Origin of the sequence: Aeromonas sp. FDAARGOS 1402 (assembly GCF_019046925.1) — a bacterium.
Classification (GTDB): domain Bacteria; phylum Pseudomonadota; class Gammaproteobacteria; order Enterobacterales; family Aeromonadaceae; genus Aeromonas; species Aeromonas caviae.
Genome location: NZ_CP077201.1, coordinates 1,372,501 through 1,428,684, shown reverse-complemented (window position 1 = coordinate 1,428,684; position 56,184 = coordinate 1,372,501). Strand labels below are relative to the sequence as shown.

53 protein-coding genes and 3 pseudogenes (1 of these 56 only partly in view) are annotated in these 56,184 nt (G+C 62.1%); 24 read left to right on the top strand and 32 right to left on the bottom strand.

Going from position 1 to position 56,184, the window contains the following annotated elements; genetic code table 11:
• Positions 1–11: 11 nt before the first annotated feature.
• From I6L32_RS06830 to rhlB, 3 genes are read right to left on the bottom strand one after another with little or no spacing between them, the layout of a single operon-like run.
• Positions 12–272, bottom strand: a complete 261-nt coding sequence (locus I6L32_RS06830; RefSeq protein WP_043155408.1) for a Rho-binding antiterminator — start codon at positions 270–272, stop codon at positions 12–14.
• Positions 273–284: 12 nt separating this feature from the next.
• Positions 285–1,775: a guanosine-5'-triphosphate,3'-diphosphate diphosphatase gene (gene gppA, locus I6L32_RS06825; RefSeq protein WP_041212042.1), complete on the bottom strand. Its 1,491-nt coding sequence runs from the start codon at positions 1,773–1,775 to the stop codon at positions 285–287.
• Between the two features lie 13 nt (positions 1,776–1,788).
• Positions 1,789–3,078: an ATP-dependent RNA helicase RhlB gene (rhlB, locus tag I6L32_RS06820; RefSeq protein WP_041212041.1), complete on the bottom strand. Its 1,290-nt coding sequence runs from the start codon at positions 3,076–3,078 to the stop codon at positions 1,789–1,791.
• A 113-nt stretch (positions 3,079–3,191) separates the two neighbouring features.
• Between rhlB and trxA the strand changes: the two genes are divergently transcribed.
• From trxA to fre, 5 genes are all read left to right on the top strand, one after another.
• Entirely contained in the window at positions 3,192–3,518 is a 327-nt protein-coding gene (trxA, locus tag I6L32_RS06815) for a thioredoxin TrxA (protein WP_010672369.1), read from the top strand.
• 207 nt (positions 3,519–3,725) lie between these two features.
• Positions 3,726–4,991 carry a transcription termination factor Rho gene (rho, locus tag I6L32_RS06810; RefSeq protein ID WP_010672370.1) on the top strand — a complete coding sequence of 422 codons (1,266 nt, stop codon included), beginning with the start codon at positions 3,726–3,728 and terminating at the stop codon, positions 4,989–4,991.
• A 106-nt stretch (positions 4,992–5,097) separates the two neighbouring features.
• Entirely contained in the window at positions 5,098–6,105 is a 1,008-nt protein-coding gene (locus tag I6L32_RS06805; protein ID WP_069652899.1) for a hypothetical protein, read from the top strand.
• 33 nt (positions 6,106–6,138) lie between these two features.
• Positions 6,139–7,608, top strand: a complete 1,470-nt coding sequence (gene ubiD / locus I6L32_RS06800; RefSeq protein ID WP_069652900.1) for a 4-hydroxy-3-polyprenylbenzoate decarboxylase — start codon at positions 6,139–6,141, stop codon at positions 7,606–7,608.
• A gap of 155 nt (positions 7,609–7,763) precedes the next feature.
• A complete protein-coding gene (gene fre, locus I6L32_RS06795; protein WP_010672373.1) occupies positions 7,764–8,462 on the top strand; it encodes an NAD(P)H-flavin reductase in 699 nt (232 codons plus the stop codon).
• A 139-nt stretch (positions 8,463–8,601) separates the two neighbouring features.
• Here fre and I6L32_RS06790 read toward each other — a convergent pair whose 3' ends face one another.
• Positions 8,602–8,859, bottom strand: coding sequence for an accessory factor UbiK family protein (locus tag I6L32_RS06790; protein ID WP_010672374.1), 258 nt, complete (start codon positions 8,857–8,859; stop codon positions 8,602–8,604).
• A 301-nt stretch (positions 8,860–9,160) separates the two neighbouring features.
• Between I6L32_RS06790 and I6L32_RS06785 the strand changes: the two genes are divergently transcribed.
• Positions 9,161–11,578, top strand: a complete 2,418-nt coding sequence (locus I6L32_RS06785; protein ID WP_216944856.1) for a VolA/Pla-1 family phospholipase — start codon at positions 9,161–9,163, stop codon at positions 11,576–11,578.
• A gap of 176 nt (positions 11,579–11,754) precedes the next feature.
• Here I6L32_RS06785 and glpG read toward each other — a convergent pair whose 3' ends face one another.
• Both glpG and glpE read right to left on the bottom strand, forming a co-directional pair.
• On the bottom strand, positions 11,755–12,588 hold the full coding sequence (gene glpG / locus I6L32_RS06780) for a rhomboid family intramembrane serine protease GlpG (protein ID WP_029313427.1): 834 nt from the start codon (positions 12,586–12,588) through the stop codon (positions 11,755–11,757).
• 29 nt (positions 12,589–12,617) lie between these two features.
• A complete protein-coding gene (glpE, locus tag I6L32_RS06775; protein WP_005307320.1) occupies positions 12,618–12,941 on the bottom strand; it encodes a thiosulfate sulfurtransferase GlpE in 324 nt (107 codons plus the stop codon).
• A gap of 163 nt (positions 12,942–13,104) precedes the next feature.
• Here glpE and I6L32_RS06770 point away from each other — a divergent pair, with 163 nt between their 5' ends.
• The gene (locus tag I6L32_RS06770) at positions 13,105–13,698 is read left to right on the top strand and encodes a LysE family translocator (RefSeq protein ID WP_010672378.1); all 594 of its coding nucleotides are present in this window, start codon (positions 13,105–13,107) and stop codon (positions 13,696–13,698) included.
• Here I6L32_RS06770 and I6L32_RS06765 read toward each other — a convergent pair.
• From I6L32_RS06765 to I6L32_RS06740, 6 genes are all read right to left on the bottom strand, one after another.
• Positions 13,677–14,522, bottom strand: coding sequence for an AraC family transcriptional regulator (locus I6L32_RS06765; RefSeq protein ID WP_069652902.1), 846 nt, complete (start codon positions 14,520–14,522; stop codon positions 13,677–13,679). The two genes, I6L32_RS06770 and I6L32_RS06765, sit on opposite strands and share 22 nt — an antisense overlap.
• An 82-nt stretch (positions 14,523–14,604) precedes the next feature.
• Positions 14,605–15,306 (bottom strand): ABC transporter ATP-binding protein, encoded by a 702-nt coding sequence (locus I6L32_RS06760; protein ID WP_053288910.1) that lies wholly within the window; start codon positions 15,304–15,306, stop codon positions 14,605–14,607.
• A 10-nt stretch (positions 15,307–15,316) separates the two neighbouring features.
• Positions 15,317–16,090, bottom strand: a complete 774-nt coding sequence (gene livG / locus I6L32_RS06755; protein WP_010672381.1) for a high-affinity branched-chain amino acid ABC transporter ATP-binding protein LivG — start codon at positions 16,088–16,090, stop codon at positions 15,317–15,319.
• Positions 16,087–17,355 (bottom strand): high-affinity branched-chain amino acid ABC transporter permease LivM, encoded by a 1,269-nt coding sequence (locus I6L32_RS06750; protein WP_039041002.1) that lies wholly within the window; start codon positions 17,353–17,355, stop codon positions 16,087–16,089. Before I6L32_RS06750 ends, livG begins: the two co-directional genes overlap by 4 nt.
• Positions 17,356–17,437: 82 nt before the next feature.
• Positions 17,438–18,364, bottom strand: coding sequence for a high-affinity branched-chain amino acid ABC transporter permease LivH (gene livH, locus I6L32_RS06745; RefSeq protein ID WP_010672383.1), 927 nt, complete (start codon positions 18,362–18,364; stop codon positions 17,438–17,440).
• 66 nt (positions 18,365–18,430) lie between these two features.
• Complete coding sequence (locus I6L32_RS06740; protein WP_039041003.1) at positions 18,431–19,552, bottom strand: branched-chain amino acid ABC transporter substrate-binding protein; 1,122 nt, start codon at positions 19,550–19,552, stop codon at positions 18,431–18,433.
• 435 nt (positions 19,553–19,987) lie between these two features.
• Between I6L32_RS06740 and I6L32_RS06735 the strand changes: the two genes are divergently transcribed.
• Complete coding sequence (locus I6L32_RS06735) at positions 19,988–20,992, top strand: substrate-binding domain-containing protein (RefSeq protein WP_010672385.1); 1,005 nt, start codon at positions 19,988–19,990, stop codon at positions 20,990–20,992.
• A gap of 83 nt (positions 20,993–21,075) precedes the next feature.
• Here the strand turns inward: I6L32_RS06735 and norR are convergent, their stop codons facing one another.
• Entirely contained in the window at positions 21,076–22,602 is a 1,527-nt protein-coding gene (gene norR, locus I6L32_RS06730) for a nitric oxide reductase transcriptional regulator NorR (RefSeq protein ID WP_254203887.1), read from the bottom strand.
• A 170-nt stretch (positions 22,603–22,772) separates the two neighbouring features.
• Between norR and norV the strand changes: the two genes are divergently transcribed.
• The 8 genes from norV (at position 22,773) to I6L32_RS06690 (ending at position 31,784) form a co-directional block, all read left to right on the top strand.
• Complete coding sequence (gene norV, locus I6L32_RS06725) at positions 22,773–24,257, top strand: anaerobic nitric oxide reductase flavorubredoxin (protein ID WP_216944855.1); 1,485 nt, start codon at positions 22,773–22,775, stop codon at positions 24,255–24,257.
• Complete coding sequence (gene norW, locus I6L32_RS06720; protein ID WP_216944854.1) at positions 24,254–25,420, top strand: NADH:flavorubredoxin reductase NorW; 1,167 nt, start codon at positions 24,254–24,256, stop codon at positions 25,418–25,420. The genes norV and norW overlap by 4 nt, the downstream gene beginning before the upstream one ends.
• Before the next feature lie 51 nt (positions 25,421–25,471).
• Complete coding sequence (locus I6L32_RS06715) at positions 25,472–25,810, top strand: DUF1971 domain-containing protein (protein ID WP_201927768.1); 339 nt, start codon at positions 25,472–25,474, stop codon at positions 25,808–25,810.
• Positions 25,811–25,932: 122 nt separating this feature from the next.
• The gene (locus I6L32_RS06710; RefSeq protein ID WP_216944853.1) at positions 25,933–27,150 is read left to right on the top strand and encodes a 4Fe-4S binding protein; all 1,218 of its coding nucleotides are present in this window, start codon (positions 25,933–25,935) and stop codon (positions 27,148–27,150) included.
• A gap of 176 nt (positions 27,151–27,326) precedes the next feature.
• Entirely contained in the window at positions 27,327–27,410 is an 84-nt protein-coding gene (tnaC, locus tag I6L32_RS23640) for a tryptophanase leader peptide (protein ID WP_069652909.1), read from the top strand.
• Between the two features lie 203 nt (positions 27,411–27,613).
• Positions 27,614–29,080: a tryptophanase gene (gene tnaA / locus I6L32_RS06700; RefSeq protein WP_010672391.1), complete on the top strand. Its 1,467-nt coding sequence runs from the start codon at positions 27,614–27,616 to the stop codon at positions 29,078–29,080.
• Positions 29,081–29,150: 70 nt separating this feature from the next.
• The gene (locus tag I6L32_RS06695; protein WP_216944852.1) at positions 29,151–30,365 is read left to right on the top strand and encodes an aromatic amino acid transporter; all 1,215 of its coding nucleotides are present in this window, start codon (positions 29,151–29,153) and stop codon (positions 30,363–30,365) included.
• 198 nt (positions 30,366–30,563) lie between these two features.
• Positions 30,564–31,784, top strand: coding sequence for an aromatic amino acid transporter (locus I6L32_RS06690; RefSeq protein WP_041214146.1), 1,221 nt, complete (start codon positions 30,564–30,566; stop codon positions 31,782–31,784).
• Positions 31,785–31,877: 93 nt separating this feature from the next.
• Here the strand turns inward: I6L32_RS06690 and I6L32_RS06685 are convergent, their stop codons facing one another.
• Positions 31,878–32,282: a hypothetical protein gene (locus tag I6L32_RS06685; protein ID WP_010672394.1), complete on the bottom strand. Its 405-nt coding sequence runs from the start codon at positions 32,280–32,282 to the stop codon at positions 31,878–31,880.
• A 104-nt stretch (positions 32,283–32,386) separates the two neighbouring features.
• On the opposite strand from I6L32_RS06685, the gene I6L32_RS06680 reads away from it, so the two are divergent.
• Positions 32,387–32,563 (top strand): hypothetical protein, encoded by a 177-nt coding sequence (locus I6L32_RS06680; protein ID WP_216944851.1) that lies wholly within the window; start codon positions 32,387–32,389, stop codon positions 32,561–32,563.
• Positions 32,564–32,620: 57 nt separating this feature from the next.
• Here the strand turns inward: I6L32_RS06680 and I6L32_RS06675 are convergent, their stop codons facing one another.
• From I6L32_RS06675 to glyQ, 6 genes are all read right to left on the bottom strand, one after another.
• On the bottom strand, positions 32,621–33,394 hold the full coding sequence (locus tag I6L32_RS06675; RefSeq protein ID WP_216944850.1) for a hypothetical protein: 774 nt from the start codon (positions 33,392–33,394) through the stop codon (positions 32,621–32,623).
• 154 nt (positions 33,395–33,548) lie between these two features.
• A complete protein-coding gene (locus I6L32_RS06670; RefSeq protein WP_216944849.1) occupies positions 33,549–34,313 on the bottom strand; it encodes an EAL domain-containing protein in 765 nt (254 codons plus the stop codon).
• 724 nt (positions 34,314–35,037) lie between these two features.
• Positions 35,038–35,502 carry a DUF3800 domain-containing protein gene (locus I6L32_RS06665; protein WP_216944848.1) on the bottom strand — a complete coding sequence of 155 codons (465 nt, stop codon included), beginning with the start codon at positions 35,500–35,502 and terminating at the stop codon, positions 35,038–35,040.
• Positions 35,503–35,510: 8 nt separating this feature from the next.
• Entirely contained in the window at positions 35,511–36,206 is a 696-nt protein-coding gene (locus tag I6L32_RS06660; RefSeq protein WP_216944847.1) for a hypothetical protein, read from the bottom strand.
• Between the two features lie 104 nt (positions 36,207–36,310).
• The gene (gene glyS, locus I6L32_RS06655) at positions 36,311–38,392 is read right to left on the bottom strand and encodes a glycine--tRNA ligase subunit beta (protein ID WP_216944846.1); all 2,082 of its coding nucleotides are present in this window, start codon (positions 38,390–38,392) and stop codon (positions 36,311–36,313) included.
• A 9-nt stretch (positions 38,393–38,401) separates the two neighbouring features.
• Positions 38,402–39,325 (bottom strand): glycine--tRNA ligase subunit alpha, encoded by a 924-nt coding sequence (glyQ, locus tag I6L32_RS06650; protein WP_041212022.1) that lies wholly within the window; start codon positions 39,323–39,325, stop codon positions 38,402–38,404.
• Positions 39,326–39,512: 187 nt separating this feature from the next.
• On the opposite strand from glyQ, the gene I6L32_RS06645 reads away from it, so the two are divergent.
• Positions 39,513–40,091 (top strand): DNA-3-methyladenine glycosylase I, encoded by a 579-nt coding sequence (locus tag I6L32_RS06645; RefSeq protein ID WP_216944845.1) that lies wholly within the window; start codon positions 39,513–39,515, stop codon positions 40,089–40,091.
• A 54-nt stretch (positions 40,092–40,145) separates the two neighbouring features.
• Here I6L32_RS06645 and I6L32_RS06640 read toward each other — a convergent pair whose 3' ends face one another.
• Positions 40,146–40,706, bottom strand: a complete 561-nt coding sequence (locus I6L32_RS06640; RefSeq protein WP_082189162.1) for a cysteine hydrolase family protein — start codon at positions 40,704–40,706, stop codon at positions 40,146–40,148.
• Positions 40,707–41,128: 422 nt separating this feature from the next.
• Here I6L32_RS06640 and I6L32_RS06635 point away from each other — a divergent pair, with 422 nt between their 5' ends.
• Both I6L32_RS06635 and I6L32_RS06630 read left to right on the top strand, forming a co-directional pair.
• Positions 41,129–41,371 (top strand): hypothetical protein, encoded by a 243-nt coding sequence (locus tag I6L32_RS06635; RefSeq protein ID WP_216944844.1) that lies wholly within the window; start codon positions 41,129–41,131, stop codon positions 41,369–41,371.
• A 161-nt stretch (positions 41,372–41,532) separates the two neighbouring features.
• Positions 41,533–42,189, top strand: a complete 657-nt coding sequence (locus I6L32_RS06630) for an OmpA family lipoprotein (protein WP_010672405.1) — start codon at positions 41,533–41,535, stop codon at positions 42,187–42,189.
• A gap of 137 nt (positions 42,190–42,326) precedes the next feature.
• On the opposite strand, the pseudogene I6L32_RS06625 reads toward I6L32_RS06630, so the two are convergent.
• The 5 genes and pseudogenes from I6L32_RS06625 to I6L32_RS06605 form a co-directional block, all read right to left on the bottom strand.
• Positions 42,327–42,416 (bottom strand): annotated as a pseudogene (locus I6L32_RS06625) (endoribonuclease L-PSP); the annotation flags it as partial.
• A gap of 28 nt (positions 42,417–42,444) precedes the next feature.
• Positions 42,445–42,534, bottom strand: a pseudogene (locus I6L32_RS06620) (endoribonuclease L-PSP); the annotation flags it as partial.
• A gap of 28 nt (positions 42,535–42,562) precedes the next feature.
• Positions 42,563–42,910 (bottom strand): RidA family protein, encoded by a 348-nt coding sequence (locus I6L32_RS06615; RefSeq protein ID WP_045522565.1) that lies wholly within the window; start codon positions 42,908–42,910, stop codon positions 42,563–42,565.
• 18 nt (positions 42,911–42,928) lie between these two features.
• On the bottom strand, positions 42,929–43,174 hold the full coding sequence (tusA, locus tag I6L32_RS06610) for a sulfurtransferase TusA (protein ID WP_010672408.1): 246 nt from the start codon (positions 43,172–43,174) through the stop codon (positions 42,929–42,931).
• A gap of 127 nt (positions 43,175–43,301) precedes the next feature.
• Positions 43,302–43,397, bottom strand: a pseudogene (locus I6L32_RS06605) (sulfurtransferase TusA); the annotation flags it as partial.
• A gap of 171 nt (positions 43,398–43,568) precedes the next feature.
• Here I6L32_RS06605 and I6L32_RS06600 point away from each other — a divergent pair.
• Entirely contained in the window at positions 43,569–43,760 is a 192-nt protein-coding gene (locus tag I6L32_RS06600; RefSeq protein ID WP_010672410.1) for a hypothetical protein, read from the top strand.
• A 44-nt stretch (positions 43,761–43,804) separates the two neighbouring features.
• Here I6L32_RS06600 and I6L32_RS06595 read toward each other — a convergent pair whose 3' ends face one another.
• From I6L32_RS06595 to I6L32_RS06570, 6 genes are all read right to left on the bottom strand, one after another.
• Positions 43,805–45,061, bottom strand: a complete 1,257-nt coding sequence (locus I6L32_RS06595) for an ABC transporter substrate-binding protein (protein ID WP_202043461.1) — start codon at positions 45,059–45,061, stop codon at positions 43,805–43,807.
• A 3-nt stretch (positions 45,062–45,064) separates the two neighbouring features.
• On the bottom strand, positions 45,065–46,510 hold the full coding sequence (locus I6L32_RS06590) for an ATP-binding protein (protein WP_010672412.1): 1,446 nt from the start codon (positions 46,508–46,510) through the stop codon (positions 45,065–45,067).
• A 113-nt stretch (positions 46,511–46,623) separates the two neighbouring features.
• The gene (locus I6L32_RS06585) at positions 46,624–47,346 is read right to left on the bottom strand and encodes a response regulator (protein WP_010672413.1); all 723 of its coding nucleotides are present in this window, start codon (positions 47,344–47,346) and stop codon (positions 46,624–46,626) included.
• Positions 47,347–47,693: 347 nt separating this feature from the next.
• Entirely contained in the window at positions 47,694–48,878 is a 1,185-nt protein-coding gene (gene fadA / locus I6L32_RS06580; RefSeq protein ID WP_200906076.1) for an acetyl-CoA C-acyltransferase FadA, read from the bottom strand.
• Positions 48,879–51,026, bottom strand: coding sequence for a fatty acid oxidation complex subunit alpha FadB (fadB, locus tag I6L32_RS06575; RefSeq protein WP_216944842.1), 2,148 nt, complete (start codon positions 51,024–51,026; stop codon positions 48,879–48,881). It abuts the gene before it with no gap.
• Between the two features lie 204 nt (positions 51,027–51,230).
• Positions 51,231–53,168, bottom strand: coding sequence for an acetoacetate--CoA ligase (locus I6L32_RS06570; protein WP_216944841.1), 1,938 nt, complete (start codon positions 53,166–53,168; stop codon positions 51,231–51,233).
• Between the two features lie 196 nt (positions 53,169–53,364).
• Here I6L32_RS06570 and pepQ point away from each other — a divergent pair, with 196 nt between their 5' ends.
• The 3 genes in view from pepQ to I6L32_RS06555 are tightly spaced (at most 36 nt apart) and all read left to right on the top strand, a layout consistent with a single transcriptional unit that may run on beyond the window.
• Entirely contained in the window at positions 53,365–54,687 is a 1,323-nt protein-coding gene (pepQ, locus tag I6L32_RS06565; protein ID WP_216944840.1) for a Xaa-Pro dipeptidase, read from the top strand.
• A complete protein-coding gene (locus I6L32_RS06560; protein ID WP_216944839.1) occupies positions 54,687–55,304 on the top strand; it encodes a YigZ family protein in 618 nt (205 codons plus the stop codon). Before pepQ ends, I6L32_RS06560 begins: the two co-directional genes overlap by 1 nt.
• A gap of 36 nt (positions 55,305–55,340) precedes the next feature.
• Positions 55,341–56,184 carry the 5' portion of a TrkH family potassium uptake protein gene (locus I6L32_RS06555; protein ID WP_216944838.1) on the top strand. It continues 614 nt past the right edge of the window, so only the first 844 of its 1,458 coding nucleotides appear in the window; the start codon lies at positions 55,341–55,343; its stop codon lies off the right edge, out of view.

The following is a 56,184-nucleotide window of genomic DNA, read 5'->3' as shown; positions in this document are numbered from 1 at the left end:
CCTCTTGCTATTCATTGGCTGCGGGGTGGGGCGAAGTGGATCCGCTTTTCTTCCCCTTGCCAGACGAGTTCCAGGGTCCCCAGGTCCGCCAGGCTGAGGCGCTCAGCGCGCTCCAGCAGCAGATATTCCACTCCGTCGCTGGCTTCTATGGTGCGGATCCTGTCCGCCCAGGTTCGTCCATCCCGGTCGGTGATCGTGACGGGCAGTTGCCAGCTGGCGGCGATCTCCAGCCAGTCGTACAGGTCACAGCTGATGGGTTGGTAATCGGCCATGGGGTGTGTGCCTCAGGCTTCCAGCAGCCGGGTGGACCAGCCCATCTTCTGCTGGCGCTCCACCTCGAGGCGCAGCTCGCTGGCGCGCAGGTAGTGCTCGTCCAGCCACCCCTTGGGCAGGGTCAGGGTCAGGGCATCTTCATCGGCTTGCAGCATGAACCTGGGCACAGTGCCCTGGGTCCGGCGCATGCAGAGGATGAGGGAGATGCGCAGGATGCGGGCCAGCCGGATCGCCTGGCGACCGGTGACGGCGCCCTGTTTCTCCAGCGGCTCCAGCTTGAATTCATCCCGCTGGTTGAACAGCAGGGCCGACAGCAGCTTCTTCTGCGCGGGGGTGAAGCCCGGCATGTCGATGTTGTCGATGATGTAGGCGGCGTGCTGCGGCGCCTTCTTGTACTCGATGCACAGACCGATTTCGTGCAGCAGGGCCGCGTAGCGCAGGATCGGGCGGCCGTAGCGCTTGGAGAGGCGCCAGGCCGGCTGCAACTGGGTGAACGCCTCGATGGCGGTGTCGCGGACCCGCTCGGCGTGCTCCTTGTCGAGCTGGTAGCGGCTGATCAGGCTGTCGGCGGTGCGATCCCGGGCATCACAGTCGTGATTGTTGCCGAGCAGGCCGTAGATCAGGCCTTCACGCAGGGCACCGCCCGCCAGGGTCATGCTCTCGATGTCGAGGGTTTCGAAGATGGCGATCAGGATGGCGAGACCGGAGGGGAACACGGTCAGCCGTTCGGCCGCCAGCCCTTCAAGCTGCAACTGATCGAGTCTGCCGCAGGCGATGGCCTGACCCATCAGCTCTTGCAACTTGGGCAGGGTGACCCGCTCGCTCTTGCCCTGGGCCAGCATGATCTCCTGCAGCGCCTGGACGGTGCCGGAGGCGCCGACGCAGGTGCGCCAGCCGAGGACACGGTAGTCGGCAGCCACTTTCTCCAGTACCGCCTTGGCGGCGGCAATGGCCTGGTTGAAGCGCGTCTCGGAGAGCTCGCCATCACCGAAGTGGTTGTTGAGCCAGGTGACGCAGCCCATGTGCAGGCTGTTGAGCAGCTTGGCTTCGCTCTGCTCGCCGATCACCAGCTCGGTGCTGGCGCCGCCGATGTCGATCACCAACCGGTTGCCTTCCCCTGCCGACGTCCAGGAGACACCTTCATAGATGGTCTTGGCTTCTTCCTCGCCCGAGATGATCTCGATGCTGTGGTTGAGGACCCGTTCCGCTTCGCTGATGAACTCATCGACGTTGGTGGCCAGGCGCAGGGTGGCGGTGCCCACTACCCGGATGTTGTCGGACGGGATGTCCTGCAACTGCTCGGAGAAGAGGCGCAGACAGTCCCAGCCCCGCTCCATGGCGGCACGGTTGAGGCGAAAATCGGCATCGAGGCCGGCGGCGAGGCGTACCTTGCGCTTGACCTTGGTGACGGTGCGCAGGGCACCGGCGACCTCGCGCACCACCAGCATGTGAAAGCTGTTGGAGCCGAGGTCGATGGCGGCATAGAGAGGCGAGTTGTGCAACTTGGCCGATCCCTCAGTTCTTGCGGGGGGGGCGACGACGGTTGTTGCTGTTGCCACCGCCCTGGCGATCCCGCATGTTGCGGTTCACCGGCTGGCGGTTGCGGAACACCCGTTTCGGCGCGGTGACGTCATCCAGCAGCGCCTCGCGGTCATACTTGCTGACCGGGATGGGGTGGTGGATGTACTCCTCGATGGCTGGCAGGTTGAAGGCATAGTCTTCACAGGCCAGGCTGATGGAGTGACCGCTTTTGCCTGCGCGACCGGTACGACCGATGCGGTGGACATAGTCTTCGGCATCATCGGGCAGGTCGTAGTTGAAGACGTGGGTCACGTCGGGGATGTGCAGACCACGGGCGGCCACGTCGGTGGCGACCAGGATATCCAGGGTGCCCTTGGTGAACTCTTCCAGGATCTTCATCCGCTTCTTCTGCGGCACGTCGCCGGTCAGCAGACCGACGCGGTGGCCGTCATTCTCCAGCCAGGCGTGAACGTCTTCACAGACGTGCTTGGTGTTGGCGAAGACGATGGCTTTCTCGGGCCACTCCTCTTCCATCAGGGAGAGCAGCAGCAACATCTTGTCTTCGTTGGAGGGGTAGAAGAGCTCCTCCTTGATCCGCACGCCGGTCATCTGTTCCGGCTCGACCTGCACATGTTCCGGGTGGTTCATGTGTTCATAGGCCAGCTCCTGCACCCGCAGGGAGAGGGTGGCGGAGAACAGCATGCTCAGACGCTCGGTGGCGGGGGGCATGCGGCGGAACAGGAAACGGATGTCCTTGATGAAGCCCAGATCGAACATGCGATCCGCTTCGTCCAGTACCACGACCTGGATGTTGCCGAGATCGATGACCTTGGACTTGAAGTAGTCGATGATGCGACCCGTGGTGCCGATCAGGATGTCGACGCCCTGTTCCAGCACGGCCAGCTGCTTGTCGTAGCCTTCGCCACCATAGGCGAGACCGAGCTTGAGCCCGGTGGAGGCTGACATGCTCTCTGCATCGTTATAGATCTGGACGGCCAGCTCCCGGGTCGGGGCCATGATGATGGCGCGGGGCTGGTTGATGAGGCGCGGCCTGGTCAGCGGATGGGTCAGCAAATAGTTGAATGTCGCCGCCAGGAAAGCCAGGGTTTTGCCGGTCCCCGTCTGAGCCTGACCGGCGAGGTCATGACCTTCAACCAGCAGGGGCAGGGACAGTGCCTGGATGGGCGTACAATAGTGAAATCCCTTTGATTCCAGACCAGCCAGAACTTCGGGTTCGAGGCCCATTTGGGCGAATTTTTCGGTCGTTAGATGTGTTTTGCTCATGGCGGTAGGTTATCAGGTTAGGCTTGCAATAATAAACAGGATCATTTCAAATAGGGCAACTATTGCCTTTGTTGAACCATCAATAAAGCCTTAATTACTGACTGGAGTTGGAGATGAGTGACAAGATTGTTCAGCTGAGCGATGCCAGCTTCGAGGCCGATGTAATCAACGCCGACAGCCCTGTTCTGGTCGATTTCTGGGCCGAATGGTGTGGACCGTGCAAGATGATTGCCCCGATCCTGAACGAAGTTGCTCAGGAATATGAAGGTCGCGTGACCGTGGCGAAATTGAACATCGATCATAACGCCGACACTCCGCCCAAGTACGGCATTCGTGGTATCCCGACCCTGCTGCTGTTCAAGAATGGTGAAGTGGCAGCGACCAAGGTCGGCGCCCTGTCCAAGACCCAACTGAAAGAGTTCCTGGACGGCAACCTGTAATAATCAAGAAGGAGCGCATTGCAATAATGCGCTCCTTGTGTTTTATCACCTAGACGCTCACCCTGATTGGTGCTAGTTTATCGCTCGTTTGCTAACCTTTTTGCCTGACTCTTTGCTTAACTACCAGCCTGGCAAGTCAAATCCGATCAGCATCAATCCAGCAGACTGTCTCCTCATTTCAATCCTTGCTTACAGACTTTCACCACTATGAATCTGACTGAACTTAAGAACACTCCTGTGTCCGAGCTGGTCCAGCTTGGCGAATCCATGGGGTTGGAAAATCTGGCTCGGGCGCACAAGAAAGACATTATCTTTGCAATCCTCAAGGCGCACGCCAAGGGCGGCGAGGATATCTTTGGCGACGGTGTGCTGGAAATCCTGACCGACGGTTTCGGTTTCCTGCGCAGTGCAGACGGCTCTTATCTCGCTGGTCCGGATGACATCTATGTCTCCCCGAGCCAGATCCGCCGCTTCAACCTGCGTACCGGCGATACCATTTCCGGCAAGATCCGGCCGCCGAAAGAGGGCGAGCGCTATTTCGCCCTGCTCAAGGTCAACGACGTCAACTACGACCGTCCGGAAAACTCCCGCAACAAGATCCTGTTTGAAAACCTCACTCCCCTGCACGCCAACGAGCGTCTGCGCATGGAGCGTGGCAACGGTTCCACCGAAGACATCACCGCCCGTGTACTGGATCTGGCATCCCCGATCGGCAAGGGCCAGCGCGGTCTCATCGTTGCACCGCCCAAGGCCGGTAAGACCATGCTGCTGCAGAACATCGCCCAGAGCATCGCCTACAACCACCCGGATTGTGAGCTGATCGTGCTGCTGATTGACGAGCGTCCGGAAGAAGTGACCGAGATGCAGCGGATGGTGAAGGGCGAAGTGATCGCCTCCACCTTCGACGAGCCGGCCTCCCGTCACGTCCAGGTCGCCGAAATGGTGATCGAGAAGGCCAAGCGTCTGGTCGAGCACAAGAAGGACGTGGTGATCCTGCTGGACTCCATCACCCGTCTGGCCCGCGCCTACAACACCGTCATCCCGTCTTCCGGCAAGGTGCTGACCGGTGGTGTGGATGCCAACGCCCTGCACCGTCCGAAGCGTTTCTTCGGTGCGGCGCGCAACGTCGAAGAGGGCGGCAGCCTGACCATCATCGCCACCGCGCTGATCGATACCGGCTCCAAGATGGATGAAGTCATCTACGAAGAGTTCAAGGGTACCGGCAACATGGAACTGCACCTCTCGCGCAAGATTGCCGAGAAGCGCGTCTACCCGGCCATCGACATCACCCGCTCCGGCACCCGCAAGGAAGAGCTGCTGACCGCCCCGGACGAGCTGCAGAAGATGTGGATCCTGCGCAAGATCATTCACCCCATGGGCGAGATCGACAGCATCGAGTTCCTCATCGACAAGCTGGCTGCGACCAAGACCAACGACGAGTTCTTCGACTCCATGAAGCGTCAACAGAAGTAACAGCCTCTTCAATGACAAAACCGCGGCCCAGGTCGCGGTTTTTGTTTATCTATTTCACGGTTGGCTTAGTAGTATGAAGCCTCGATGTCACAAGGAAAGGGACGTCATGAAGCTGGTGTTGTTCATATGGATGGGTTGGTTGTGGCTGGCGGCCCCGGTGCATGCCGACTCCCCGCCGCAATTGCAGGCTCCCCTGGTGGCGGACGAGGGACTGGAGGGGCATCGGGCGTACCTGGACGGCCGCATGGCGCTCGGGCAGTTTGATGCCATGGACTCGTTGCTCGAAACCCTGTCGGTGGGGCAGCGGGAGTTCCTGTTGTTCCAGTTGCTGGGTGAGCTCAAGTCATCGGGCGCACCGAGCCCGGCGCTGCTGGCCTGGGTGCGGGCACAAGCGGCCAAGGCGCCACAATGGCTGGTGGAAGGGAAGGTGGACGGTTTCCTGGTGCAGCTACCCGCCTACGACTTCCCCGCCGAGGCCCGGCTGGTGCTGAGCCACTGGCAGCAGCTGGCCTGGCAGGACAACTATCGCCAGTTGCTGGAGCAGGATCGCTTCGACTTCAAGCTGGTCTACTACAGCCGCAATCCCGAGCTGGCACAGCAGCAGCAGGCCCTGCTGGCGGTGCTCGATCGGCAGCCGGTATCCGTGCTGCGCCGGGAGGCGCAGCGGCTTGCCGCCCTCAATCTCTTCCTGCCGGACAACCAGTTGCTGCTGCACTTCATCGAACAGACCGGGGAGACGGCACTCTACCTCAAGCTGTGGCGACAGCCAGTGGATCACGATAGCCTGACAGCACTGCACACCATTTCCCGCTTTTATTCAGGTCAGGAGGCGAGCGATCTGCTGATCGCCGCCAGCCAGAACAGCCGCCTGATGGTCCCCGCCCTGCACCAGCTCAGCCGCCTCTCCCCCTTGCCGGACGGGGCCCAGCAGTTCCTCCTGGCCGAACTCGGCAAGCACCAGTATGGCGGGCTGGTGGCCGGCCTGTTGTTGCAGATGGACGAGCCCAGGCTCCTGGGTCAATTGGCAAACCGGCTGACGCTTCAGGAGCGGCGACACGCCTCGTCCGTCATGAGGTCCGATACGGGTACACCGGATACGCCGCCAGGGTTATAATGCGGGACCACCTGATCCCGCTGGGGTACTTGCATGAAATACAAGGACTTGCGTGATTTTATCGCGCAGTTGGAACAAAACGGACAGCTCAGGCGCATCAGTCGCGAGATAGACCCCTATCTGGAGATGACCGAGATCAGCGACCGTACCCTGCGTGCGGGGGGCCCGGCCCTGCTGTTTGAGAATCCCAAGGGCTACACCATGCCGGTGTTGACCAACCTGTTCGGCACGCCGGACCGGGTTGCCATGGGCATGGGCCAGCCCAACGTCAGCGCCCTGCGCCAGGTGGGGACCTGGCTCTCCTACCTGAAAGAGCCGGAGCCGCCTCGCGGGCTCAAGGAGCTGATGGAGAAGCTGCCCATCTTCAAGCAGGTGCTCAACATGCCGACCAAGCGGCTCTCTTCGGCCCCCTGTCAGCAGGTGGTGCTGGAAGGGGGCGCGGTGGATCTGGATCAGATCCCCATCCAGCACTGCTGGCCCGGGGATGTGGCGCCCCTGGTCACCTGGGGTCTGACGATCACCCGTGGTCCCTACAAGAAGCGGCAGAACCTCGGCATCTATCGTCAGCAGAAGATCGGCAAGAACAAGCTGATCATGCGCTGGCTGGATCACCGGGGCGGCGCCATCGATTTTCGCGAGTGGCAGGAGGCCCACCCGGGCGAACGCTTCCCGGTGGCGGTGGCGCTGGGCGCCGATCCGGCGACCATCCTGGGCGCGGTGACGCCGGTGCCGGACAGCCTCTCCGAATACGCCTTTGCCGGTCTGCTGCGGGGCAGCCGTACCGAGGTGGTGAAGGCGCTGAGCTGCGATCTGGAAGTGCCCGCCAGCGCCGAGATCGTGCTGGAAGGCTATCTGGAGCCGGGGGAGATGGCCCCCGAAGGGCCTTACGGCGATCACACCGGCTACTACAACGAAGTGGACGAGTTCCCGGTCTTCACCATCACCCACATGACCATGCGCCGGGATGCCATCTACCACAGCACCTACACCGGCCGTCCGCCCGATGAGCCGGCGGTGCTCGGGGTGGCGCTCAACGAGGTGTTCGTGCCGCTGTTGCAGAAGCAGTTCCCCGAGATCGTGGATTTCTACCTGCCGCCGGAGGGGTGCTCCTACCGGATGGCGGTGGTGACCATCAAGAAGCGCTACCCCGGCCACGCCAAGCGGGTGATGCTGGGGGTCTGGTCCTTCCTGCGCCAGTTCATGTACACCAAGTTCGTGATCGTCTGCGATGACGACATCAACGCCCGGGACTGGAAGGACGTTATCTGGGCCATCACCACCCGGATGGATCCGGCCAGGGACACCACCCTGATCGAGCACACCCCCATCGACTACCTGGACTTCGCCTCGCCGGTCTCCGGGCTCGGCTCCAAGATGGGGCTGGATGCCACCAACAAGTGGCCGGGGGAGAGCAACCGGGAGTGGGGTCAGCCCATCGTCCAGGACGAGGCGGTAAAGCAGAAGATCGATGCCATCTGGGACGAGCTGAAGATCCTCGACTGAGGGATCCCCGATGGGGCGCGGCCATTGTGACGCAAAAGTGCGGTATTGCCGTGCCGAATTGGGTATGCTCGACGGACCTGACCACCAACTGGTCGCCATAAAAACAGTGAAACCATGAGCGAAGCGGGCCGGGCAGGCCCCTCACAAGGACAAGAATGCAACGTATCAAGTGCCGCGTAGAGGAACTGCGCGAATATGTCGACACCATCTGGCACGTGGCGCTGGCGCCGCAGCAGGAGGTGAGCTTCAAGCCGGGCCAGTATCTGCTGGTGGTGATGAGCGATTCGGACAAGCGCCCCTTCTCCATCGCCAACTCGCCGACCCGCTCCGGCGTGCTGGAGCTGCAGATCGGTGCCACTCCCGAGAATGCCTATGCCGGTCAGGTGCTGGCCCGCATGCGCGAGCAGGGAGAGATCGAGGTCGAGCTGGCCGCTGGCAAGGCGTTCCTGCGCGACGAATCCCCCCGACCGCTGATCCTGATGGCGGGCGGCACCGGCTTCTCCTATGCCCGCGCCATCCTGGAATACCTGATCGGCAGCGGCAGCAAGCGTCCGGTGTTCCTCTACTGGGGCGTACGCCAGGCGCACTGGCTCTACGAGCTGGAGCAGATGCAGCAGTGGGAGCGCGACTACGCGCCGCTGACCTTCATTCCCGTGGTGCAGGAGCCCGAGAGCGACTGGACCGGCAGGACCGGGCTGGTGCACAAGGCCATCATGGATGACTTCGTCAGCCTGCATGACTACGACATCTATGTGGCGGGCCGCTTCGAGATGGCCGGTGCCGCGCGGGAAGAGTTCAAGGTGCTGGGCGCCGAGCCCGAGCGCATCTTCGGCGATGCCTACGAGTTTATCTGACCACGGCCAACCGCAGAGCGTCGATCTGCCCCCTTATCGTCTTGCGAGAGAAGGGGGGATGAGAAACTCGTTGTCCCCATAAAAACGACAAACCCCAGCCTGGCTGGGGTTTGTGCTATCTACGGCGGGTCACGCCGGATCATTCGCCCTTGGCAGCGAGCTGCTGCTCGAGCTGGGCCAGCTTGGCCTCGAGGGCGGTCAGCTTCTCCCGGGTGCGCAGCAGCACCTTGGTCTGCACGTCGAACTCCTCGCGGCTCACCAGATCCAGCTTGTTGAGCTGAGCCTGCAAGACCTGACGGGTCTTTTTCTCCACCTCTTCACCCATGCTGCGAATGCCGGGGGGCAGGGCGTTGTGTATCTGTTTGGCGATCTCTTCCAGTTTTTTCGGGTCGATCATGGGGGTCTCCTTAAGCAATGGCGCCATTCTACCGACAAATCGTCCCCTTTGCCGAGATCGGGGCGGCTTTTTGCGCCATGGATCCCATCGGGCTCTGGTCGGGTCTGGTTGATACACCCTGGCTGCTACCCTGTGACACCGGGAATCAATTCCAATTCCTTGATGGTGTACACAAAAAAATCAGATCAGATGACTGACCAGAGGCTTATTAATTGTTGCGTTGCTGTTAATATGATTCGGTCGGGTTTGAACCCTACCCCGTCAGGCTCATCATGGATAACAACATAAAAGAGATAAGGATATGAAGAAAAAGCTAATTTACGCGGCCGTCGTCAGTGCGCTGCTGAGCGGTTGTGGTGGCAGTGACGACAACACAGGCGATACCTCAAGCTATCTCGATTATCTGCTGAGCGGCTCCAATGCAGTCCGACCCAGCGCCCTGGCAGCCCGTGCGACCGACGGTACCCTGAAATTCTCCACGGAAACGGCGGATCTCTCCAACCCGGTGTCCGCCCTCTCCACCCTGGATGGCTGGTCGACTACCCAGGCGATCCAGATAGTGCCGGTGACGGCCTCCGGCATCAAGGTCAAGGCGCCGGCCGCTGCTGAATTCGCAGCCTCCGTGGCACCCCTCTACCTGATGGAGCTGGAGTTTGACAGTGCGGCCCTGCGTCCGAGCGGCGTGAAGAAGGTGCTGACCTACGGGGTGGACTTCGTGGTGGCCGAGACGACCGGCAAGCTGAATCTGGTGCCGCTCAAGCCGCTCAACCCCTCTTCCTACTACATGATAGTGGCGACCGATACCCTCAAAGACAGCACGGGTGCCCCCCTGCGACCGGGTAGCGACTACAGCAACTACAAGACCAGCACCGGCAGCAACGCCCAGGAGCAGACCATCAGCGGCCTGATTGCGCTGCAGGAAGGGTTGTTCAAGGCTGCCACCGGCATCACCAGCGACCACGTGATCTTCTCCGACTGGTTCGGTACCCAGTCCGGCGCCGACGTGCTGGTGGCGGTGAAAGGGGCGGCCGCATCCGTGCTCAAGAGCCCGACCCTGGACGCCGCCGCCCTGTGGAAGCAGGACGCCCTGGGCAATACCAGCCTGCCTGGCACCTATACCCTGTCGGTGAGCGGCGGCAGCCCCTTCCTGACCCAGCTGGACGCCGAGAACTTCCTGCCCCAGGAGCAGAAGGATGCGATTGCCGCCGCTTTTGGTGACGGCACTCCGCTCCACAATCTGGCCTTGGGTACCACCGTCTACAGCGGTACCGTCAAGCTGCCCTACTTCCTCTCCTCCCCGGCCACCGCCGGCTCCTGGGACAAGGCGAAGACCCAGTCCTGGCACGGTGCCATCCCCAGCCTCTACGCCATCGCGAACGCCCTGAAGGCCCAGGATGCCGAAGTGATCGGCGGCCTGGTGGGGGCGGGTGTGGATCCGGCCCTGCTGGGCGAACTCATCGCCGATCCTAGCCGTCAGGCCGAGCTGCTGGCGGAGGCGAGCAAGTTGATCGGGGTGACCCTCACCTCCGGCGGCAAGGCGCTGGATCCCGAGATGAATATCGGGCGCTTCAACCCGCTGCCGGCATTGGAAGAGGTGCAGTCCGTCCCGATGCGGATCTTCGCCGCCGCACCGCTGGCGAACATCACCGACGTGATCATCTATCAGCACGGCGTCACCTCCGTGAAGGAGAACGCCTACGCCCTGGCCCTTGGCCAGATTGGTGCCGGTGCCCAGGCGAGCAAGAACGTGGCCGTGGTGGTGATCGATCATCCCCTGCATGGTGAACGCGGCTTCGCCCTGACCGGCAGCATGGACTCGGTGACCACCTCCGACAACCCGACCCCCTACCTGAACCTGAGCTACCTGACCGTGGCCCGCGACAACCTGAAACAGAGCGTGGCGGATCTGCTGGGCCTGCGTCTGGCGGTGGGGTTGGCCAATGCCAAGGGCGCCATCGGCACCGCAGGCAGCCTCAAGGTACACTTCCTGGGTCACTCTCTGGGTGCCATCGCGGGGGCCAACCTGCTGGCGGTGGCCAACCAGTCTGTTGGCAACCCGACGGCAGACGCCCTGTTCAAGTTCGACACTGGCGGCCTGGCCATGCCGGGTGGCGGCATAGCGCCGCTGTTGCTGAACTCGCCGACTTTCGGCCCGACCATCCAGATGAGCGTGCTGACCGCTGGCAGTGCGGCCCTGAAGGCAGCTTTCACCGCCTACGCCCCGAACTGCAAGACGGCGGTGCCGACCTGCTTCGTCAACGAGTTCCTGCCGAGCCAGGATGCGGCCACCCAGGCCACGGCGGCCAGTACCCTGCAGAGCTACAGCTTCGCGGCGCAGTCGGTGCTGGATTCGGCAGACCCCATCAACCTGGGGAGCGGCATCGCGGCGGACTTCCCGCTGTTTGCCACCGAAATCGTCGGCGACGGCGCCCTGAGCCTGTCGGATCGAGTGATCCCGAACAGCATTGCCACCGCCCCGCTGGGTGGCACCGAGCCGCTGTTCAAGGTCCTGGCCCTGCAACCGCTGACCGCCACCGGCGCCGCCAACCACAGAGCGGCCCGCTTCGTGGCCGGGGGTCACAGCTCGCTGCTGGCACCGGACGAGAACTTCGATCCGACCGGCGCCGTCACCACCGAGATGCAGACCCAGTTCGGCAGCTTCTTCGCAAGCGGCGGTACCGCGGTCAAGGTGACCGATGGCAGCCTGCTCAAGCAGTAAGCCGGCCGACCAATAAAAACGCCGCCCCAAGGGGCGGCGTTTTTTTATGGCAAATCGGCTCAGGCTGGCCTGTGGTGCCTGTCCAGCCAGCCCTGGGCAAGGCCGACCAGCAGGCCTGCCAGGTGAGCCATGTTGGTGGTCGCTTTGGTTACCGAGCAGTTGCCGGCAACCAGGCCTCACCCCGGCCTGTGGTGTCTGTCCAGCCAGCCTTGGGCAAGACCGACCAGCAGGCCGACCAAATGGGCCATGTTGGCGGTGGGGGTGCCGAGCATGTCCAGGAAGCCGAGCACCAGCCAGACCAGCATGAAGCCCATCAGGGCTGGCGGCATGGCGAGGCCGCAATCCGGTTGCAGCCTGGTTCGCAGCCAGCTGTAGCCGAGCAGGGCATAGACCACCCCGGAGAGGCCGCCAAAGCGCGGGCCGCTGACAAAGAACTCGGCGATATTGGGCAGGGCAGCCCCGACGATGAGCAGTATGAACAGCTTGCCGCTGCCGAGGCGCTGCTCTATCTGGCCACCGAGATACCACCACCACAACAGGTTGAACACCAGGTGCAGCACCGAGAAGTGGATGAAGGCCGGGGTGACGTAGCGCCAGGCCTGCCAGTCGGTGAACTGGGCCAGGGTGGGGTGGAAGGCGAGCTCGTCGAAGATGGGCAGGCCGATGGCATCCAGAGCGTAGATGGCCAGGCAGGCGATGATGACCACCAGGGTCAGGGGGCCCGCCTGGTGGAGGAAATCGGTGACCGGATCCGTCATCCCCTTGCTGTAGTCGATCCGGGCATCGGCATGGCCGGATTGCCAGGAGGCCTCCATGTAGCGGGGGTGATTGGGTTCGCTCAGGAAGCGCTTGACCTCCTGCTGGGCCTGGGCGAGGCGCCGTTCGTCCGCCAGCCAGACCGAGACGCCAAGCTCTGACTGGGTCAGCTCGCACGGAATGCCCAGGGTAGCGAGATAATCCACCAGCGCCTGGGCCATGCGGGCGTCGCCCAGCACCAGCAGCTGGATCATGCCGGTTGAGGAGGAGCGACCCGCCTCTGTCATGCGTCCCCCGCCTGGATGGGGAACTCCCTGCGCCAGGCCTCGAAACCGCCATCCAGGCTATAGACCTCGTCATAGCCTTGTTGCAGCAGGTACTGGGCCGCCCCCTGGCTGCTGTTGCCGTGATAGCACATCACGATGACGGGGGTATCGAAGTCCACCTCGTTCATAAAGCGAACCAGGGTGCCGTTGGTAAGGTGGAAGGCGCCGACAGCGTGGGCCGTCTCGAAGGATTGGGGATCGCGAATGTCCACGAGACGGGCTTCGCCTGCGCTCAGCTTCTGGTGGGCATCATGGGCGCTGATATGGGCAAACTGGTCCATTGAGATGTCCTGAAAATGGAGGGTTGAAGGGCAGTTTACCGCAAGCGGCGGTTTGCGCTAAGTGTGCAATGGGGGCGGCATCCAGGGGATCGCAATTTTCTTCAATATCGGGCCGCCCGGGCCGGGTAGGCTCGGACTTCCCTCAATTGAACGAGCATCATCCATGGAATTCAGTCTGCTGTTATCCATGGCCGGGTTTGCCCTGGCCATGTCCATCTCCCCGGGGCCGGTCAATCTGGTCGCCCTTGGCACCGGCGCCCGGTACGGTTTCACGGCCAGCCTGCGCCACGTGGTGGGGGCCACCCTCGGCTTCATCCTGCTGCTCCTGCTGATGGGGCTGGGTCTTGGCGGTGCCCTGTCCCGCTGGCCTGTGGCGCTGGGGGCCATTCACTGGGGCGGCGTGCTCTTTCTCGGCTGGATGGCCTGGCAGTTGCTGGTGGACAGCGGCGAGGTGGAGGAAGTGGAGGGCGTGCCCCCCGCCTTCTGGTACGGGGCCCTGATGCAGTGGCTCAATCCCAAGGCCTGGCTTGCCGCCAGCATGGGGATGGGAGCCTATGGGATCGCGGGCGGCATGAGCCAGATCGCCCTCTTTACCGGCATCTATCTGGTGATCTGCCTCGGCTCCATCGCCTGCTGGGCCTATGCGGGCAGCCGATTGCAGGGGTGGCTGGTCTCTCCTCGCCGATTGCGCTGGTTCAATCGGGCCATGGCGCTCTTGCTGCTGCTCAGCGCCGCCTATCTGGTGCGCTCGTCCTGAGGGGCGAGCTGCGCTCTGTACTGGCCCGGGGTGGCGGCCACCCGGCGTTTGAACTGGCGCTGGAAGTGGGCCTGATCGGCAAAACCGCTGGCAAGGGCCACTTCCGCCAGGGGCTGCCCCTGGCGCAGCAGGGTGCGGGCGTGGCGAATGCGCTGATCGAGCAGGTAGGCGTGGGGCGTCATGCCGTAGTGGCGGCTGAAGGCGCGCACGAAATGGGAAGGGGTAAGCCCGGCCACCGCACTCAGCTGCGCCAGGGTGAGGGCGCAGGCACTCTCGTCCTGCATCAGCTCGGCGGCTCGCTGCAGGTGCCGGGGAGGGCGGTCATCCCACTTGGCCGGGGTGAGCCTGGCCAGAAGCTGGCGGCTGAAGAGGTGGCAGGCCACTTCGCGAGCCAGGGGATCCGGCTCTTCCACCAGTTGCCGATGAAGCCGGCAGAGCCCCTGGTAGAGCAGGGGATCCCGGCTTGCGGTCATGTCGAAGGGGCGAAACGCGTTGCCGAGCCCGGCTTCCTCCTGCTGGCGCTGCAACCAGAGGTTGTCGATGTAGAACATCAGATAGGACCAGGGCTGGTCCGCGACGGGATTGCAGGCGTGCACCTCTTCCGGGTTCATCAGCACCAGGCTGCCGCGGCCGACCTCTTGCAGGCTGCGCTGGTTGAGGTAGTGGCTGTGGCCGCCGGTGATGGCGCCGATGGAGAAGTGGGGGTGGCTGTGCTTGTCATAGCAGACGCGCCGGCCATCCTGCACCGCCCGCGCCTCGATGAAGGGTAGGGCGGGATCGTGCCAGAAGTGGTGCTGATCCTGCGTCGCCCGCGCACGGCTCACGATGTGCTCCTCGGCGGGGGGTTGTTCCCCTGCCGGGCTCGGGGAGCGCGGCAGGGGAAGGGTGACGATGGTTGCTGCATCCTCAGCCGCCGAGATAGGCCTGGCGGACGGCGGGGTTGGCCAGCAGGGCCTCTCCCGTGTCTTGCAGCACCACCCGGCCGTTCTCCAGCACATAGCCGCGATCCGCCAGCTTGAGCGCCTGGTTCGCGTTCTGCTCCACCAGGAAGATGGTCATCCCCTTCTGGCGCAGTTGCTCTATGGTGTCGAAGATCTGCTGGATGACGATGGGCGCGAGTCCCAGGGAGGGTTCATCCAGCAGCAGAAGGCGCGGCTTGCTCATCAGGGCGCGGCCGATGGCCAGCATCTGCTGCTCGCCGCCGGACATGGTGCCTGCCCGCTGCTCCAGCCGCTCTTGCAGGCGGGGGAACAGGGTAAAAATCTGATCCAGCAGGCCGCGCTGCTCCGCCTTGTCGACGAAGAAGGCCCCCATCAGCAGGTTCTCCTCCACCGTGAGGCGGGCGAAGATGCGGCGCCCCTCCGGCACCACGGCGATGTCCTTGCGCATGATGCGGGCGGTGGTGAGGGAGTCTATCTGCTCCCCCTCGAACCAGATGGAGCCGCTGCTGGGCTTGGGCTCGCCACACAGGGTCATCAGCAGAGTGGTCTTGCCGGCGCCGTTGGCGCCGATCAGGGTGACGATTTCCCCCTCTTTCACCTCGACGCTGACGTCGTGCAGCGCCTGAATTTTGCCGTAGTGGGTCGATACGTTGCGAAGTTCTAACATCTTTTTGTCCTTACGACTCGCCCAGATAGGCCTTGATCACCGCCGGATTGCTGCGGATTTCGTCCGGTTTGCCGTGGGCCAGCGGGGTGCCCTGGTTGACCACGAAGATGCGGTTGGAGATCTCCATCACCAGCTTCATGTCGTGCTCGATCAGCAGCACCGAGACCCCGAACTCGTCCCTCAGGTTGGAGATGAGCTCGTTGAGCTCGTCGGTCTCCTTGGGGTTGAGACCTGCGGCCGGTTCATCGAGCATCAGCAGTTCGGGCCGGGTCGCCATGCAGCGGGCGATCTCGAGGCGGCGCTGCTGGCCGTAAGCCAGGTTGCCCGCGGCGCGGTTGGCGAGATCCTTGAGGCCCACCTTTTCCAGCCAGAAGGCGGACTGCTCCAGCCCCTCTTTCTCGGCGCGGCGGAAGGAGGGGGTCTTGAACAGGCCGGCGATGAAGCCGGTATTGAGATGCCTGTGCTGGGCCACCAGCAGGTTTTCCACCGCCGTCATCTCCTTGAACAGGCGCACGTGCTGGAAAGTCCGCACTATGCCCTTGCGAGCGATGAGGTGGCCGGGCAACCCCTGGATCTCTTCACCCTTGTAGCGAATGACACCGCCACTCGGGCGATAGAAGCCGGTCAGGCAGTTGAAGATGGTGGTCTTGCCCGCCCCGTTGGGGCCGATGATGGAGATCACCTCCCCCTTTTCCACATCCAGCTTGACGCCGTTGACCGCGAGCAGGCCGCCAAAGCGCATCGACAGATCTGAGACATCCAACAATGGTTGATTGTTGCTCATTTACGCAGCTCCATATGGGGTCGACTCATGGGCAGCAGTCCCTGCGGCCGCCAGATCATCATGAATACCATCAAGAGACCGAACATCAGCATGCGATATTCGTTGAACTCGCGGGCGAGCTCCGGCAGCACCGTCATCACGATGGCCGCCAGCACCACCCCGATCTGGGATCCCATGCCTCCCAGCACCACAATCGCAAGGACGATGGCCGACTCGATGAAGACGAAGGATTCCGGGCTGATGAAGCCCTGGCGCGAGGCGAAGAAGCTGCCGGCAAAGCCCGCGAAGCAGGCGCCTATGGTGAAGGCGGTCAGCTTGATGATGGTGGGGTTGAGCCCCAGGGACTTGCAAGCGATCTCGTCTTCCCGCAGCGCCTCCCAGGCACGGCCGAGCGGCATGCGCAGCAGGCGGTTGATGACGAACAGGGTCGCCACTACCAGCACCAGGGCCATCAGGTAGAGGAAGATCACCTTGTGGTTGGCGTTGTAGGCGATGCCGAAGAAGTCGTGGAAGGTGCCAAAGCCCCCGTCCTTGACGGTGCGGTTGAACTCGAGCCCCCCCAGAGTCGGTTTCGGAATGCCGGAGATCCCGTTCGGACCGCCGGTCAGGGTGGTCATGTTGTTGAGCAGGATGCGGATGATCTCGCCAAAGCCCAGGGTGACGATGGCCAGGTAGTCCCCCCGCAGCCGCAGCACCGGGAACCCGAGCAGGAAGCCGAAGGTGGCCGCCAGCAGACCGGCGATGGGCAGACACTCCCAGAAGCTCAGACCGAAGTAGGTGTTGAGCAGGGCGTAGCTGTAGGCGCCGACCGCATAGAAGCCGACATAGCCGAGGTCGAGCAGGCCAGCGAGGCCCACCACCACGTTCAGTCCCAGCCCCAGCATGATGTAAATCAGGGTGAGGGTGGCCAGATCGATGGCGCCGCGAGAGGCCATGAAGGGCCAGCTCACCGCAAACAGCAGCACCAGCACGGCGGTGAGGTTATAGAGCTTGGGGGCCTCTTCGGGGCTTGGCAGCACCAGCTTGGTGAAGCCGACGGAGAAGCCGCTGATGGAGGCCTGGAACAGACGGCTTATCTGGCCGCGCAGCATCTGGAACCAGAAGACGATGGTGGCGCCCCCCAGCAGCCAGGCCAGCGACACATCGAGGCGGCTCACCACCAGCAGGCGGGAGCCATCGGTCTCCAGCTTGAAGCCGAGCAGCCAAAAGGAGAGCACCAGCAGCACCAGGCTGGCGATGCAGGCATGGATAAATTGACGTTTCATCAGACTTTCTCCACTTCCGGACGGCCGAGAATGCCAGTGATGGTCATGAACAGCAGCACGAGGGCATGCATAGATTGGTTTTTCATACCTTCTCGACCTCCGGACGACCCAGGATGCCGGTGGGCATGAAGAGCAACACGAAGATGAGCAGGGCAAAGGCCATCACATCCTTGTACTCGGTGCTGAGATAGCCCGCGGTGAGCGCTTCCACCACGCCGAGCAGCAGGCCGCCCAGCACGGCGCCGGGAATGCTGCCGATGCCGCCCAATACCGCGGCGGTGAAGGCCTTCAAGCCCGCCATGAAGCCGAGATAGGGGTTGATGACACCGTAGTACATGCCGAGCAGCACCCCCGCGACGGCGGCCAGGGCGGCCCCCAGCACGAAGGTGATGGAGATGACCACGTGAGTGTCTATCCCTAACAGGTTGGCCATCTTGATGTCTTCGGAACAGGCACGGCAGGCACGCCCCATGCGGGAGCGGCCGATGAACTGGGTCAACGCCAGCATGGTGACGAAGGTCACCACGAAGATGATGAGCTGCATGTAGGAGAGGCTGGCCTGGAAGCCATCCTCGCCGCCGAGGGTCCAGCCCCCGGAGATCAGAGTGGGCATGGCGATGTCACGCGAGCCCTGGGCCATCCGCATCATGTTCTGCAGGAAGATCGACATGCCGATGGCGGAGATGAGGGGGATCAGGCGGTTGCCGCCCCGCAGTGGACGATAGGCCACCCGCTCTATGGACCAGCCATAGCTGCCGGTGATGATGATGCTGACCAGGAAGGCGCCCCCCAGCAGCAGCACGGTGCTGTCGATGCCCATCATCATGAGCCCGGCCATCACCATGAAGGCGACATAGGAGCCGATCATGTAGACCTCGCCGTGGGCGAAGTTGATCATGCCGATGATGCCGTAGACCATGGTGTAGCCGATGGCGATCAACGCATAGGTGCTGCCTATGGTCAATCCGTTCAGCAACTGCTGAACCAGATAAAGAAGGTGTTCGGACATACCGCGTTCCCTGTGTACTTGCCCGCAAAGAAAGGAGGGGTGACTCACGTCACCCCGACCGGCAGATTATTTGAGTTGAGTGGAGGTACCGTCGGCGTGCCACTGGAACACACCGAATTCGAAGCCTTTCAGGTCACCGTTCGGCGCCCAGGTCAGGGGGCCCATGACGGTGTCGATCGGTGCGGCCTTGATGGCGGCAGCGACGGCAGCCGGATCATCCTCGCCCGCCTTGGCGATACCGGCCGCCAGGGCCTGCATGGCGGCGTAGGTGGTCCAGACGAACGGACCGGAGGAGTCCTGACCCTTGGCCTTGAACGCTTCTACGATGGGGGCGTTGGCCGGCACCAGGTCATATTTGTTCGGCAGGGTCACCAGCAGGCCTTCGGAAGCCGGGCCGCCGATGGCGGAGATGTCCTTGTTGCCCACGCCTTCCGGACCCATGAACTTGGCCTTCAGACCCTTCTCGCCAGCCTGGCGCAGGATCAGACCCAGCTCGGGGTGGTAGCCGCCGTAGTAGACGAAGTCGACGTTCTCTTTCTGCAGCTTGGCGATCAGGGCGGAGAAGTCCTTGTCGCCGGCGGTGATGCCCTCATAGGCAACGACCTTGACGCCGGCCTTGTCCAGCGCGGCTTTCACGCTGGAGGCGATGCCTTCACCGTACTGTTTCTTGTCGTGGATGACGGCCACGCGCTGGGGTTTGACCTGCTCGATGATGTACTTGGCAGCGGTCGGGCCCTGGTCGCTGTCCAGACCGATGGTACGCAGGGTCAGCTGGTAACCGCGCTCGGTGATCTTGGGGTTGGTGGAGGCGGGGGTGACCATCAGGACCCCTTCATCTTCATAGATGTCGGAGGCGGGCAGGGTGTTGTCGGAGCAGAGGTGGCCGACCACGAACTTGACGCCGTCGTTGATCACCTTGTTGGCGATGGCCACGGCCTGTTTGGGATCGCAGGCATCGTCATAGATGACGGCTTCGATCTGCTTGCCCTTGATGCCGCCCGCCTTGTTGATCTGCTCGACCGCCATCTTGCCGCCGGTGAACTGCATGTCACCGTACTGGGCGACCGGGCCGGTCAGGGGGCCGGCGATACCGATCTTGATGGTGTCGGCCGCATTGGCCATGGAAACTGATCCAAACAGAGCCAAAGAAACCGCTGCTCTGACTGCCATTTTGCTGAAGTTATGCATTGATTCGTCCCTTAATCAGTGAATTGTTTCATTTTATGCACGTCATTCCGAGCCTGTGTCCCGCCAGCCCGGCGATAGATAAGGTTCTATCATTCCTCGCCGGGCAATAACAAGATGTTAAAGATACTAACCGGAGCAGGTGTGAGAGGGGTTTTGTGAAACTAACACGCAGTTTATTGCTGCTTACTGGAGTTTAATGTCGCTGTGATGGTGCAACATACACATAACAAATTGTCATGGTGACAATTTCCAGAGTAAAAAACTGACGATATTTCATTCTGCGTCCGCTCTCATTTTGACCAAAATCCGTTTGCGCAAAAAGAAATGACCGCATAGATTAGCCAGCATTGATAATTCACTGGCAGCGCCCGTTAAAACCAAGCCTTTATTCGGGAAATCTGCTACTGTTCCGCCTTTGTTATTCAGGAGACAGAGATGGCAACTATCAAGGATGTCGCCTCGCGCGCAGGCGTATCCATCTCCACCGTCTCACATGTACTCAATCACACCCGTCGGGTCAGCGAAGACGCAACCCAGAAAGTGCTTGAGGCGGTGGCAGAGCTGAACTACGCGCCCAACTCGGTGGCGCGCAGTCTCAAGATCAATTCGACCAAGACCATTGGCATGCTGGTGACCACCAGTGCCAACCCCTTCTTCGCGGAAGTGGTACAGGGGGTGGAAGCCTACTGCTTCGAGCAGGGTTACAGCCTGATCCTGTGCAACACCGAGAACCAGCCGCCCCGCCAGCAGCACTATCTGCGCATGCTGATGGAGAAGCGGGTCGACGGCCTGCTGGTGCTGGGGACCGATATCGACACCCAGTTCAGGGACATGCTGCGTATCCACAAAAACGTGCCGCAAGTGGTGCTGGACTGGGGCAACGAGTGCGATTTCGCCAACGTGATCAACGACAACGCCCGCATCGGCGCGCGTCTGGCGGTGCGCCATCTGCTGGAGCAGGGCCACACCAACATCGTCTGCATCACCGGCCATCTCGCCAAGCCGACTACCCAGCAACGGCTGGACGGGGTGCGCGATGCCCTGGCTGAACAGGGGATGACCCTGAAAGAAGAGCAGATCTTCGAAGGGGACTACGAGAGCCAGAGCGGCTTCGATGCCATGCAGCGCATCCTGGCCCTCACCCCTCGCCCGACCGCGGTCTTTGCCTTCGACGATCCCATGGCCATCGGTGCCATCTGCGCCGCCTGGGAGGCCGGGGTCAAGGTGCCGGACGATATCTCCATGATCGGCTATGACGACGTGGAGATGGCGCGCTTCTCCAGCCCGCCGCTCACCACCATCCGCCACCCCAAGGCCGAGCTCGGCCTGCTGGCGGTGCAGCAACTGGTGAGCCGGATCCGCAACAAGGAGCTGGAAGTGGAGTCCATGACGGTGCAGCCCGAGCTCATCGTCCGCCGCTCGGTCAAGTCCCTGCGCTGACGGCGCCACGGGTGCCATGAACAAGAAGCCCCCTCGCCAGCGAGGGGGTTTCTGTTTTTGGGCCCCTCTGGTATCTGGGGGCGTCAGGCCTTGAGACCGAGCCGCCTGGCGAGGCGGTGCAGGTTGCCGCCGTCCAGATCCAGCGCCCGGGCGCTGGCGGCCCAGTTGCCGTCATGGGCCGTCAGGGTCTGCTCGATGAGTTGGCGCTGGAACAGATCGGTGGCGGCGCGAAGGCCCAGGCCGGCAATGGCCGGAGAGGCGGGCTGGCTGACGGTGTCGGCGGGAAGGGATGAGCCCGTCGGTCCCAGGTTGAAGTGGTGGGGTTTCAGGGTCGGCGAGGGGCTGCCCTGTTCGGCCCTGGCCAGCACGGCGGCGCGGTGGATGGCGTGCTCCAGCTCCCGCACGTTGCCGGGCCAGTCGTGGCGCTCGAGCAGTTGCAGCGCCTGTGGCTGGATACGCAGCTGCTCCAGCCCCAGGCCGAGCCGGCAGCGCTCGCAAAAGTAACCGGCCAGCAGGGGAATGTCGCCTGGGTGTTCCCGCAGTGCCGGGGCGTGGATCGGGAACACGCTCAGCCGGTGGTAGAGGTCGGCCCGAAACTGCCCCTCGACCACCGCCTGTTTCAGATCCCGGTTGGTGGCCGCCAGGATGCGCACATTCACCTTGAGCGGGGTGTCGTCACCGATCCGCTGCAGATCGCCGTATTGCAGCACCCGCAGCAGCTTGGCCTGCAGCGCCAGGGAGAGCTCCCCTATCTCGTCGAGAAACAGAGTGCCCTTGTCCGCCAGCTCGAACTTGCCCGCCCGATTGTGGATGGCGCCGGTGAAGGCCCCCTTCACGTGGCCGAACAGCTCGCTCTCGGCCACGGATTCGGGCAGGGCGGCGCAGTTGAGGTAGACCAGGGGGGCATGGGCGCGGGGTGAGCCGCCATGCACCGCCTTGGCGATCAGCTCCTTGCCGACCCCGGTCTCCCCCAAAATCAGCACGTTCAGCTCCGAGCTGGCCACCACGTCTATCTCGTGGCGCAACCGGGCCATGGCGGGGGAGTGGCCTATCATCTCCGGCTGCTCGGGGCCGGGCCGGGTGCCGGGGACCAGGGGCTCGCTGCTCTGGCGGGCGAGCCGCTCCAGCAGCAGGGCGTTGTCGAGGGCGGCGGCGGCCAGGGCCCCCACCAGCCGCAGCTCCTCGTCACTGATGCCGTCGAACTGGGCCGGGTTCATGCCGTCTATGGTCAGGGCGCCGATCAGCGCCTGATCCGAGAACAGCGGCAGGCCGACACAGGCGTGCACCTTGAAGTCGTCGTGATCCGGCAGCAGGCCGTCATAGGGGTCGGGCAGGGCGCTGTCGGCGGGGAAGCGCACCACATCCCCGGCGCGGGCGATGGCCTCGAGGCGCGGGTGATCCTTGAGGGCGAAGCGGCGCCCCAGCACGTCCTGCATCAGGCCGTCGATGGCCAGCGGGATGAACTGGCCCCCCTCGTAGCGCAGCAGGGCCGAGGCATCCGAGTTCAGCAGGCTGCGCACGCTCTGGATCAGGCGGTGGAAGCGGTCCTGATGAGAGATGCCGAGTTGCAGGTCGAGGGCGATGCGCGCCAGGCTGTCGGTCGAGATCACGATAATTGTCCAAATGACAGTATGTTTGTGATTTTGACTATAATGGTGTGGTGTCTTAATGACAACGAGCGATATGCGAAGCCATTAAAAACAATGGGTTACAAGTTGGCACGTCCGCTGCAATAGCTGGTTCAGTTGAACATCCACTATTGCATTCGAGGAACTGCCTGATGAGCATTCACGTCAAGAACAACATCCACTGGGTCGGCCAACGGGACTGGGAGGTACGCGACTTCCACGGCACCGAGTACAAGACCCACAAGGGCACCAGCTACAACAGCTACCTCATCCGCGAAGGGAAGAATGTGCTGATCGACACCGTCGATCACAAGTTCAGCCGTGAGTTCGTGCAGAACCTGGCGGCCGAGATCGATCTCGCCGCCATCGACTACGTGGTGATCAACCACGCCGAGGAGGATCACGCCGGCGCCCTGACCGAGCTGATGGCCCGTATCCCCGGCACCCCCATCTACTGCACCCACAACGCCATCGACTCCATCACCGGCCATCATCACCACCCGGAGTGGAACTTCCACCCGGTCAAGACCGGTGACAGCCTGGACATCGGCAACGGCAAGCAGCTGGTGTTCATCGAGACCCCCATGCTGCACTGGCCCGACAGCATGATGACCTACATGACCGAGGACGCGGTGCTGTTCTCCAACGACGCCTTCGGCCAGCACTACTGCGACGAGCACCTGTTCAACGACGAGGTGGATCAGACCGAGCTGATGGAGCAGTGCCAGCGCTACTACGCCAACATCCTCACCCCCTTCAGCCCCCTGGTGACCGCCAAGATCAAAGAGGTGCTGGGCTTCAACCTGCCGGTGAGCATGGTGGCCACCTCCCACGGCATCGTCTGGCGCGAGGACCCTACCCAGATCATCCTGAAATACCTGGAGTGGGCCGACCACTATCAGGAAGACCGCATCACCTTGTTCTACGACTCCATGTCCAACAACACCCGCATGATGGCCGACGCCATCGCCCAGGGCATCCACGAGGTGGACCCCGGCGTGGCGGTGAAGATCTACAACGTGGCCCGCCACGACAAGAACGAGATCCTGACCCAGGTGTTCCGCTCCAAGGGGATACTGGTGGGCTCCTCCACCATGAACAACGTCATGATGCCCAAGGTGGCGGGCATGCTCGAAGAGATCACCGGCCTGCGTTTTCGCAACAAGCGCGCCTCGGCCTTCGGCAGCTACGGCTGGACCGGCGGTGCGGTGGACCGGATCCAGACCCGATTGATGGACGCAGGTTTCGACATCAGCATCTCCCTCAAGGCCAAGTGGCGCCCGGATGGTTCGGCGCTGGCCGAATGCCGCGAGCATGGCCGCCAGCTCGCCCGTCAGTGGGCGTTACACCCTCTGGACGCGCCCCGCCCGATCACCGCTACTCATGCGGCGGTGGTACCCGTCCCCGCGATGCCTGCTGTTGAGCCGCAAGCCGCAGCGGCCGCCGCCGAATGGGACGATGATCAGGCCATGCTCTGCACCGTCTGCCAGTGGGTCTATGACCCGGCGCTGGGTGAGCCGGATCAGCTGGTGGCGCCGGGCACCCCCTGGGCTCAGGTACCTGACAGCTTCCTCTGCCCGGGTTGCGGCATCGGCAAGGAGGTATTCGAACCCTGCGCCGTGGAGGCCTGTGTATGAGCGCAGCAACGCAGAGTGACGCTGGCATCAGCCGGGAGATAGTGGTGATCGGCAGCGGCTTCGCTGCCCAGCAGCTGGTCAAGAGCCTGCGCAAGCTGGACTGGGATCAGCCCATCCGCCTCATCACCGCCGACAGCGGCGACGAGTACAACAAGCCGGACTTGAGCCATGTGGTGAGCCGGGGCTGCGCCGCCGCAGCCATGACCCGTCTTAGCGGCAGCGACTTTGCCGAGCAGCAGCGCATCGCGCTGCTGCCCCACAGCCCGGTGCTCGGCATCGATCCAGCCCGGCGGTTGGTGCTGACCGAGCAGGGGGAATTCCCCTACGGCAAGCTGGTGCTGGCCACCGGGGCGAGCGCGGTGCGCCCCGATCTGCCGGGCAGCGAACACCTGGTCACCCTCAACAGCCAGCAGGAGTACGCCGCCATCGAGGCGCAACTGCGCCAGGCCCGCCGCATCCTGGTGCTGGGGGCGGGGTTCATCGGCTGCGAGCTGGCGATGGACATGGCGAGCGCAGGAAAAGAGGTGACGCTGGTGGATCTGGCCGACAGCCCCTTAAGCGCCCTGCTGCCCGCCGCCCTGACCGAGCCGCTGCAACAGGCGCTGCGCAGCCAGGGGGTCAGCCTGCAGTTCGGGACGGGTCTCGCCAGGATAGATGCCCAGCCGGGGGATGGCTGGCGCGTCACCCTGACCGACGGGCGCATCAGCGAGCAGGATCTGGTGATCGCCGCGATCGGCCTGCGGCCGAATCAGGCCCTGGCCCGTGGGGCCGGGCTGGCAGTGGAGCGCGGCATCCTGGTCGACGATCGGCTGCAGACCAGCGATCCCCACATCTTTGCCCTGGGGGATTGCGTGCAGTGGCAAGGTCAGCTGCTCCCCTTCCTGCAACCCATCGTGCTGGCGGCCAATGCGCTGGCGCGCACCCTGCTCGGCACACCGACCCCGCTGACTTTGTCCCCCATGCTGGTGAAGGTGAAGACGCCGCGCTACCCGCTGCAACTGGCCGGTCGCACCCGGGGCGAGGATCTCGCCTGGCAGTGCCGCTGGAACAGCCACGGCATGGTGGCCGAGGCCCGCGACCAAGCAGGCGATCTGTGCGGCTTCGTGGTGGGTGGAGATCAGATGAGCGCCGCCTTCCCGCTGCTGCGTCAGCTGCCCCGTTAACCCCTTTCATTGCACCGGCCGGGTCGACCCGGCCACTCGAGGAGAACCGATATGGCCATGCAACTGATCCCGTCTCACTGGGTGGTGCGCCGCTCCACTCCCTTCTTTACCCGCGAGAATGTGCCCCAGGCCCTGCTCACCCATCACAACACCGCGGCCGGGGTGTTCGGCCAGCTCTGCGTGATGGAGGGCACCGTCACCTATCACGGCTTTGCCGATGAGCAGGCCGAAGAGCCCGAGGTGAGCCTGGTGATCCGGGCCGGGGAGTTTGCCACCAGCCCGCCTCGATACTGGCACAGGGTCGAGTTGTCGGAGGATGCCCGCTTCAACATCCACTTCTGGGCCGAGCAGGCCGAATCCGACCAGCCGCTGTTCCACAGCCGCAAATAACGGGGTTTAAGGCTGAGGGGGCGGAGCGGGCGAATGCCCCCTCTGCCCATGCAGATCAAAATCATCAACTCAGATGTTGGTTATCCTGCCCCCTCGATTCGGATGAGCACAGTGAGGGAAACATGAGCCTGTTGGAAGCCCTGACCATGACCTCGGGTCTGGTCTATCTGGTTCTGTTGTTGTGGCAGGGCCGCAGCGGTTGGGGTTGGACGCTCTCTCTGCTGTTGGCCGCCGCGCTCTGGCTGGTGGTGGCGGATTCGGTACTCTGGCTCGCACTGGGGCTGGTGGCCACGACCCTGGCGCTCTGGCTGCGCTATCGCCCCCTACTCATGCTGGCCCACATAGACAGTCAACGTCTCAGAACGGCCACCAGGCAGGTATTGCTGCTGTGTTGGGTGTTGGTGGCGGTTCAATATGTTGTTCATATCGGACAGTTGGGGCTGGGGATGACCCCCTGGCTGGTACGCCCTGACGTGGTGGACGGTTTCCTGCCCATCGCCGGTGGTCTCGGGCTGCGGGCCTGGCTCGGGCAGGGGCTGGCAGACCCCCACCACCCGGCGGCCACCGTCACCGTGCTGGTGCTCTCCCTGTCGGCCCTGCTGCTGGGTCGGGCGTTTTGTGCCTGGTTCTGCCCGCTCGGGCTGGTGGGGGAGTGGCTGCACGGCCTGCGCGCACGCCTGTTGCCGGGGGAGTGGACCCCGCCGCGCTGGCTCGATGCCGTGTTGCGCGGCCAGAAGTTTCTGGTGCTCGGCTTTCTGCTCTTCATCATATTGCTGGCGGTACCCGCCGCCGCCCTGCCCGGCTACCTCGCCAGCCCCTACCATCAGGCGGCGGACATGAAGATGGGGGCCTTCTTCTTCAACCTGACCCTGATCTCGGGCCTGTGCCTTGGCTGGGTGCTGCTGCTCACCGCCACCTTCCGGCAAGGGTTCTGCCGCTACCTCTGCCCCTATGGCGCCTGGTTCGCCCTGCTCGGCCTGCTGACCCCATTGCGCATTCGCCGCGACCCGGCCCGCTGCCTGCGAAGCCTGGGCCACGATTGTGACAAGTGCAGCCGGGTTTGCCCCTCGCGCATCCAGGTGCACCAGCTCATCGCGGTGCAGAGCCTCGAGTGCACCAGTTGCCAGAGCTGCGTGGCCGCCTGCCCCAAGCGGGCCGATGCCCTGCATCTTGGCACGCAAGGGCAGCGACTCGCCCCCCGCCAACTGCTGGGACTGCTCTGTCTGTTGCTGCTGGTGTTGCCGCTGCTCTCCTACGGCTTGCTGGATCTCTGGGTCAGCCAGACACCGATCCCTGACCGCTACGAGTTGTTGCAGCGGCTGCCCTGGTTGACCCACTGAGGGGGAAAGGGCAAAAGGTGGATGATGGGGGGATCTTTCGGATTGGCGATAATAAGCTGTATAAAAATCCCCCGCCAAATTGTTAGCGCCATCCCACTTTGCTCATATTGCAATTGATCATATAGCGCTCCCCACCATAATGGGTGCTGTTATTTGGCGTTGTTAATATCAATTGGATGAGCAACAACATGAATATCAAGGTCAGCTATCCCAAGTGGTTTACCCTGGACCATAAGATCGCGTTCTTCTTCCCGCTGTAATTCCCCGCGGCGGCGCGGCATGCCTGCCATGCCACGAGCCCGCCTCCATTCCTGAACTGAAATAGCTGCACCCGTCTTCGCCTGTTTATTCTGGCGAGGCGATGTCGTGCACCCATTTCCCAATATTTCCCACCTACCTGACATTTTATTTTCGGCGGGGGAAGAGACTCATTTTGAATATTTAAATCTGGGGTGTTTATATTATGGAAAACTTCAAGCATCTGCCCGAACCCTTCCGTATTCGTGTCATCGAGCCGGTCAAGCGCACCACCCGTGCCTATCGGGAAGAGGCCATTGTCCGGGCGGGCATGAACCCCTTCCTGCTGGACAGCGAAGACGTCTTCATCGACCTGCTGACCGACAGCGGCACCGGCGCCATCACCCAGGACATGCAGGCCGCCATGCTGCGCGGTGACGAGGCCTACAGCGGCAGCCGCAGCTACTATGCCCTGCAACAGGCGGTGCAGGAGATCTTCGGCTACTCCCTGACCATCCCCACTCACCAGGGGCGCGGCGCCGAGCAGATTTACATCCCCGTGCTCATCAAGAAGCGGGAGCAGGAGAAGGGGCTGGATCGCAAGAAGATGGTGGCCCTCTCCAACTACTTCTTCGACACCACCCAGGGCCACACCCAGATCAACTGCTGCGTGGCGAAGAACGTCTACACCAGGGAGGCGTTCGATACCTCGGTCACCGCCGACTTCAAAGGCAACTTCGATCTGGTGAAGCTGGAAGAGGCCATCCTGGAGGCGGGCCCCGCCAACGTGCCCTACATCGTCAGCACCATCACCTGCAACTCCGCCGGGGGGCAGCCGGTCTCCATTGCCAACCTGAAGGCGGTGTACGAGATCGCCAGAAAGTACGACATCCCCGTCATCATGGACTCCGCCCGCTTCGCCGAGAACGCCTACTTCATCCAGCAGCGGGAGCCCGGCTACGCGAACTGGACCATCGAGGAGATCACGAGGGAGTCCTACAAGTACGCCGACGGCCTCGCCATGTCGGCGAAGAAGGATGCCATGGTGCAGATGGGGGGGCTGCTGTGCTTCAAGGATGACAGCATGCTGGACGTCTACACCGAGTGCCGCACCCTGTGCGTGGTGCAGGAGGGCTTCCCGACCTATGGCGGCCTGGAAGGGGGCGCCATGGAGCGCCTGGCGGTGGGCCTGCGGGACGGTATGCGCCAGGACTGGCTGGCCTATCGCATCGGCCAGGTGCAGTACCTGGTGGACGGGCTGGAGGCCATCGGCGTGGTGTGCCAGCAGGCAGGGGGCCATGCGGCCTTCGTGGATGCGGGCAAGTTGCTGCCCCACATCCCGGCGGATCAGTTCCCGGCCCACGCCCTGGCCTGCGAGCTCTACAAGGTCGCCGGCATCCGCGCGGTGGAGATAGGTTCCCTGCTGCTGGGGCGCGACCCCGCCACCGGCAAGCAGCACCCCTGCCCGGCGGAGCTGCTGCGCCTGACCATCCCCCGTGCCACCTATACCCAGACCCACATGGACTTTGTCATCGAGGCCTTCGGCGAGGTGAAGAAGAACGCCCACCGGGTGAAGGGGCTGGACTTCATTTACGAGCCGGCCGTGCTGCGTCACTTCACCGCCAGACTGAAAGAGGTCGAGCATAACGACCCGTCAGCCGGCAAGACGCAGAAAAAATTGATAGAAGCATAACGAGTCAGGGGCACAGATTTTTCTGTGCCCTTTTTTTTCACTGCTCTGTGAAAGATTTGGAGTGACACACATGACATCAACACCGTCCGTCATCGGAGGGGCCTGCATCATTGCCAGCGTCTGTGTCGGTGCCGGCATGCTGGGGCTGCCGAGCGCGGGAGCCGGGGCCTGGACCAGCTGGTCAACCCTCGCCATCATTCTTACCATGGTCGTCATGACGGTTTCAGGCTGGATGCTGCTGGAAGCCCTGAAACCCTACGCATTGACCGCCTCCTTCAACTCGGTGACCAAGGATCTGCTCGGTCACAGGATCAATCTCTTCAACAACCTCACCGTCTATTTCGTGGGCGGCATTTTGCTCTATGCCTACATCACCTCGTCGGGTCTCATCCTGGGCGGCCTGCTGGGCATCAATAGCCAGCTGGCCTCGGTGTTGTTCGTGCTGGTGTTCTCCTGGTTCGTCTGGCATTCGACCCGGGCGGTTGACAGGATTTCGGTCGTCCTGATCGTCTTTATGGTGCTGAGTTTCGTGTTCGGGGTCTTCGGGCTTGCCAGCAAGGTCGACACCGCCAAGCTGTTCAACTCCTTTGCCGAGGAGCTGGGCCGCGCCCCTTACGCCCTGGCCATGTTGCCGGTGGCGCTCACCTCGTTTGGCTACCACCACTCGGTGGCATCGATGCGCGCCTATTACGGCGAGGAGCAGAAAGCCAGGCAGGCGATCCTGGGGGGCACCCTGATCGCCCTGGCGCTCTATCTGCTGTGGCTGCTCAGCATCTTCGGCAACCTGCCTCGTCCCGCCTTCGGCCCCGTCATCGCCAAGGGGGGTGACGTGGATGTGCTGCTGGGGGCGCTGGCCTCGGTGATCGAGTCCAGGCAGGTCTCCCAGGCCATCAACCTCTTCTCCATGGCGGCCATCCTCTCCTCCTTCATCGGGGTGGGGCTCGGGGTGTTCGACTATCTGGCGGATCTGTTCCGGTTCGACAACAGCCGCCGGGGGCGGGCCAAATCCTGGGCGGTGACCTTCCTGCCCCCCCTGGCGCTCTCCCTGATGTTCCCGTTCGGCTTCGTGGTGGCCATCGGCTATGCCGGGGCCGCGGCGACCGTCTGGGCCTGCATCATCCCGGCCCTGCTGGCGAAAAAGTCCCGGGAGCTGGCCCCGGACGAGGCGGGGTTCAAGGCCCCCGGCGGCCAGCCCATGGTGGTGGCCGTCATCGTCTTCGGGGTGCTTACCGCCATCTTCCACCTGATGGCCATGGCGGGTCTGCTGCCCGTCTACACCGGCTGACCCTGGTGTGCTGAACCTGGCCCCATCCCGAACATATTCCACGGATGGGGCGCAGGATCCGGCCCGTTTCCCCCCATTTCCCCTCCGGATTTGATACCCGAAGGCATGCAGGGTAAAGTCCCCCGGCGCCAGCAGTGGCGAACGCAGGAGAAGCACGGCGGTGTGCCGTGACCAGTCGACAATCCGTTTGGGGGAGTAATGGAACAGAAACCATCGTTGGTGGGCGGGGCATGCATCATTGCCGGCGTCTGTGTGGGGGCCGGCATGCTGGGGTTGCCGAGTGCGGGGGCGGGCGCCTGGACCCTCTGGTCCATGCTCGCGGTGGCACTGACCATGGTGGTGATGACGGTCTCCGGCTGGATGCTGCTGGAGTCCTATCGGGGCTATCCCCTGCGCGTCTCCTTCGATACCGTGACCCGGGATCTGCTGGGGGAGAAGGTCAACGCCCTCAACAATCTCAGCGTCTACTTCGTCGGCGGCATCCTGCTCTATGCCTACATCACCTCGGCCGGTCTCATCATCGACGGCATGACGGGGATGGGCAGCCAGTGGGCGTCCGTGCTCTTTACCCTGGCCTTCTCCCTGCTGGTGTGGCACTCCACCCGGGCGGTGGACCGCATCTCGGTGTTGCTGGTGATCCTGATGGGGCTGAGCTTTGCCTTCGGCATCTCGGGCCTGTCGATGAACGTGCGCCTCGATCTGCTGCTCGACCGGGTGGGCAGCGAAGTGAGCTACGCCCCCTATGCCCTGGTGATGCTGCCGGTGGCGCTCACCTCGTTCGGCTACCACCATTCGGTCTCCTCCATGCGCGCCTACTACGGTGAAGAGCGCCGTGCCAGCCGCGCCATTCTGGGGGGCACCCTGATCGCGCTCGCGTTTTACCTCATCTGGCTGGTGAGCGTCTTTGGCAACCTGCCCCGCAGCGAGTTCGGCCCGGTGATCGCAGAGGGGGGCAACGTGGATGCCCTGCTCAAGGCCCTCGGTTCGGTGATCGAGTCCAAGGCGGTGGCCAGCGCCCTCAACGCCTTCTCCATGGCGGCCATCCTCTCCTCCTTCATCGGGGTGGGGCTCGGGGTGTTCGACTACCTGGCGGATCTGTTCAAGTTCGACAACAGCCGGGGTGGCCGCGCCAAGTCCTGGGCGGTGACCTTCCTACCGCCCCTGGTGCTCTCCTTGCTGTTCCCGTTCGGCTTCCTGGTGGCCATCGGCTATGCGGGCGCCGTGGCGACCCTGTGGACCTGCATCATCCCGCCCCTGCTGGCCTGGAAGGTGCGTGCGGCCCGGCGCGAAGAAGGTGGCGAGGGCTTCCGCGCCCCCGGCGGCCTCTTCATGATCGTCCTGGTGATCCTGTTCGGCGTGCTGACCGCCGCCTTCCACCTGCTCAACATGGTGGACCTGCTGCCCGCCTACAAGGGCTGAGCCGTTACCCGGGTCGCAGTGCCAGCACACAATGACAAAGAAGGAGCCTCATGGGCTCCTTCTTGCTTGTCACACAGGCAATATTGGTGTCGGTTACTGAATGCCGACCGACAGGGAGTGGGGGACCTTGGCGCCTTTACGGGCGGTGGCGCGCATCTGGTAGACCTGGATCAGGTACTTGCCCGACTTGGGCAGGGTGCCTTGCCATTTTGTGTCCACGTTGCCGCCGCCCAGTGCCTCGGCCTGACCCGGGATGGCGCCCGGCGCGAAGACGTTGAAGTTGGCATTGGTGCTGCCGGTGATGGCGACCGTCATGGTCTGGCCTTCTTTGGCGCCCAGGGTGTAGTTGATGGTGTCATAACCGGAGAAGGTGCCGTCAACCTTGGCGCTGTGCGCGCCTTTGGCGAAGTGCACCGGCACCGTGGTCACCTTGTCTGCCGCCTGAACCGAGGCCGCCATCATCATGGCCAGCAAGGCGGCCGTTACTGCTTTTTTCATTATGTATTGCTCCTGTGATCGGGCCCTGGCACGGGCCTCGATGGGAAGATATGCCTGAACGATGACGCGACTCCATCGAAATGATGGGGAGGTCGGAGTGGGGGATGTTGCAAGATTTGGGGTATGCACAGACGGACATGGTGCCTTTTGGCCGCAAGCCAGATGAACACAAGGTCGATGGGGTTTTATATGGCGAGTTCCTTGATACAGGGGGCGTTTTTGTCAACGTGGTGTTGACGAACAGGGTGCCCGCTGCGGCCATGACTCTGCGACAGAATTGATCGCCCCGGGTCTCCTGCATGGTCAGGGCGCGGGAGGGCTTGCGGAAAAAGAGGACGTCATGGCTGGCTGGTGCCCTCAGCCGCCATGGCCTGCTGCTCATAGCGCGCTACCGTGCCGTCCTGCTTCATTTGCCGGATCACGCTGGCAAGGGGGGCCAGCAGATCCTGATGCCGTTCGTGCAGATAGACGTAAGAATCGGCCAGCTCCATCACCCCGGCGGAGTAGATGCCGGCATAGCCCGGGTCCTGGCGCGTCAGGGCGGCCAGGGTCTGGCTGGCAATCAGGGTCTGCTCCACATAGAGGTCACTGCGCCCCTTGAGCAGCTTGCCCATCCCCTGCTCGGCGGTGGCGATGGCAAAGAGCCGGTCCGGTGCCACCACCTTGCCCAGCATCATCTCCGGCAACTTGGCGCCACGGCGAAACTCGACCCGATAACCGGTGCCCTGCAGGCTGTGCCACCCCTGCAGCTGGATCCCGGGCTGGTGGGCATAGGCCTGATAGGAGACGGCGAAATGGGGCTCTGGCACGCGCTGGAGGGTACGGGTCTGCTGCTGGTAGCTGGCGGCGCGGTGGATCTCGCCATCGACATGCCCCTGCTCTGCCAGCAGGGGGGCCCGTCCCCCGGGGTAGCCCTGGTACTGGAAGTCATAACCCAGGCGGGCGAACGCATCCCGATAGATGAGATCGAGCCAGCGACCATAGGGGGACTCCCTGGTTTCAAGGGAGCTCACCAGTGTGATGTTGCCCCTGCCTTGCGCCCCCCATACCTGGAAGGCCAGCAGCAAGAGCAGTGAAAGAGCGAAGAAGCGGTATCCTGAAACCTGCGCCATGGTGTCCCTGTCAGAGCGGTGGTTGCAAAGGGTGACAGTCCCATCCTAGCCCAGGGGGTTGCCCGGTCCAGCGCTTTCTGCCGTCCGCCCGTGGATATCCTCCCGTCCCGCCTTGCCCGAATGAACGCCAACCAAGGGAGATGGCCAGCGCCGCTCACAGGCTGGCGAAATCCACCTCGGGCAGGGTTTCGAAGCCGGGGCGGGCAAACAGATAGCCCTGCATCAGGCTGACGCCCATCTCCCGCAGGCAGGCCATCTCGTCGCGGGTCTCGACCCCTTCCGCCAGCGGGGTGATCTGCAACTCCGTAAACAGCGCCAGACAGTGGCGAACGATGGCCTGACGGATCGGGTCATGGTCGATGCCGCGCAGCAGGTGCATATCGAGTTTGATGATGTCGGGGCGAAAATCGGCCAGCAGGCTCAGGCCCGAGTAACCGGCGCCAAAGTCGTCGATCGCCGTCTTGAAGCCAAGGGCCTGATAGTGATCCACGATGCCGCGAATATGGCGGTTGTCCTGCACCTGTTCCACCTCGGTGAACTCGAACATGATCTGCTCGATGGGAAAGAGATGCTCGCGGGCCGCCTGCAACGTGGTGCGGATGCAGCGCTCCGGGCGATAGACCGCGTTGGGCAGGAAGTTGATGCTCAGCATGCCCCGCATGTCGAGGCGGGCGGCCAGCGCGATGGCCTTGATCCGGCACAGCTGATCGAAGCGGTAGCGGTTGTCGTCGTTGACCCGGTCAATCACGCTCTGCGCCGACTCGTTGTTGAGCCCCCGCACCAGGGCCTCATAGCCGAAGAGGGTGCGCTGGCTGCAATCGACGATGGGCTGGAAGGCCATGGTGAAATCGAAGTCGAGATCCACCTGCTCATGACACTGCTGGCAGAGGGTGGAGGACGGGGCGGCAGGTATGTCCATGACGTTCCTTTCAAGGCGTGGGGTCGCGAGAGATTGCCTCAAAGGATAACAGCTCCTCTCTCGCCGGCAGAGGTTATTCCTCCGGATAGGCAGGCCGTCTTCTGGCATATCAGAGGTTGGTCTGGTTTCTGCCCGACAGACGGCCATGGTGGGTCAGGCGCCGCCGCTTGTGGTCCTGTTTGTCCCTTTTTCGGGGCCGGGATTGGCCTCGCTGGCATCCTCCAAGGCCACGTCTTGCCCGCGAACCGGTCGGGGCAAGCGGTATAAGCTGATTCGATGGCATGTCGGAAAATGCCCCCATTTTTGCTTATGCCTCCTCGCAGTGTGCTCCGATGGCGAAAATAGGCCTAATCAGAGCCTGCAAAGGGTAATGGCCGATCTTGAGCAACCGGCATAACGCGCCTGCCACAGCCCCGCAGGTTCGATGAGCAAAGCGTCATCGAACCTGCGAGTTGCCCCCGTTGGGGATGAGGGGGCGTTATGCCAACCCAAGGTCAATGTTGGATTTCTCGATGTCCGGTACCGACCGGCATTCACCAAATTTCACCACCTTCTGTAGGTTCGATTAGCGAAGCATAATCGGACGATCGAGAGACTTTGATCGCGGTTGTTGCCATGAAGCAGGATCGGCCAGCCGGAGGAGGAAATTCTACTGGCCGTGATGGCGGGATAATCCATTTACGCGAACGTCCGATTACGCCTGACGGCTAATCGAACCTACGAGTTACAACCCCAAATCGTTTAGTGTGGAACGATGTGCAGCCATAAATTTATTGGCCATATCTGCCTGTTCTTTTGTTATTTCATCCAAGTCAGGAAGTATTGATTCAAATCGTGTAAATCTTTCTTCCATACCAGAAAAGGAAATTCCATCTACATAAGATTGTTTTAAAAATAGTGACCCTATAACACGTAACTCGGTTGACAATTCTTTCTTTAATATAATCCTGTTTGTTATCCAAAGGTATATATCTACAATCTGTAAACCAATAGACTCTTGGCTTTTTGATATTTCAAGATTACTGTTGATTAAGTTTTTATTTATCAGGTCTGATTTTTCTATTGATGCAAACAATGGATGGTTAAGATATTTGTTTCTGTCTTCCTGTGTTGCTCTTTTCATTCCATCAGAAATCAAACTGGCATTTCGATATGTCTCAATTTGTGCTTTATTAAACTGTGTTTGCATATCAACTGTTATTGATAGAGCTTTTTTCTATTTTTTAATTTTAGTCGTCTAGAAATACTTGAAGCAACGAATTGAAATCCAACTGCATTTGGTGATATTGCTTTTTCATCAGGCTGACCAAAGTCCATTGCTAGAGGGTTTTTTATTGCGAACCCAAGCGCATTAATTATTATTTCTTTTGAACGAGCATCCAAGAATGAAGTGTTTGTAATAGATCTTATTTCTTCTAGGGTCTGAATGATGTCTGACTCTTTATTTTCTATGTATTTACATGTGCATAGTGCCCATGTTTTCTTTAAAATGTCATCATCTAAAATAGCAGCCAACTTAAGTATTATAAGATAGCGCATAGGGGTCCAATATGTATCCCATCTAACAGCAGGGTTGATACCAGCATCAAATATAGCGTCAAAAAGACAAACAACAGCTAGGGCTCTTTTTTCAATGAAATAATAATCAAATGAAAATTTGAATTTATCCTGTAATAGATAAAGCTCTCGTGAGATCTCAGTTAGTTTATTGACTCCGAGATGATTTGCGTGAAGGCAATCAATGTCGAGCTTCTTTGTTATATCTTTGAACCACTGTTTTCCTAATGCATCTACGCTCAATGTGCTGGATAGAACGCCATAAGTTAATATAGGTTGATTTTTATCAAAAAGTTGATTGCCTGTATTACCTGATTCATCCACATGAAAGAACATATTAGTGTTACCTATCGTGTGCAAACGAAGGTGATAGATTAATCTATTTTTAATAAAAACGGCGCCTTTCGGCGCCGTTTTTTGATCTAGCCAACAAACCTCAATCACTGCAGCAGGGAGATATCCGCCACTTGCAGGAACAGGTTGCGCAGGTTGTTCAGCAGCGCCAGACGGTTGGCCTTGAGGGCTTCGTCGTCGGCCATCACCATGACTTCGTTGAAGAAGGTATCGACCGGCTCGCGCAGGGCGGCCAGACGGGTGAGGGCAGCCTGATAGTCACCGGCGGCGAACAGCGGGGCCAGTTCGGCTTGCAGTTCGGCAACCTGGGTGGCCAGCGCCTTCTCGGCGGCATCGACCAGCAGTTCCGGTTTGACGGTTGTGGGCAATGGAACCTCGACCTTGGCCAGAATGTTGCTCACGCGCTTGTTGGCGGCAGCCAGTGCCAGGGCGGCATCCAGGGTGCGGAAGTGGCTGACGGCCTTGACGCGACGATCGAAGTCGAGCGGACGGGTCGGGCGGCGGGCCAGTACGGCCAGCACCACGTCGGCACCGATGCCTTCGTCCTGATAGGCGGCGCGGAAGCGGCCCAGCATAAAGTCGACCACGTCGGTGACGACGGTTTTGTTGGTCAGCTTGTCGCCGTAGACGCGTACCGCTTCTTCAACCAGTTCAACCAGATCCAGATCCAGCTGCTTCTCGGTCATGATGCGCAGGGCACCGATGGCGGCGCGACGCAGGGCGAACGGATCCTTGTCACCCTTGGGCAGCATGCCGATGCCGAAGATACCGGCCAGGGTGTCGAACTTGTCGGCCAGCGCGACGGCGCAGGCAACCAGACCGGACGGCAGGGCATCACCGGCAAAGCGCGGCATGTACTGCTCGTTGAGGGCCACGGCAACCGCTTCGTCTTCGCCATCGTGACGGGCGTAGTGCATCCCCATGACACCCTGGGTGTCGGTGAACTCGCCGACCATGTTGGTCATCAGATCACACTTGGAGAGCAGACCGGCACGGCGGGCCTGAGTCACGACGGCACTATCGCCACCACTGATGCGCTCGGCGATAAAGCCGGCGACGGTCTCGATACGCTCGACCTTGGCCTTGACGGTGCCCAGCTGTTGCTGGAACAGCACGGTTTCAAGGCGCGGCAGGCGGGAGGCCAGAGTCTGCTTGAGGTCGGTCTTGAAGAAGAACTCGGCGTCTGAGAGACGGGGGCGAACCACCTTCTCGTTGCCGCTGATGATCTGGCTCGGGTCTTTGGACTCGATGTTGGTGACGAAGATGAACTTCGGCAGCAGCTTGCCGTTCTTGTCGTAGACCGGGAAGTACTTCTGGTCACCTTTCATGGTGTGAACCAGCGCTTCAGCCGGAACGGCCAGGAACTTCTCTTCGAAGTTGGCGGTCAGCACCACCGGCCACTCGACCAGTGCGGTCACTTCTTCCAGCAGGGCGTCGTCCAGATCGGCCACGCCACCGAAGGCGGCTGCGGCCGCTTCGACGTCAGCCTTGATCTTGGCCTTGCGCGCCATGAAGTCGGCAATCACCATGCCGCGCTCCTGCAGGATCTGCGGGTACTGGCTGGCGTTGTCGATGGTGAATTCGCTCTCGCCCATAAAGCGGTGGCCGCGGATGGTGCGGGCAGAGTCGATACCCAGAATGTGAGCGGGGACCAGATCCCCATCCAGCAGCAGGGTCACGGTGAAGACCGGACGCACGAACTGGATGGTCTTGTCGCCCCAGCGCATCATCTTCGGGATCGGCAGCTTGGCCAGCGCCTGGCTAACCAGCTCGCCCAGCAATTCTTTGGCCGGACGACCTTCAACCTTGGCGGAGTGAACCAGCCACTCGCCCTTGTCGGTGACCAGACGCTCGGCCTGCTCAACGGTGATGCCGTTGCCACGGGCCCAGCCTTCGGCAGCCTTGGTCGGCTTGCCTTCGGCATCGAACGCCTGGGAGACGGCCGGGCCGCGCTTCTCGACGCTCTTGCTCGGCTGTTCGCCAGCCAGCTCGCTTACCTTCAGCGCCAGACGGCGCGGTGAAGCAAACCACTCGACGTCGCCGAAGGCCAGATCGGCCTTGGTCAGTTCGGCTTTGAAGTTGTCGGCAAAGGCTTCGGCCAGGGAGCGCAGGGCTTTGGGCGGCAGCTCAGCAGTACCGATCTCTACCAGAAATGTATGTTGTGCCATGTCCGTTCCTTAACCTTGCTTGTTCTCTGTGCGCTGACACATGGGGAAACCCAGCGCTTCGCGGGAGGCGTAGTATGCCTCTGCCACGGCCTTGGTCAGGGTGCGAATGCGCAGGATGTAGCGCTGACGCTCGGTGACCGAGATGGCCTTGCGGGCATCCAGCAGGTTGAAGGAGTGAGCGGCCTTGAGGATGCGCTCGTAGGCAGGCAGCGGCAGCGGTTTTTCCAGTGCCAGCAGATTCTGGGCTTCCTTCTCGTACTGCTCGAAGCAGTGGAACAGGAACTCCACGTCGGCGTGTTCGAAGTTGTAGGTGGATTGCTCCACTTCGTTCTGGTGGAACACGTCGCCGTAGGTGGTCTTGCCCAGCGGGCCGTCAGACCAGACCAGGTCGTAGACGCTGTCCACACCCTGGATGTACATGGCCAGACGCTCGAGACCGTAGGTGATCTCGCCGGTGACCGGCTTGCACTCGAGGCCGCCAACCTGCTGGAAGTAGGTGAACTGGGTCACTTCCATGCCGTTCAGCCACACTTCCCAACCCAGGCCCCAGGCACCCAGCGTCGGGTTTTCCCAGTTGTCTTCCACGAAGCGGATGTCGTGGATCTCGGGATCCATGCCCAGCTCTTTCAGGGAGCCCAGATAGAGTTCCTGAATGTTGTCTGGGGAGGGCTTGATGATCACCTGGAACTGGTAGTAGTGCTGCAGGCGGTTCGGGTTCTCACCGTAGCGGCCGTCAGTCGGACGGCGGGACGGTTGTACGTAGGCGCAGGCGATGGGCTCCGGGCCCAGGGCGCGCAGGCAGGTCATGGGGTGGGAGGTACCGGCACCCACTTCCATATCCAGCGGCTGAATGATGGTACAGCCCTGGCGGGACCAATAGTCCTGCAACTGCAGGATCAGGCCCTGAAAGGTTTTGACATCGAATTTTTGCATAGTGTTTTTCGCGCGAAATGAAATCAGAGCAAGATTTGCTGAATGTGAACCGAGGGAGTATACCGTCTGGCATGGTCGGATAATAGGCGAAATTACAGGGGATTAGTGGGGCTATGTTGCCGCTTGCCCTATGATGTCGCCGACGCAAGCGGCCTGCCGATGGCCGATGAAAAACAGGGGAGAGGAAATGGAACTGCGCTGCGCCTGGGTGACCAGAGACCCGGAATACATCGAATACCATGACAAGCAGTGGGGCAGGCCGATGTATGACGCCCGCGAGTTGTTTGCCAAGCTCTGCCTCGATGGTCAACAGGCGGGGCTGTCGTGGATCACCATCCTCAAGCGCACCGATAGCTACCATCGCGCCTATGCCGACTTCGATCCACTGCGCATCGTGCAGTTCGACGAGCAGGATGTGGAACGGCTGATGCAGGATACCGGCATCATCCGCAACCGGCTCAAGGTGCAATCGATCATCAAAAATGCCCGCGCCTATCTGGCGCTGGAGGCCGAGGGCATCGACTTCGTCGATTATCTGTGGGGCTTCGTGGGCGGCGCCCCCATCGTCAACCAGCGTCAGGGCAACGGCGACATTCCGGCGACCTCACCGGAGTCGGATACCATGTCCAAGGCCCTCAAGAAGCGCGGCTTCACCTTCGTCGGCAGCACCATCTGCTACGCCTTCATGCAGGCGGTGGGGATGGTGAACGATCATCTGGTGACCTGCCCCTGCCACGCCGAGTGCCAGCAAGCAGCGGCGACGTGAAGGAGAATGAACGAAGAAGGGAGGCTCAAGCCTCCCTTCTTTTTTTGCTCTGAATCAGCAGGGCTCAAGGGTGCGGCCGAGCGCCTCGCACACCTCGTCGCTGCTCATCAGCCGCACGAAGGGGCCGGCCAGGGTGGCGTTGTGATGGGCGATGATCTGGGGGGCGGTCAGTTGCGGCGTGTCCATGCAGGTATGGGCATCGCTCACCAGCACCACGGTGTAGCCGAGATCTGCCGCCGCCCGGCAGGTGGTGTCGATGCAGTACTGGGTCTTCATGCCGGTGATGATCAGGGTCTGCACGCCGTCCTCTTTCAGCCAGCCATCGAGGCCGGTGCCATGGAAGGCGCTGGGGCGTTGCTTGTCGAACACCCGATCGGCCTCGCCGACGACCAGCTCAGGCGCAAGCTGCCAGAACGGGCTGCCGGCGGCGATGGGGCTGCCGGCCGGGCCCGTGTGACGCACCGCCAGCACGGGGAGAGCGGCACTGCGGGCCGCCTGGCTCAGGCGATTGATGTTGGCCAGGGTCTCGGCCCCGGCATGGGGGGCTTCCGGGCCGTGAAGGAGGCCCACCTGGATGTCGATGATGAGCAGCGCGGGGCGGGAAAGGGACGACATGGTCATGGCTCCGTGAGAAATGTCCCCCACTCTGGGGCCATGGGCTCTTATGAGACAACCCGCATCTGGGGGGCAACCACTCCAGACCCCGGGAGCATGTTCTGTTGCGCCGGGCCGGGAGCCTTTTCGCCCCTTGGTACAGCCGGGATACAGTCACACGGGTTCACCATCGGGAGCGCCATCACGAGGGAGTCCCGTGTCACTGAGCGCCGTTCGCCCTCTCTCCCCCGGCCTGATCGGCTGCACCCTGGGGATGACGTCGCTCGTCAGGGTAAACACGAGGGGAAGCTGGCCCTGTGCAAGAAGGTCCGAGGCTGCACAGACGACGCTCCGAGGGCCGAGTTTGCGCTACCGGGATCTTGCCCCTCCCCTATCATTGAAAGACGCCGGACCGGTTCAGGTTGTCTGGCGAAGGAGCCATCATGAAGAAGTCCGTATTGGCGCTGCTTGCCGCCACCGCCTTGCTGGCCGCCTTGCCTGCACAGGCCACCAAGCAGGCCCAGGAGCGCCGTGACGCCCGCGATGTGCGTCAGGATACCCGTCAGGAGTCCCGTGACGCGAAACAGGCGTGTCGTGAGGGGGTGGTGGGCAATGCCGACTGCCGCCAGGAGCATCGTGAAAACAAGCAGGAGGGGCGAGACAAGGCCCGGGAGATCAAATATTGATGCGGGCCCGTCCGAAGATGGCCTGCACCGGGTAAGTCGCAAGGGGCAGGGGGCGTTTTGCCCCCTGCCCATCTTCGCAATGCGCGCGTCACACTCTGGCGCCTCTCTGGGTTAGAATGCGCGGCTATCGGCTAGAGTCGTTCTTTTTCAGAGGTTTTTTCATGCATTTCAAGAAACTGGTTCCTGCACTTGCCCTGACCGTCGCCATCACTGGCTGTACCACCAACCCCTATACCGGTGAATCCCAGACCTCCAAGGGCGCCTGGGGCGCGTTGGCGGGTGCGGCGACCGGCGCAGCCGTGGGGGCGCTCTCCTCCAGCAAGGGCGACCGCAAAAAGGGCATCCTGACTGGCGTCGCCGCCGGTGCGGCCCTGGGTGGTGGTATCGGTTACTACATGGATGTGCAGGAAGCCAAGCTGCGCGAGAAGCTGCAAGGCACCGGCGTCAGCGTGACCCGCAACGGTGATCAGCTGATCCTCAACATGCCGAACAACGTCACCTTCGACAGCTCCAGCGCCCAGCTGAAAGCCGCCGGTGCCAACACCCTGTCCGGCGTGGCCCTGGTAGTTGCCGAGTTCGACAAGACCCGTCTGAACGTGGTCGGTCACACCGACAGCACCGGCTCCCGCGAGCTGAACATGAAGCTCTCCCGGGATCGCGCAGATGCCGTTGCCGCCCAGCTGATCGGCCAGGGCGTGTCCGGCAGCCGTATCGCCATCAGCGGTGTGGGCCCGGATCAGCCGGTGGCCAGCAACAGCACCGCCGAAGGCAAGGCCCAGAACCGTCGGGTGACCATCACCCTGACCCCGACCGCCTAAGCGGCCCGGTTCGATGCCAAAAAAAGGCCCCGCCAGCGATGGCGGGGCCTTTCTATTGGCGCCGGTGCGTGTCCTTTGCTCCTTGCCCCCTTCTCCTCTTGTGGGAGAAGGGTCGGGGATGAGGGGATAACCGCCTCTTAGACAGCGGCAGTGAGTTGTACTTCTACCCTGTAGCCTTCGTGGGCCAGACGGGCCTGTACACAGGCGCGAACGGGGGCTGTGTCGGCATCAGGGGAGCCAGACATCCCGCTTGGTTTAGACAGCGGCTGTGAGCTGCACTTCTACCCTGTAGCCTTCGTGGGCGAGGCGGGCCTGCACGCAGGCACGGACCGGGGCTGTGTCGGCATCAGGGGAGCCAGGCATCCCGTTTTGATTAGACAGCGGCAGTGAGCTGCACTTCTACCCTGTAGCCTTCGTGGGCGAGGCGGGCCTGCACGCAGGCGCGGACCGGGGCTGTGCCTGCCGGGATCCAGGCATCCCACTGCGCGTTGAAGGCGGCGATGTCTTCAATGTCCTTGAGATAGATGTTGGCCATCAGGATCCTGTCGACGCCGGAACCGTTGGCTTCCAGCAGACGCTGCAGGCTTTCCAGCACTTCACGGGTCTGCTGGTGGATGTCGGCGGTCTCGGTGGCGGGCACTTCCACCACGTAGAGGGTGCCGTTGTGGATGACCACATCAGACCAGCGCTGGGTGGTCCCGATACGGGTAATGGTTGTCATGTTTGCTCCGGTACGGGGTTATTGACCCTTGCGGATCAGGTAGCGGTAAGGGGCCTGCTCAGTCTCGCTGGCGACCAAGGTGTGGTCCATGAAGCGGCAGAAGCTGGGAATGTCGCGGGTGGTGGAGGGGTCGTCGGCGCTGACCAGCAGGGTCTCCCCATCCGCCATCAGCCGCACTTTCTTGCGAACCATCATCACGGGTTCGGGGCAACGAAGCCCGATTGCGTCCAGCTCGTGGGTCGCATTGCAGAATACAGTACTCATGAATAATCAACCTTCAGCCGCACCTTCTTGCGCGCCATCGTCATCACGGGTTCGGGGCAACGAAGCCCAATTGCGTCCAGCTCGTGGGTCGCATTGCAGAATACAGTACTCATGAATAATCAACCTTCAGCCGCACCTTCTTGCGCGCCATCGTCACGGGCTCGGGGCAACGAAGCCCGATTGCGTCCAACTCGTGCGTTGCGTCGCAGAATAAAGCACTCATCAATAATCAACCTTCAACCAATTCGGCCAGCAATGATACTCACGGCGAAAAAATAATCAAACCACGGGGCGGTTATGCAGCATATGCTACCAAAATGTGAACCGGCTCTACCCAGGCTTCGCTCGATGAGTAATATAAAAATTGAACCATATTCAACAAGGAGGTGTGAATATGCAGGTCTCCTACGGCAGATTGCAAGCCTACGCAGGCATGGGGTTCTTGTCGTTCGCCATGATAGTGCTGGGCAGCCCGATCGGTAATACCGGTACCTGGTTCGGCTCCATGGTGATGATAGGGCTGGGGCTCTGGATCGAGCTCAGCGACTACTACGACGAGGATGAGGACGAGAACGATCCCTCCTGAGAGCCTGGCTCTCGGCACTCAAAGGCGGACGATGTCCGCCTTTGTCATTTCTGCTCCGCGCCGGAACGGGTCGAGCGCATGGCGCGCTCCAACTGCTGCGCCGTCTGCTCGGGGTTGGCCCTGGCGTCGTTGAAGAAGCTGCTCAGCACATCCATGATCCCCTGGCGCATGTTGGTGGGCACCGCCATCCCCTCCGCCATGCTGGGCAGCAGGTTATCCTGTTGCTCGGCGTGGAGGAAGTCCTGATAGGAGCGGATGGCGCAGCGATCGAACTTGCTCATGTCCGGCTTGATGAGTGCCGGGATGGAGCCCTTCACCCGGTTGAACGCTTCCTGGAAGCGCGGTGTCATCAACAGCCTGGCCAGCTCGCCCTGGGCCTGCAACTGGGCGGGATCCCGCTGCTTGAACATGGCGATGGAGTCGAGGTTGTAGCTGAACAGCCCCTGGCTGCCCGGGCTTGGCAGGCACTCGATATCCTCGCCGGGGCGGTAGTTGCCTGCACTCAGCTCTCCCTTCACCCAGTCCCCCATCACCTGCATGGCGGCACCGCCGCTCTCCAGCAGGTTGGTGGCCTGGTGCCATTTCAGGCCGGCGTATTTCTCGGGCACATAAGCGCGCAACTGCTGGAAGCGAGTCAGCACCCGCACCATGTCGGGGCCGGTCAGGGTGGCGCTGTCCTGCTCGAGGAAGGCCTTGCGATAGAAGGTCTTGCCCCCTTCGCCGAGGGCCACCGTTTCGAACAGCACCGCGATCTGCCAGGGTTCGTTACCGATGGCGAGGGGGGTGATGCCCTGCTCCTTGAGCTTGTCCGCCACCGCCACGAACTGGGCCCAGTCGGTGGGGGGCTTGAGCCCCTGTCGCTCGAATACCTTGCGGTTGAGCCACAGCCAGTTGACCCGGTGGATGCCGGTGGGGACCGCCATCAGGGCGCCGTTCTGGCTGAGTGTGTCGCGCACCATGGGGGGCAGCTGAGGGTACCAGCCGAGATGCTCGGCCATGGGGGTGAGATCGCGCAGAAAGCCCAGGCTGCCCCACTCGTGCAGCTCGAACCCCTTGAGGTGGGCCGCCTCCGGCGGGTTTGCCGCCAGGGCCCGGCTCTTGAGCACCGTCATGGCGCTCTTGCCGCCCCCCCCCTGTACTGCGAAGTCGTTCCACTGGTTGCCCTGTTCGGCCCACTCGGACTTGAGCACTTCCACGGCCCTGGCCTCGCCGCCGGAGGTCCACCAGTGCAATACCTCCACCTGGGAGGCGCAGACGGGCAGGGAGAGCAGGGCGATGACAGAAAAAGACAACCACTTCATACATTACTGCCTTGGTAGGGAGAGGGTGGCCTGCAGGCCGCCCTGGGGGCGATTTTCCAGCACCAGGTCGCCGCCGTGGGCGTGGGCTATGTTGCGGGCGATGCCAAGGCCCAGCCCGGTGCCGGCGGCATCGGTGCTGAGGCGGTAGTAGGGCTCGAAGATGCGCTCGAACTGATCGTCCGGCAGACCGGGCCCCTCGTCCATGATGAAGAGGATCAGCATCTCCTCGTCATCCATGATGATGATGCGCACCTTCTGGCCGTACTTGATGCCGTTGTCCACCAGGTTGCCGATGCAGCGCTTGAGGGCCAGCAGCTTGCCGCGATAGGGCCACTTGCAGTGGCCCTCGATGGTGAGCAGATCCTCGTGCAGGTTCATGGCCTCCGCCATCTGCTCCAGCAGGGCGTTGACGTCGATCTGCTCAAGGTTCTCGTGAATGTCCGTCTCTTTGACCGTCTGCAGCGCCCCTTTGACCATCAGCTCCAGCTCGTCCAGGTCCTTATTGAACTTGGCGATCTGCACCTCGTCGTCCAGCAGTTCGACCCGCAGTCGCAGCCGGGTGATGGGGGTCTTGAGGTCGTGGGAGATGGAGCTGAACAGCCGCTCCCTGTCGTCGATGAAGCGGCGAATGCGCTGCTGCATGATGTTGAAGGCGCGGGTCGCCGCCACGATTTCGGAGGCACCCTCCTCTTTGAGGGACGGCTGGTCGATGTCCTTGCCGAGGTTGACCGCCGCCTTGGCGAGGCGACGCAGGGGGCGGGTCTGCCAGCGCACCAGCATGAAGGTGAAGAAGCAGAGGAAGACCGTCATCAGGGCGATGAAACGCACCTGGTTGCTCGGCATCACGGTGTCATCCAGCGTCATGTAGGGGGCGGGCAGCAGGGCCGCCAGATAGAGCCACTCCCCCGGTTCTATCTCGATCTGGGTCACCAGCACCGGCGGATTGATAGGCTCCAGGGACAGGGTGTAGCGGGCCCAGGAGGAGGGGAGATCCGCCAGCAGGGTGTCGTTGTTGAAGACGTGCAGCTCCTCGGGGCGGGAGAAGTCCACCTTGATCGCCATGGCGTCGGAGAGTTTGCGGCTGAGCACCTCCTGCACCTCTTTGAGCACCAGCGTCTTGCGCTCGCTGTCGGGGATGGCGCTGATGTGGATCTCTTCCTCGTTCAGGGAGACGAAGAAGCGGCTGCCCCCCATGTTGCGCAGCTGATCCAGCGCGATGTGGCGGTATTGCAGGGGCAGGGACTTGAAGAAGTTGACGGTGGAAGCCGCCGACAGCGCCAGGTTGCGGGTGGTGCTGAGCATGCCCTCCAGCTCCCGCTTCTGGATCTGTTGCATCCAGATGCCAGTGAGGATGGTCTGGGAGAGCAGGATGGCGAGCAGCAACAGCAGCAGCATCCGCGACAGCAGGGAGCGGGGCACCAGGGCCCGCCAGAACTTCTGCCCCGTCATGGCAGCGTGTGTCTCTTGTCGATCAGCATGGGGTGCTTACCTCTGTGCCTTGCCGTTGCCCCGTGATGGGTCTCTCTTCTGCCCGTTCAAGGTCTCGCCGTAGCGTCTGTCTGTTACGGGATCTCGTGGACTTCGGCGATCAGCATGTAGCCGCTGCCGCGAATGGTCTTGATGATGCGCGGGCTCTTGCCGTTGTCCCCGAGCTTCTGGCGCAGGCGGCTGATCTGCACATCGATGCCGCGCTCCATGGGCAGGCTCTCGCGACCGCGGGTGGCGTCCGAGATGGTATCCCGGTCCAGCACCACGCCGGGCTGCTGCAGGAACATGCCGAGCAGCAGGGCATCGCTGCCGGAGAGATCCAGCAGGCTGCCATCTTCGTGGGTCAGCTGGTGGCTCAGGGTGTCCAGGGTCCACTCGGCGAAGCGCAGCCGACGGCTCGGTTCCTTTTCTTTCTCCGGCTGGCGGAATTCGGCGCGGCGCAGCAGCGCCTTGATGCGGGCCTGCAGTTCGCGCGGGCTGAACGGCTTGGCGATGTAGTCGTCGGCGCCAAGTTCCAGACCGATCACCCGGTCAGCTTCGTCGGAGGCGGCGGTGAGCATGATGATGGGTACCTGGGAGTCGCGGCGGATCTGCTGGCAGAGGGTAAAGCCGTCGTCGCCGGGCATCATGATGTCCAGAATGATGAGGTCCGGGCTGTGCTGGGCCAGTTGTTGGCGCATCTCGTTCCCTTCAGCCGCGGTCAGTACCTCGAAACCGGCCCGGGTCAGGTACTCGTTGAGCAGCTCGCGGATCTCCCGATCGTCGTCGACGATAAGCAGTTGTTTGCTCGTTGACATATGTATGTGCATCCACCCATTTTTTTGTGCAGATTGAACCTGTCGGGGGAGTAAAAAGCAAGCAAGCCCCCCCTCTAATGTGAAGTTATGGGCAATATAGCCTCAGGATTGGCCCCGATCGCGGGAAAAGAATAAAAAAGGCCGACCCAAACGGGCCGGCCAACACGCAGATTCCGACGGCAGGAGCGCACCCCGTGTGGCGCGTTCCACAGACTCGACAGCAGGGTCGGCAGGCCGACCCGGTATTCGTGATGGGGCCGCAGTGCCGGGAAGCAGGGCCGCCTTCTGTCTGTTGTTGCCGCCCCGAGGCGGCGTCCCTGACCGGTGAGCGGTCAGGAGTGATTCACTTACACCCGTTCGAACACGGTGGCGATGCCCTGACCCAGGCCGATGCACATGGTGGCGACTCCCAGGGTGGCGTCCTTCTCTTCCATCAGGTTGATCAGGGTGGTGGAGATGCGGGCACCGGAGCAGCCGAGCGGGTGACCCAGGGCGATGGCGCCACCGTTGAGGTTCACCTTCTCGTCCACCAGATCCTGCAGACCCAGATCCTTCACGCAGGGCAGGGACTGGGCGGCAAACGCCTCGTTCAACTCGAACAGATCGATGTCGCCGACGGTCAGACCGGCCCGCTTGAGCGCTTTCTGGGTGGCCGGCACCGGGCCGTAACCCATGATGGCGGCGTCACAGCCGGCGATGGCCATGGCACGTACCTTGGCGCGCGGGGTGAGGCCGAGGGCCTTGGCGCGGTCCGCACTCATCACCAGCATGGCGGCGGCGCCATCGGACAGCGCCGACGAGGTGCCGGCGGTGACGGTACCGTTGACCGGGTCAAACACCGGGCGCAGCTGGCTCAGGGTTTCTACCGTGGTCTCCGGGCGGATCACCTCGTCATAGTCGTAGAAGAAGCGGGCGCCGCTGGCGTCATGGCCTTCCAGCCCGACGATCTCCTTGGCAAAACGGCCTTCCACGGTGGCGGCGTGAGCGCGGCGGTGGGAGCGGGCGGCAAACTCGTCCTGCTGCGATCGGCTGATGCCGTGCAGCTTGCCGAGCATCTCGGCGGTCAGCCCCATCATGCCGGAGGCTTTCGCCACCGACTTGGCCATGCCGGGGTGGAAGTCGACGCCGTGGCTCATGGGCACGTGGCCCATGTGTTCGACGCCGCCGATGATGAAGATATCCCCATCACCTACCTGAATGGCGCGGGAGGCATCATGCAGCGCCTGCATGCTGGAGCCGCACAGGCGGTTGACGGTGACCGCCCCCACCTGTTTCGGGATGCCGGCCAGCAGGGCGGCGTTGCGGGCGATGTTGAAGCCCTGCTCCAGGGTCTGCTGCACGCAGCCCCAGTAGATATCCTCGATCTCGTTCGGGTCGAGGTTGGGGTTGCGCAGCAGGATGGATTTCATCAGGTGCGCGGACAAGTCTTCTGCACGCACGTTGCGGAAGGCGCCGCCCTTGGACCGGCCCATCGGGGTCCGGATACAGTCGACAATGACTACGTCTTTCATGAATGGATCTCCTTTCCGCAATCAGTAGAAGGTGTTGCCCTGGGCGGCCATCTCACGCAAGCGGTCGCTGACGCGGTAGAGCGGGCCCAAATCGGCATACTGGTCGGCCATGGCCACGTAGCGATCCAGGCCAATGGTGTCCAGATAGCGGAACACGCCGCCGCGGAAGGGAGGGAAGCCCAGACCGTAGACCAGCGCGATGTCGGCTTCGGCTGGCGTGGCGACTATGCCCTCTTCCAGGCAGAGCACCACCTCGTTGATCATCGGGATCATCATGCGGGCGATGATGGCGTCCTTGTCGAACTCCTGTTTCGGCTTGGCGATGGGGGTCAGCAGCTCGTAGCTGGCGGCGTCGGCCACCTTCTTCGGCTTGCCCTTCTTGTCCTGTTCGTAGGCGTAGAAGCCCTTGCCGTTCTTCTGACCGAAGCGGCTGGCGTCATACATTACGTCGATGGCGGTACGACCTTCCTTGCTCATGCGCGCCGGGAAACCCTGCGCCATCACGTCACCAGCGTGGTGGCCGGTGTCGATGCCGACCACGTCCAGCAGGTAGGCGGGGCCCATGGGCCAGCCAAACTCCTTCTCCATCACCTTGTCGACGGCGGCGAAGTCGGCGCCATCGGCGACCAGCTTGTTGAAGCCGAAGAAGTAGGGGAACAGCACGCGGTTCACGAAGAAGCCGGGGCAGTCATTGACCACGACCGGGGACTTGCCCATGGCGGCGGCGTAGGCCACCACGCGGTTGATGGTTTCATCGGAAGTCTGTTCGCCACGGATGATCTCCACCAGCGGCATGCGGTGCACCGGGTTGAAGAAGTGCATGCCGCAGAAGTTCTGCGGGCGCTTCAGTCCCTTGGCCAGCAGAGAGATGGGAATGGTGGAGGTGTTGCTGGCGAGCACGGCGTCTTCGCCGATGATCCCTTCCACTTCGCCCAGCACGGCGGCCTTCACTTTCGGGTTCTCGACCACAGCTTCGACCACCACGTCCACATGCTTGACGTTGTCATAGCTGAGGGTCGGCGTGATGGCGGAGAGCACCTGGCCCATCTTGATGCCGTCGATGCGGCCGCGCTCGAGCTGGCCGTTGAGCAGCTTGGTGGCCTCATTCATGCCAAGTGCCAGCGCCTTCTCGTTGATGTCCTTCATCACCGCCGGGATGCCCTTGCTGGCAGACTGGTAGGCGATGCCGCCCCCCATGATGCCGGCACCCAGCACGGCGGCATGGCCGGTGGCCTTGTTTGCCTGCTTGGCGGCCTTCTTGGCCAGTGCCTTGATGTGCTGATCGTTGAGGAAGATACCGACCAGCGCCTTGGCCACGTCGGTTTTCGCCAGTTTGATGAAGGTGGCGGCCTCGGCGGCCAGCGCCTCGTCACGGCCCATGCCGGCGGCGGCTTCCACCGTCTTCACGGCGGCCATGGGGGCCGGATAGTGTTTGCCCGCCACGGCGGCAACCATGCCGGCGGCGGTGGTGAAGCTCATCATGGCTTCCAGTTTGGAGAGGCGCAGCGGGGCCTTCTTGGCGGCGCGGCGGCCCTGCCAGTCCAGCTTGCCCTTGATCGCGTCCTTGATCATCTGCACGGCGGCGCTGTGCAGCGCGTCCGGGGCGACCACGGCATCGATGGCACCCACCTTGAGGGCGTCATCGGCACGGTAATCCTTGCCGGTGGTGATCCACTCCAGCGCGTTGTCGGCACCGATCACCCGCGGCAGACGGACAGTGCCGCCAAAGCCCGGCATGATGCCGAGCTTGGTCTCGGGCAGGCCGATTTTGGCGCTGGTATCAGCCAGGCGGAAATCGGTGGAGAGAATAGTCTCGCAGCCGCCACCCAGGGCGTGACCCTTGATGGCAGAGAGGGTCGGCACGGGCAGATCTTCGATGGCGTTGAAGATGTCGTTGGCCTTTTTCAGCCAGCCGAGCAGGTCTTCTTGCGGCAGATCGAACAGTTCCAGGAATTCGGTGATGTCGGCGCCGACGATGAAAGCGTCTTTGCCGGAGGTGAGGATCAGACCCTTCAAATCGGCTTGTTGCTGTAATGCGGCGATCGCTTCGCTCAGGGAGAGCAGGGTAGCGCGATCCAGCTTGTTGACTGAACCCGGGGCATCGAACCTCAGCTCGGCAATGCCGTCTTCGAGGTAGCTGACCGTCAGGGTTTCGCCTTGGTAGATCATGAGAGTGTCTCCTTGTTCCCACTCTGTGGGGAATGGTGCTCCTTTATCCCCAGCAGGGGGCGAGGCTCACTATTGATCCAAAAGGAGACATTTTCAACACCTATTTAAAACATTTGTTTAACAGTTATCGAGTAAAAGCTCTTCATCACAAAACGGGTAAAAAAGAGGCGCCTTGCGGCGCCTCCGATGGAGATGAGCGTGGTATCAACTGGCCAGTTCCGGCCGGTTGCGATACTGGTTCAAGACCTCGGGATCGGCGAGGGCGTGGGTGTTGTTGACGGGGCGGTTGTGCACCACTTCCCGCACCGCCAGCTCCACTATCTTGCCGGACTTGGTGCGGGGGATGGCATCCACCTGCAGGATGCGGGCAGGCACATGACGGGCGGTGCAGTGCCGCTTGATCTGCTGGCAAATCCGCTCACGCAGCCCGTCGTCCAGCTTGCAACCCGCCTTGAGCTTGACGAACAGCACCACCCGCTCGTCCTGCTTCCATTGCTGGCCGATGACGATGCTCTCTTCCACCTCGTCGAGTTGTTCCACATAGCGGTAGATCTCGCTGGTGCCGATGCGCACGCCGCCCGGGTTGAGGGTCGCGTCGGAGCGGCCGTAGAACAGAATGCCGCCGGTTGGGGTCAGCTCGATCCAGTCCCCGTGGCACCAGATGTTGTCGAACCGCTCGAAGTAGGCGGCGTGGTATTTGTCGCCGTTCTCGTCACCCCAGAAGTAGATGGGCTGGGCCGGGAAAGGCTTGGTGCAGACCAACTCGCCCTTTTCCCCCAGCACCGGCTGGCCCGCCTCGTTGAATACCTGCACCGAGAGACCAAGGCCGCGCCCCTGGCTCTCGCCGCGATAGACGGGGCTCAAGGGGTTGCCGATGACGAAGCAGGAGCAGATGTCGGTGCCGCCAGAGATGGAGCTGAGCTGCACATCCTGCTTTATCTGCTGGTAAACGTAGTCAAACCCCTCCGGCGACAGCACGGATCCGGTGCTGCAGATGAGGCGCAAGGCAGGCAGGTCGTGGGTCTTGATGGGGGCATAACCCTGTTTGTGCAGCGCATCGAGATACTTGGCCGAGGTGCCGAACAGGGCGACCTCTTCGTCCCGTGCCAGATCCCACAGCACCTTGCCATCCGGGTAGAAGGGGGAACCATCGTAGAGCACCAGGGTGGCGCCGGAGGCGAGGGCGCTCACCAGCCAGTTCCACATCATCCAGCCACAGGTGGTGAAGTAGAAGATGCGCTCCCCCGGCTTGATGTCGCAGTGCAACTGGTGCTCTTTCAGGTGTTGCAGCAGGGTGCCGCCAATGCCGTGGACGATGCACTTGGGTTTGCCGGTGGTGCCGGAGGAGTAGAGGATGTAGAGCGGGTCGTTGAAGGCCATGGTCTCGAAGGCGAGCTGGGCATCATGCTGGCTTGCCAGCAATTGCTGCCAGTTGTGACCAAGCTGCAGCGGGTTGCCGAGCAGGGGGATCATCACCGTCTGCTCTAGGCTGTCGAGCTGACCGACGACGCTGGCCACCTTGTCCTGAATGTCGATGGCCTTGCCGCCGTAGCGGTAGCCATCCACCGCGAACAGCACCCTGGGACGGGTCTGGCCGAAGCGCTCCACCACGCTGGCCTCGCCAAAATCGGGGCTGGTGGAGGTCCAGATCGCCCCGAGGCTGGTGGTTGCCAGCATGGCTACCACGGTTTCCGGGATATTGGGCAGGTAGGCTGCGACCACATCACCCCGGCCTATACCCTGGCTACGAAGCCAGTGGGCCAGGCGGGCGACCTGATCTGCCAGCTCATGCCAGCTCAGGGTCCGGCTTGGGCCCCCTTCGATGCGGGAGATGATGGCCGGGCTCTCATCCTGGCGGCGCAGCAGGTTCTCGGCGAAGTTGAGCTGGCTGTCGGGGAACCAGCGGGCGCGCTGCATATCCTGGCGGTTCTCCGCCACAATGTTGCCAAGCTCGCCCTTGACGCCGCAGTGCTGCCACACCAGGGGCCAGAAGCGGGTGGTCTTCTCCACCGACCATTGATACAGGTCGGCATAGCTGCGCAGTTGCAGACCATGGAAGTGATTGACCTCGGCCATGAACTGGTGGAGGTTGGAGTGCTGCATCCTGTCCTGATCCGGTGTCCACAGACAAAGGTTTTGCATGAGTCGTTCCTGACGGCTGATATCTACTGTCTGTGGGCAGTGTATTGAATTGTTCTTTGTTTGTTAATTGTCTGTTTTATCTTCATAACAAAAAGCCTGTAACCTATGCGTTACCTCACGAAGCGAAAGCCGGGTGGCTCGAGCCTTGATTCGCTTGATGTTATGCTGAAGTCACATTCGCCCGGAGCAGGACGCCATGAGCAGTTACAGCCAACTTTTTGCCCAGCATCTCGACACCCTTCAGCAGCGTACCCGCGACATACTGCAACAGCAGGGACTGAGCGGTCTGGCCATCCACTCCGGCCAGACCCACCGCATCTTCCTCGATGATCAGGATTATCCCTTCAAGGTGAATCCCCAGTTCAAGGCCTGGCTGCCGGTGCTGGACAACCCTCACTGCTGGTTGCTGGTGGACGGGGTGAACAAGCCGGTGCTGCTGTTCTACCGGCCGGTGGACTTCTGGCACAAGGTGGCGGAGTTGCCCAACGCCTTCTGGGTCGATTTCTTCGACATTCGCTTCCTGACTCGCCCGGAGCAGGTTGCCGATCACCTGCCGGTCAACAAGCAGGAGTGGGCCTATCTGGGCGGCCATCTGGAAGTGGCCGAGCTGCTGGGACTGGGCCAGCCCAATCCGGAGGCGGTCCTCAACTACCTGCACTACCACCGTGCCTACAAGACGCCCTATGAGCTGGAATGTCTTCGCGATGCCAACCGCATCGGCGTGCGCGGCCACATCGCTGCCAAGGACTCCTTCATGGCGGGGGCGAGCGAGTTCGAGATCAACCTGGCCTACATGAAGGCGGTCGGACAGGGGGCCAATGAGGCGCCCTACGGCAACATTGTTGCCATCAACCGCAATGCGGCCATCCTGCACTACACCCATCTCTCCACCCAGCGGGTGCCGGATGCGGAGCGTTACTCCTTCCTCATCGATGCCGGTGTGGACGTGCACGGTTATGCCTCCGACATTACCCGGACCTGGGCCTGGCGCCGCGGTGAGTTCGCCGATCTGATTGCTGCGCTGGATGCACAGCAACAGGAGATCATCGACGAGATCAAGCCGGGCCGCCGCTACAGCGAGCTGCACCTGCAGATGCACCACAGGCTGGCGCGCCTGCTGCAAGCCACCGAACTGGTAGACATGTCGGTGGACGAGATGATCCACACCGGGGTGACCAATGTCTTCTTCCCCCACGGTCTCGGCCACTTCCTCGGCCTGCAGGTACACGATGCCGGCGGCTTTATGCAGGATGAGCGCGGCACTCACCTGGCGGCCCCCGAGCAGTTCCCCTATCTGCGCTGCACCCGGGTGATGGAAGTGGGCCAGGTGTTCACCATCGAGCCCGGCCTCTACTTCATCGACAGCCTGCTGGAGCCGCTGCGCCAGGGGGAGCAGGGCAAGCGGGTCAACTGGAACAAGGTGGAGGCGCTGCGTCCCTATGGTGGCATTCGCATCGAGGACAACGTGGTGCTGCATGCCAACGGGGTCGAGAACCTGACCAGACAAGCAGGGCTCTGATGGCGACGGATTACCCCATACCGGCAGCCCCGCTGGAGGTGAGCGAAGAGATCAAGAAGAGCCGCTTCATTACTTACATCGCCCATACTCCGACCGTCGAGGCCGCCAAGGCCTGGATAGACGAGATCAAACAGCAACACCCGGGAGCCCGGCATCACTGCTGGGCTTTTGTCGCCGGCGCCCCCCAAGACAGCCAGGTTTATGGTTTAAGTGATGATGGCGAACCCTCTGGCACGGCGGGCAAGCCCATGCTGGCCCAGTTGATGGGGGCCGGTCTGGGTGAAGTCGCCGCCGTGGTGGTGCGCTATTACGGTGGCGTGCTGCTGGGGACCGGTGGCCTGGTCAAGGCCTATGGCGGTGGTGTGGGGGCAGCACTCAAGCAACTTGAAACTTGTATCAAGCGTCAGCTGACCTCTTCCGTGATCCAGTGTGACTACACCGACATGGGGGCCGTGGAGTCCCTCATCTCTGCCCATCAAGGGCAGTTGCTGGTGGCCGATTATGGTGCCAGCGTCACCCTTCAGGTAGCGTGGGAGTCTGCGCTCTGGGCCCGTATCGCACAGGAATTGACCGACCGGACCCAAGGTCGGGTATCCCTTCGTCCCTTAGATGGCTAGAATCCATCGCTCTTTTAGTTTGAAGAGGGAGCCGGAATGCAGATTCTGAGCATCATTCGTATCGTCGGTCTGCTGGTTGCCCTGTTCAGCTCGACCATGCTGCTGCCCGCGGTGGTCGCTTTTGGGTATCGTGATGGCGGTGGTACCGAGTTCGTCAACTCCTTCGTCATAGCCCTCCTGCTCGGCCTCCTGCTCTGGTTCCCCAACCGCCACCAGAAAAAGGAACTCAGGTCCAAGGAAGGCTTCCTCATCGTGGTGCTGTTCTGGGTGGTGCTGGGGAGCGTGGGTGCCGTCCCCTTCATCATCAGCGACGTGCCGAACATGTCGGTCTCGGAGGCATTTTTCGAGTCGTTTTCCGGCCTGACTACCACGGGCGCAACGGTGCTGACCGGGCTGGACAATCTGCCCAAGGCGTTTCTCTTCTACCGCCAGCTGCTGCAATGGCTCGGTGGCATGGGGATCATCGTGCTGGCGGTGGCCGTGCTGCCGTTGCTCGGCATCGGGGGCATGCAGCTCTATCGCGCCGAGATCCCGGGGCCCGTCAAGGACAACAAGGTGACCCCGCGCATCGCCGAGACGGCCAAGGCGCTCTGGTTCATCTATCTGTTGCTGACCTCCCTCTGCGCTCTCGCGTACTGGATGGCGGGGATGACGTTGTTCGATGCCATCTGCCACTCCTTCTCCACCTTGTCGGTTGGGGGGTTCTCGACCCACGACGCCAGCATCGGTTTCTTCGACAGCCCGGCCATCAACCTGATCACAGTGGTGTTCCTGTTGCTGGCGAGCGTCAACTTCGCGCTTCACTTCATGGTGTTTGCCCATAAGCCGGTGCGCGTGAGCAGCTATCTGCGGGACTCCGAGCTCAAAGTGTTTCTGAGCA

Coding starts and splice junctions, on each gene's coding strand:
- I6L32_RS06830 (WP_043155408.1), bottom strand. CDS start 272: ATGGCCGATTACCAACCCATCAGCTGTGACCTGTACGACTGGCTGGAG.
- rhlB (WP_041212041.1), bottom strand. CDS start 3,078: ATGAGCAAAACACATCTAACGACCGAAAAATTCGCCCAAATGGGCCTC.
- trxA (WP_010672369.1), top strand. CDS start 3,192: ATGAGTGACAAGATTGTTCAGCTGAGCGATGCCAGCTTCGAGGCCGAT.
- rho (WP_010672370.1), top strand. CDS start 3,726: ATGAATCTGACTGAACTTAAGAACACTCCTGTGTCCGAGCTGGTCCAG.
- I6L32_RS06805 (WP_069652899.1), top strand. CDS start 5,098: ATGAAGCTGGTGTTGTTCATATGGATGGGTTGGTTGTGGCTGGCGGCC.
- ubiD (WP_069652900.1), top strand. CDS start 6,139: ATGAAATACAAGGACTTGCGTGATTTTATCGCGCAGTTGGAACAAAAC.
- fre (WP_010672373.1), top strand. CDS start 7,764: ATGCAACGTATCAAGTGCCGCGTAGAGGAACTGCGCGAATATGTCGAC.
- I6L32_RS06790 (WP_010672374.1), bottom strand. CDS start 8,859: ATGATCGACCCGAAAAAACTGGAAGAGATCGCCAAACAGATACACAAC.
- I6L32_RS06785 (WP_216944856.1), top strand. CDS start 9,161: ATGAAGAAAAAGCTAATTTACGCGGCCGTCGTCAGTGCGCTGCTGAGC.
- glpG (WP_029313427.1), bottom strand. CDS start 12,588: ATGATCCAGCTGCTGGTGCTGGGCGACGCCCGCATGGCCCAGGCGCTG.
- glpE (WP_005307320.1), bottom strand. CDS start 12,941: ATGGACCAGTTTGCCCATATCAGCGCCCATGATGCCCACCAGAAGCTG.
- I6L32_RS06770 (WP_010672378.1), top strand. CDS start 13,105: ATGGAATTCAGTCTGCTGTTATCCATGGCCGGGTTTGCCCTGGCCATG.
- I6L32_RS06760 (WP_053288910.1), bottom strand. CDS start 15,306: ATGTTAGAACTTCGCAACGTATCGACCCACTACGGCAAAATTCAGGCG.
- livG (WP_010672381.1), bottom strand. CDS start 16,090: ATGAGCAACAATCAACCATTGTTGGATGTCTCAGATCTGTCGATGCGC.
- I6L32_RS06750 (WP_039041002.1), bottom strand. CDS start 17,355: ATGAAACGTCAATTTATCCATGCCTGCATCGCCAGCCTGGTGCTGCTG.
- livH (WP_010672383.1), bottom strand. CDS start 18,364: ATGTCCGAACACCTTCTTTATCTGGTTCAGCAGTTGCTGAACGGATTG.
- I6L32_RS06740 (WP_039041003.1), bottom strand. CDS start 19,552: ATGCATAACTTCAGCAAAATGGCAGTCAGAGCAGCGGTTTCTTTGGCT.
- I6L32_RS06735 (WP_010672385.1), top strand. CDS start 19,988: ATGGCAACTATCAAGGATGTCGCCTCGCGCGCAGGCGTATCCATCTCC.
- norV (WP_216944855.1), top strand. CDS start 22,773: ATGAGCATTCACGTCAAGAACAACATCCACTGGGTCGGCCAACGGGAC.
- norW (WP_216944854.1), top strand. CDS start 24,254: ATGAGCGCAGCAACGCAGAGTGACGCTGGCATCAGCCGGGAGATAGTG.
- I6L32_RS06715 (WP_201927768.1), top strand. CDS start 25,472: ATGGCCATGCAACTGATCCCGTCTCACTGGGTGGTGCGCCGCTCCACT.
- I6L32_RS06710 (WP_216944853.1), top strand. CDS start 25,933: ATGAGCCTGTTGGAAGCCCTGACCATGACCTCGGGTCTGGTCTATCTG.
- tnaC (WP_069652909.1), top strand. CDS start 27,327: ATGAGCAACAACATGAATATCAAGGTCAGCTATCCCAAGTGGTTTACC.
- tnaA (WP_010672391.1), top strand. CDS start 27,614: ATGGAAAACTTCAAGCATCTGCCCGAACCCTTCCGTATTCGTGTCATC.
- I6L32_RS06695 (WP_216944852.1), top strand. CDS start 29,151: ATGACATCAACACCGTCCGTCATCGGAGGGGCCTGCATCATTGCCAGC.
- I6L32_RS06690 (WP_041214146.1), top strand. CDS start 30,564: ATGGAACAGAAACCATCGTTGGTGGGCGGGGCATGCATCATTGCCGGC.
- I6L32_RS06685 (WP_010672394.1), bottom strand. CDS start 32,282: ATGAAAAAAGCAGTAACGGCCGCCTTGCTGGCCATGATGATGGCGGCC.
- I6L32_RS06680 (WP_216944851.1), top strand. CDS start 32,387: ATGTTGCAAGATTTGGGGTATGCACAGACGGACATGGTGCCTTTTGGC.
- I6L32_RS06675 (WP_216944850.1), bottom strand. CDS start 33,394: ATGGCGCAGGTTTCAGGATACCGCTTCTTCGCTCTTTCACTGCTCTTG.
- I6L32_RS06670 (WP_216944849.1), bottom strand. CDS start 34,313: ATGGACATACCTGCCGCCCCGTCCTCCACCCTCTGCCAGCAGTGTCAT.
- I6L32_RS06665 (WP_216944848.1), bottom strand. CDS start 35,502: ATGCAAACACAGTTTAATAAAGCACAAATTGAGACATATCGAAATGCC.
- I6L32_RS06660 (WP_216944847.1), bottom strand. CDS start 36,206: ATGTTCTTTCATGTGGATGAATCAGGTAATACAGGCAATCAACTTTTT.
- glyS (WP_216944846.1), bottom strand. CDS start 38,392: ATGGCACAACATACATTTCTGGTAGAGATCGGTACTGCTGAGCTGCCG.
- glyQ (WP_041212022.1), bottom strand. CDS start 39,325: ATGCAAAAATTCGATGTCAAAACCTTTCAGGGCCTGATCCTGCAGTTG.
- I6L32_RS06645 (WP_216944845.1), top strand. CDS start 39,513: ATGGAACTGCGCTGCGCCTGGGTGACCAGAGACCCGGAATACATCGAA.
- I6L32_RS06640 (WP_082189162.1), bottom strand. CDS start 40,706: ATGTCGTCCCTTTCCCGCCCCGCGCTGCTCATCATCGACATCCAGGTG.
- I6L32_RS06635 (WP_216944844.1), top strand. CDS start 41,129: ATGAAGAAGTCCGTATTGGCGCTGCTTGCCGCCACCGCCTTGCTGGCC.
- I6L32_RS06630 (WP_010672405.1), top strand. CDS start 41,533: ATGCATTTCAAGAAACTGGTTCCTGCACTTGCCCTGACCGTCGCCATC.
- I6L32_RS06615 (WP_045522565.1), bottom strand. CDS start 42,910: ATGACAACCATTACCCGTATCGGGACCACCCAGCGCTGGTCTGATGTG.
- tusA (WP_010672408.1), bottom strand. CDS start 43,174: ATGAGTACTGTATTCTGCAATGCGACCCACGAGCTGGACGCAATCGGG.
- I6L32_RS06600 (WP_010672410.1), top strand. CDS start 43,569: ATGCAGGTCTCCTACGGCAGATTGCAAGCCTACGCAGGCATGGGGTTC.
- I6L32_RS06595 (WP_202043461.1), bottom strand. CDS start 45,061: ATGAAGTGGTTGTCTTTTTCTGTCATCGCCCTGCTCTCCCTGCCCGTC.
- I6L32_RS06590 (WP_010672412.1), bottom strand. CDS start 46,510: ATGACGGGGCAGAAGTTCTGGCGGGCCCTGGTGCCCCGCTCCCTGCTG.
- I6L32_RS06585 (WP_010672413.1), bottom strand. CDS start 47,346: ATGTCAACGAGCAAACAACTGCTTATCGTCGACGACGATCGGGAGATC.
- fadB (WP_216944842.1), bottom strand. CDS start 51,026: ATGATCTACCAAGGCGAAACCCTGACGGTCAGCTACCTCGAAGACGGC.
- I6L32_RS06570 (WP_216944841.1), bottom strand. CDS start 53,168: ATGCAAAACCTTTGTCTGTGGACACCGGATCAGGACAGGATGCAGCAC.
- pepQ (WP_216944840.1), top strand. CDS start 53,365: ATGAGCAGTTACAGCCAACTTTTTGCCCAGCATCTCGACACCCTTCAG.
- I6L32_RS06560 (WP_216944839.1), top strand. CDS start 54,687: ATGGCGACGGATTACCCCATACCGGCAGCCCCGCTGGAGGTGAGCGAA.